The organism is Sulfitobacter sp. SBS6 (genome assembly GCF_048285585.1).
In the GTDB taxonomy this organism is placed as follows: Bacteria; Pseudomonadota; Alphaproteobacteria; order Rhodobacterales; family Rhodobacteraceae; genus Sulfitobacter; species Sulfitobacter pontiacus.
This window is the reverse complement of record NZ_JBLWBA010000008.1, coordinates 1-56,790: the sequence shown is the minus strand read 5'-3', so window position 1 is coordinate 56,790 and position 56,790 is coordinate 1. Positions and strand designations below refer to the sequence as shown.

Genomic DNA, 56,790 nt, shown 5'->3' with positions numbered 1-56,790 from the left:
GGCCGGACCGGGTCTGCTGCTGCGCGACATTGCCAAAGGGGCGGACCCGCAGATTACCGCTGTGACGCGCCTGCTGGCGGATGTCGGTGCCGATATCATCGTGCTGCAGGGGGTGGATTACGATCTTGGCGGCACAACGCTTGGCGCTTTGGCGGACAGGCTTGGCGAGGCTGGCCCCAGCTACCCCTACCGTTTCGCGCTGCCCCCGAATGCGGGACGGCCCACGGGTCTGGATATGGACGGCGACGGAAAAGCGGGCGGCGCGCGCGATGGTCAGGGCTATGGCCGCTTCTTCGGCGCGGGCGCGATGACGATCCTGTCGCGCTATCCCGTGCTGCGCACCGACGTTCAGGATTACAGCGATTTCCTGTGGCGTGACCTGCCCGATGCGCTGCTGCCGCAGACGGACGGTGCCCCCTTCCCCTCTGCCGCGGCGCAAGAGGTGCAGCGGCTTGCCTCGCACGGGGCATGGGTCGTGCCGATCGACATCCCAGACCAAGCGCCCCTGACCTTGCTGACCTTCTATGCCACGCCCCCTGTGTTCGACGGACCAGAGGACCGCAACGGCAAACGCAACCATGATGAAATCCTGTTCTGGGATCACTATCTGGCGGGCACCTTCGGCCCGCCGCCAACAGACCGTTTTATCCTGCTGGGGGATGCAAATCTTGATCCGGCGAAAGGCGAAGGGCTGCGCGCCGCGATCCAGACGCTGTTGGATCACCCCGCGCTGCAAGACCCGCTGGCGGGTCAGCCCACCGTCACCTTCGACGGTTTGGGCGATATGCGTGTCGACTATCTACTGCCCTCAACCGACTGGCGCATCGTCGCCGCTGGCGTGACCCGCGACCCTGCTGCCAGCCGTCATGGCGTGGTCTGGGTCGATCTTGACCGCTAGCCGTTCTTGACCCCTCTGGCTCCCCGCGCTACCCCGCTATCAACGTATTTTTCAGGAGACATCGCATGGCCAACCCCACATTGCTAATCCTCGCCGGTGACGGCATCGGCCCCGAGGTCATGGGCCAGGTTGTTCGCATCATCGACTGGTTTGGCGACAAGCGCGATCTGGCCTTTGACGTGGATCACGATCTGGTCGGCGGTGCCGCCTATGACAAACACGGCACCCCCCTGCATGACGACACGATGGCCAAAGCGCTGGCGGCGGATGCTGTTCTGCTGGGTGCCGTTGGCGGGCCGAAATACGACGCGCTTGATTTCAGCGTCAAACCCGAACGCGGCCTGCTGCGCCTGCGCAAGGAAATGGACCTGTTTTCGAACCTGCGTCCGGCACAGTGTTTCGACGCGCTGGCGGATTTCTCCTCGCTGAAGAAAGACCTCGTTGCCGGGCTCGACATCATGATCGTGCGCGAACTGACATCGGGTGTCTACTTTGGCGAACCCCGCGGAATTTTCGAGGAAGGCAACGAGCGCGTCGGCATCAATACACAGCGCTACACCGAATCCGAGATCGACCGTGTCGCACGGTCAGCCTTTGAACTGGCGCGTCGTCGGGGCAACAAAGTCTGCTCGATGGAGAAAGCCAACGTCATGGAAAGCGGCATCCTGTGGCGCGAAGTCGTGCAGAAGGTGCATGACGAAGACTACCCCGATGTCGAGCTGTCCCACATGTACGCCGACAACGGCGCGATGCAGCTGGTGCGCGCGCCCAAACAGTTCGACGTGATCGTCACCGACAACCTGTTCGGCGATATCCTGTCCGATTGTGCCGCGATGCTGACAGGCTCGCTGGGGATGCTGCCCTCTGCCTCGTTGGGTGCGCCCAATGCCGATGGCCGCCCCAAAGCGCTGTACGAGCCCGTCCACGGCTCTGCTCCCGATATCGCGGGTCAAGGCAAGGCGAACCCCATCGCCTGTATCCTCAGCTTTGCAATGGCGCTGCGCTATTCCTTCGACCAGGGCGATGAAGCCGCGCGTCTGGAAAAAGCCGTTGAAAAAGTGCTGGCCGATGGGGCACGCACCGCGGATCTGATGGGCCCCGAAGGCGGCTCCCCCATCTCGACCTCCGAAATGGGCGACGCAATCCTCGCCGCGCTGGACGCGAGCCTGTAAGATATAAAGCGCAGCCCTGCCGGATGACTGGCGGGGCTGCTTTGCTTTGGCCAGACGCATCAGACGCTGCCGCATGCCGCAGCCACGTTCCTATCCGCGCCCCTGCCGGCGCAGAAACAACATCGCCAGAGTGATCACCGTCGCCATGGCAATCACACCAAGATACCGTTCGTAAAGTCCATCGACATCGGTGGGTAGCATGAAAAAGACCGGTGCCGAGACGGTCCAAAGCGCACAGAGACCGACAAGAATTCTGCCGTATACCGCACCGCAGCAGCGCGCCCCGTCTGACATGGACCACGGCAAGATCGCCATAAGAAGGCCAAGAGCATAGACCAGGTAGCTATGGATCACGACGCCATCGCTGTCGTTGTCGCCGTATTCATTCCGCGCGCCAACAAGGAAGACAATCAGCCCCAAGACGGTGAAGCCCACGATCCCGACGCTCCAGCGCCAATTGCCCAGATGAATATGCGCGGCAAGTAAAGCGATCGATATCAGTGAAGCCGAAAACGCATAGATGCCGATATCGACAATATATTCATATTCACCCGCACCAAGATCGCTGATGGTGTCGGCGATCCAGTCGTGGTCCGGAACAACAAAATCCGCGATCAGGATCATCCCCGAAAACAAGATGCAGCCAAATATCGCGTACCATGCAAGGAGGCGCACGAGCCCGGGCCTTTCTCGAACTGCTGCGTCGCCGATTTCGTTCTCCATGTACAATTTACCTTTTAAAAATGAAAAATTCCGATCGTAAGCTTACGCTGGTCATGAGCACGCATCTAAATCTGCGAAAGCTCTATTATGGCCTCTGTGAAGACCCTTTTATCCCGGCTAGCCGTTCTGCGTGAACGGATAAGCATCTCCCCCGTGCTGCTGACCGATGAAGTTAGGCCGCCCCCTTACCTCCACGCGTTCGGCTTTCCCCGCAAATAAGGCACGTTCTCAGGTAGTAATGGCGACCCCGGCAGGATTCGAACCTGCAACCTGCCCCTTAGGAGGGGGCTGCTCTATCCAGTTGAGCCACGGGGCCACGGGATTGGCTTAGCGCAAAACGGGGTGGTGATCCAGCCACACTGCACGGTGGTATGGCAGCGCTGTGGTGGGGGGCTTGATATGGTGATTGCCTGCGCCCAACCGACGCACTACGCTGTTGATAGAATACCACTTTCAAGCAGGACAAGCGCCTTTGACACAGCCTCCGAAACGCCCGTTGACCCTTCGTGATGTATCCGATGCCTGCGGGGTGTCGGAAATGACGGTCAGCCGGGTTCTGCGAAAACGCGGCGACGTGTCCGAAGCGACGCGCCGGCGGGTGCTGGCTGCGGCGAAAGAGCTGGGGTATGTGCCCAACCAGATTGCCGGATCGCTGGCGTCCCAACGGGTGAACCTTGTCGCGGTGATTATCCCGTCGCTGTCGAACATGGTCTTTCCCGAGGTGCTGAACGGCGTCAATCAGGTGCTTGAAGACACGCCGCTGCAGCCGGTCGTGGGCGTCACCGACTATATGCCCGAGAAAGAAGAACGTGTTCTCTATGAAATGCTGTCGTGGCGGCCCTCGGGCGTGATCATCGCGGGGTTGGAACATAGCGATGCGACTCGTGCCATGCTCAAGAACGCGGGCATCCCCGTGGTCGAGATCATGGATGTCGACGGGCGCCCGATTGATGCGATGGTCGGCATCTCGCACCGCCGTGCGGGGCAGGAGATGGCCAAGGCGATCCTAAAGGAAGGCTATGAACACATCGGTTTCATGGGCACCAAGATGCCGCTCGACCACCGTGCCCGCAAACGGTTCGAAGGGTTTACCGAAGGGCTCGCCAAAGCGGGGATAGAGATCGAGGACCGCGCGTTCTACTCTGGCGGCTCTGCGCTGGCCAAGGGGCGCGAGATGACGCAAGACATGCTTGAGCGGTCGCCCGAGCTGGATTTCCTGTATTATTCAAACGACATGATCGGCGCGGGCGGATTGCTGTATCTGATCGATCAGGGCATCGATATTCCGGGCCAGATCGGCCTTGCCGGTTTCAACAACGTCGAACTGCTACAGGGCTTGCCCCGTCAGCTTGCCACGATGGACGCCTGTCGGCTCGAGATCGGACAGGCCGCGGCGCGTATCATTCTGAACGATACACTGGATGAACCGGACCCCGACCTGCAAACGCAGATTACGCTGACACCGACCCTGTCGCTGGGGGACACGCTGCGCCGCAACCGCAAGGTATGACCCTGCCGCTGATCGGCAACCGCGACGCCCGTCGCATCTTTCTGCATCGCCATCTGCTGAGCGATGCACCCCAGGGGCCCGCCAGCGGGAACGACCTGTTGCAGCTGATCCAGGGCCTGGGCTTTGTGCAGTTGGACAGCATCAATACCGTGGCGCGGGCGCATGACCTGATCCTGTTCTCGCGCCGCCAACGCTATCGCCCGCAAGCGTTGAAGACATTGTATGAACGCGATGGGGCGCTGTTTGAGCACTGGACCCATGACGCCGCGGTGATCCCGATGGGATACTACCCCCATTGGGAATTGCGCCGCCAGCGGGACGCGCAGATGCTGCGCCAGCGGTACAAGAACTGGCACCAACATGATTTCGAGGGGCGGTTCCAGAGCGTGCTGGACCAGATCCGCGCACAGGGGCCAGTGTCGTCGTCTGATGTGGGGCAGGATGAACCGCGATCAAATGGCGGGTGGTGGGATTGGCATCCCTCCAAAACCGCGCTGGAATATCTGTGGCGCGCCGGAGCGCTTTGCGTCGTGGGGCGGGACGGTTTCCAGAAACGCTATGACCTGACAGAGCGGGTAATCGACGCGGCGCTATGCGACCCGTCGCAGGCACCGGATGAGGCGCAGACCATCGATTGGTGCTGCAACGGCGCGCTGGATCGTCTGGGCTTTGCCACACCGGGGGAACTGGCGGCATTCTGGGCGCATATCTCTCCGGCAGAGGCGAAGGCATGGGTCCAGCGTGAACAGGCCGTCGGACGTGTCGAGCAGGTGCAGATCGCGGGCGCCGACGGCACAGTCCATCGCAGCTTTGCCCGTCCCGGTCTGGCAAGCGACCCCGCGATAGACATGGCTCCGACCGCACGGCTGCGCGTGCTCAGCCCCTTTGACCCGGCCTTGCGCGATCGCAAACGCGCCGAACGTCTGTTCGGCTTCCGCTACCGGATAGAGATGTTCGTGCCCGCGCCCAAACGGGTCTATGGCTATTATGTTTTTCCGATCCTGCAGGGCGACAGCATCGTCGCCCGGGTGGATATGAAAGCACACCGTGACCGCGATACGCTGGTGGTACGCGCCCTTTGGCCAGAGCCGGGCAGCCGGTGGGGCAAAGGCAAACAAGCCGCCTTCGAGGCAGAGCTGGCCCGCATCATCCGTCTGGCAGGCGTCAGTCAGATCGCTTTCGAAGACGGCTGGCTTCGGTAACCCACCCCGTTTCGATGAACGAATTGGCGGTACATGCTTGCGCAGGCGACAACGATGACAATTTGTAAACATTTTGTTGACGTATTGCTTTTCCCTGCCAAAGTGAGCGGAAAGGAATCAAGAACCATGTCGAACCGTCTTTGCTTTCATCCCAAGGGTCGCCCATGACGCGCCATGTGGTCGTCGTGGGGGCGGGTATTGTCGGTGTGTCATCGGCGATCTGGCTGCAACGCGCAGGCGCGCAGGTCACGATCATTGATCGCGCGGCACCGGGGACAGGCACGTCGCATGGGAACGCGGGCGTGCTGGCAGCCTGCGCCGTGGCACCTGTCACCGCCCCCGGCCTGATCGCCAAAGCCCCCGCGATGCTGCTGAACCCGGATGTGCCGCTTTACTTGCGCCTGCCCTATCTGCCACGTCTGCTGCCGTGGCTGGCAAAGTATCTGCGGGTCGCGAACGACCGCGACACCCGCCGGATTGCGCAGGGGCTCGCGCCTATTGTCAGCGACAGTGTGGACCAACACAAAAGCCTGACCGCTGATTTGGGCCTGTCCGACTGGGTGAGGGACAGCGATTATGTTTTCGCCTATCGAAACCGCGCCGCGTTTGACGCCGAAGCCTACACCTGGGCGCTGCGGGCGGAGGCGGGGTTCGCGCCAGATCTGATCGAGGGGCCGCAGATACACGAGTATGAACCGACGCTCGGCCCGGACATACACCTGCTTGCCACCATGAAGGACCACGGCTTTGTCCGCGACCCCGGCGGCTATGTCGGCGCGCTGGCGCGGGCGTTCGAACAGGGCGGCGGCACGATCCTGCAGGCCGAGGTCAAGGATTTCGACCTGTCCGGCGGCGCGATTTCCGGGGTCGAGACGACCCAAGGCCGCGTGGCCTGTGACGATATCGTGCTGGCCACCGGCGTCTGGTCGAAACCGCTGATGGCCAAGCTGGGGCTGAACGTCCCGCTGGAAAGCGAACGCGGCTATCATGTGATATTCGAGGGCGCGACGGGCGGGCCCGCGCGCCCCGTGATGATCGCCAGCGGGAAATTCGTTGCCACCCCCATGGCGCAGGGCCTACGCTGCGCGGGTATTCTGGAATTCGGCGGGCTTGACGCAGCCCCGTCCAAGGCACCGCTGGCGCTGCTGCGGCGACAGGCGAAGGCGGCCTTTCCACAGCTTAGGGCCACGCGCGAGATCGAATGGCTGGGGCACCGACCTGCCCCCAGCGACAGCCTGCCCCTGATCGGACAGGTTGGCACAAGCCGGGTCTTTACCGCCTTCGGGCATCACCACATCGGGTTGACAGGCGGGCCCAAAACAGGCCGCCTCGTCGCAGGATTGGTTATGGGGCAACCCGTCAACACCGACCTGCAGCCCTATGCACCGCAACGGTTTAGCAGGGGCTAACCCCGCAAGCCAAAGACATACCAACAAGGAGAGAACCACATGAAACGGACCACCACATTGATGACAGGCGTCGCGACCGCCGCCCTGACGGTCACCACCGCCCTGCCCGCTTTCGCGGCTGAGAAATGGGACATGCCGATGGCCTATTCGGCGTCGAACTTCCATTCCGAGAACGGCGTTGAATTTGCCAACTGCGTGACCGAAGGCACCGCGGGCGAGATCGAGATCACCGTGCACCCCGGCGGGTCGCTGATCGCGGGTGCCGACATCAAACGTGCGATCCAGACCGGTCAGGTCCAGCTGGGCGAACGCATCCTGTCGGGGCACCAGAATGAAAACGCGATCTTCGGCTTTGATTCCATCCCCTTCCTCGCGCCGTCCTTCGAGGCGTCCGACAAGCTGTGGAAAGCCGCGAAACCCAAGATCGAAGAGCTGTTGGCAGAGCAGAACCTGACGCTGCTTTATAACGTGCCATGGCCGCCACAGGGTCTGTACTTCAAGAAAGAGGTCAACACGATCGAGGACATGAAGGGCGTCAAGTTCCGGTCCTACAACAACGCCACCAGCCGTCTGGCAGAGCTGACAGGCATGCTGCCCGTCACCATCGAAGCCGCCGAGCTGAGCCAGGCTTTTGCCACCGGCGTTGCGGAATCGATGATCTCGTCCGGTGCGACCGGCTATGACCAGAAAGTCTGGGAAAGCCTGACCCATTTCTACGAGGTCGACGCCTGGCTGCCGCGCAACTACATCATGATCAACAATGACGTGTGGAACGATGTCTCGGAAGAGAACAAGGCGATCATCACCACCTGTGCAAGCGATGCGGAAACGCGCGGGCTGCAAGCCTCCAAGGACTATACGCAGTTCACCTATGACGGGCTGCGCGAAGGCGGCATGACCGTGGAACCCGCCAGCGAAGAGCTGATGTCCGGCCTGCGCGACATTGGCGGCACCATGACCTCCGAATGGCTGGAGAATGCGGGCGAGGACGGTCAGGCGATCGTCGATAGCTACAAATCCATGCAGTAAATCAACGAACGGCGGCGCCCCACACAGGTGCCGCCGTTTGACGTTCGATCCGCCAATCCGGAGACCTTTCCCATGAACATCCTGCGACGCCTGCTTGATTTCATCTATTTCGCATCTGGTGCCCTGGCTGCCGTCAGTCTTGTCGCGATCCTGCTGCTGATCGTGGTGCAGATGGTTGCCCGCTGGACCGGCGAGGTTTTCCCCGGTGCGGCAAGCTATGCCGGCTATGCGATGGCCGCCGCCAGCTTCCTCGCTTTCGCCAACGCGCTGAACCGTGGCGCGCATATCCGCGTATCGGTGCTGCTGAACGCACTGCCCGCAGGCCCGAAACGGCTTCTTGAAATATGGTGCTTCGGCCTTGCCGCGGCGATTGCGTGGTATTTCACCTACTACGCCTATTGGTTCGTCTACTGGTCGTGGAAATTCAACGAAGTCAGCCAGTCGCAAGACGCCACATCCTTGTGGATTCCGCAGTCGGTGATGGTTGTGGGCGGTGGCATCCTCGCCATCGCGCTGACCGATAACCTGCTCTATCTGATCGTAAAAGGCGAACACCGTCTCACCCGCGATCTTGTCGATCAAAGTTTTGGGGAGTGACGCTGTGACGGAACTTTACGCGATCATTCTGTTTATCACTGTGCTGCTGTTCCTGCTGGGCACCGGCGTCTGGGTTGGCCTGGCGCTGATGGGCGTCGCCTGGTTCGGGATGGAACTGTTTACCACCCGCCCGGTTGGCGATGCTATGGTCACGACGATCTGGGCCTCGTCCAGCTCGTGGACGCTGACCGCGCTGCCGCTGTTCATCTGGATGGGTGAGATTCTATTCAGGACGCGGCTATCCGAGGATATGTTCAAAGGGCTGTCGCCGTGGCTGGCGAAATTGCCCGGCGGGCTGGTGCATACCAATATCGTCGGCTGCACCGTGTTTGCCGCCGTGTCAGGGTCGTCTGCCGCGACGCTGTCGACCGTGGGCAAAATGTCGATCCCCGAACTGCGGGCGCGCAATTATCCCGAAAAGATGATCATCGGCACGCTGGCCGGTGCCGCCACGCTGGGGCTGATGATCCCGCCCTCGCTCGCGCTGATCGTTTACGGCGTCACCGTGAACGAAAGCATCACCGAACTGTTCTTTGCCGGCGTCCTGCCGGGGCTTATTCTGGCGCTGATGTTCATGGCCTATGTCGCCTTTATCGCGCTGACCTCGAAGGACTGGAACCCCAGCGTCGAGACAGGGATGAGCTTTGCCGCCAAGCTGCGCAACTCGCGCTTTCTGTTGCCGGTCTTCGGGCTGATCACGGTGGTGATCGGGTCGATGTATCTGGGCTACGCCACCGCGACAGAGGCGGCGGCCATCGGTGTGCTAGGGTCGCTGGCGCTGGCGTTGATGCAGGGGTCGCTGAACTGGACCAGCTTTCAGGAAAGCCTGATGGGGGCGATGCGCACCTCTGCCATGATCGCATTGATCCTTGCAGGCGCGGCCTTTCTTAAACTGTCGATGGGCTTTACCGGCCTGCCGCGTGCGCTGGCGGACGGGATTGCAGCGCTTGAACTGACGCGCTTTCAACTGCTGATGGCGCTGCTGGTATTCTATATCGTACTGGGCATGTTCCTTGATGGTATTTCGTCGGTCGTGCTGACGATGGCTGTCGTTGAACCGATGGTGCGCGGTGCGGGGATCGACTTGATCTGGTTCGGAATCTTTGTTGTGGTCGTGGTCGAGATGGCGCAGATCACGCCGCCGATCGGGTTCAATCTGTTCGTGCTGCAAGGCATGACGGATCACGAGATGGGATATATCACCAAAGCCGCCTTGCCGATGTTCCTTATCATGGTGGTGATGGTCTTTGTCCTGATCTTCTTCCCCGACATCGCGACCTGGCTGCCCGAAAATCTAAGGCAGGTGCCCCAATGACCGACTTCCCCCTGATCCAGACCGTTGGCCTGTCCGGCGTGCTGGTGCGTTTTGCCGACACGATGTCAGAGCCCGCGAACCGCGCCGCCCTGTCGTTTCGCGCCGCCGTGGATGCCGCCGACTGGCCCGAGGTGACAGAGACGAGCACCTCGCTGGTGTCCACCTTCCTGCAGATCGATCTGGTGGCGGCTTCGGTGGACACCCTGCTGGACCGGCTGCACGATCTGCTGGCAACGCGCGACTGGTACACCTCTGACCTGCCGACGGGGCGGACGCTGTGGCATGTGCCAACGGTCTATGGCACCGACCTTGCGCCACAGCTTGAAGAAGCGGCAGAGCTTGCGGGGCTGGACCCCGATGCGGCGATTGCACAGCTGTCGCAGGCGCGCGTGCGGGTGCTGACCATCGGCTTTGCCCCCGGCCAGCCCTATATGGGCGAACTGCCGCAGAACTGGGATATTCCGCGCCAGCAGGGGCTGACAAAATCCGTCCCCGCCGGCGCGTTGATCGTGGCGATCCGGCAGCTGATTATCTTCACCAATGCCTCCCCCACCGGCTGGCGCCATATCGGGCAGACCGTATTCAAGACCTTCCGCCCGCGCAGCGACACGCCCTTTGCCCTGTCACCGGGGGACGAGCTGTGCTTCCCCTCCATATCGCGCGCCGAATATGACAAGATCACCGCCGCAGATGAAACCGGCCAGGGCGGCGCAGAGACAGAGGTGCTGGCATGAGCGCGACCCTCACCATTTCCCAAGCCGGTCCCGCCCTGACGATACAGGATATGGGCCGTCCCGGTTGGCGTGCCCAAGGGCTTACAAAGGGCGGTGCCGCCGATCCCGTGGCGCTTTACGAAGGGGCTGCCCTGCTGGGCCAATCGCCCGAGCTTGCGGTGATAGAGATGACAGGCACCGGCGGGACCTTCACGGCTGACGCCGACATCCGTATCGCCCTGACAGGGGCCACCATGGCCGCCAGCATCGACGGGGATGCCATCGTCTGGAACGCCAGCCACATGCTGCCCGCGGGCGCAAAGCTGACCATTGGCGGCACCTCGGGCGGCACCTATGGCTATCTGCATGTGGGCGGGGGCATCGTCTCTGACACACTGTTGGGGGCACGGGCCAGCCACCTAAGCGCCGGGCTGGGCCAGCCGCTTGCTGCGGGCGGCGCGCTGCCCCTCGGGCCGGACAAGTCGCGCGAAACGGGGCTACAACTGCCCCGCGACAGTCGTTTTGACGGCGGCACCGTGCGCGTCGTGGCCAGCATGCAGACCGACCACTTTACCGCTGATGAACGCAAACGCTTCGAGACCACCGCCTTTACCCGCGACCCGCGTGCCAACCGCATGGGCGTGCGCATGGACCACGACGGCGACGGTTTCAGCGCCGAGGGCGGTCTGTCCATCCTGTCCGAGGTCATCGTGCCCGGCGACATCCAGATCACCGGTGACGGCGCACCATTCGTGCTGATGGGCGAATGCCAGACCACCGGCGGCTATCCCCGCATCGGGACCGTGATTCCCCGCGACCTGCCCCGCGTGGCGCAAGCCGCATCGGGCACCGCGATCCGGTTCGAATTCATCACGCTGGAACAGGCCATCACGCTCGAGACGCAGCACCGCCAAGACATCAAAGCGCTTGGCGGGCAGGTCACGCCGCTGGTCCGCGACCCTGCCAAAATCCGCAACCTGCTGGCCTATCAGCTGGTGGGGGGCGCGATCTCTGCCACCGACAACCCCTTTGAAGAGGAGCATTAAATGCCGACCGTCGATCTGAATGCCGATATGGGCGAAAGCTTTGGCCCGTGGAAAATGGGCGATGATGCCGCTTTGTTGCAAATCATCAGCTCTGCCAACATCGCCTGTGGCGGCCATGCGGGCGACGCCGATGTGATGTCTGCCACAATGGCGCTGGCGCGTGACAATGGCGTCGGTATCGGTGCGCACCCCGGTTTCATGGATCTGGCCGGTTTTGGCCGCAACCGCATGTCGGTGCCACGGGGCACGCTGCAAAATCAGGTCCGCTATCAGGTCGCCGCCAGCGTCGGCATGGCCCGCAGCCTTGGCACATCGGTCCGCCACCTGAAACTGCACGGCGCGCTCGCCAATATGGCGTCAGAGGACGAGATACTGGCCCGCGATCTTTATGAGGCCGCGCTCAGCGTCGCGCCTGATCTGATCGTCATGGTGCTGGCCGCCACGGCGCAGCAGGACGCGGTGCAATCGCTTGGCTGTAAGTGGGCCGGAGAGATCTTTGCCGACCGCGCTTATAACGACGACGCGACGCTGGTCGACCGCTCTAAACCCGGTGCGGTGATTCACGATGCAGCACTGGCGGGCGAACGGATGGTCAAAATGGTCAAAGCCGGTGCGATTCTGACCGAGGGCGGCCAAACAATTCCTGCCGCGATCGATACGATCTGTCTGCACGGCGACACCCCCGAAGCCGTCGACATTGCCCGCGCGGTCAAATCATCCCTGCAAGAAGCAGGGATCGCGCTGAAATGTTTTGAAGGCCATACGGGCTAAGCCCTAAACCCAACACCTGAAACGAAAAACAGCGCCCCGAGGGGCGCTGTTTTTATCCGTTCCAGTCAGACTGGAAAGTAGTGGTGAGCCGTGATGGGTTCGAACCATCGACCTACTGATTAAAAGTCAGTTGCTCTACCAACTGAGCTAACGGCCCACTAGGCGGGTATCTAGAAAGGTGCGGCCTTGGGGTCAAGCGGAAACTTACGAAAAATTTCACTCTCGCTGGATTAGTTTCAAATGCCGCGTTATATGCGCCGAATGTATAGTGATCTGACCAACGGTTTGCCCTTCATGAAGATGCATGGGCTGGGCAATGATTTTGTCGTGCTGGATGCGCGCCAAAAAGTCGTGCTAGACGCGCGCGAAAAGGTCGTGCTGGATGCGCGCCAAAAAGAAATGCTGGATGCGCGCGACGGTGCTTTGCGTGCCGACGGCACCCCGGCGCTCACTAAGGTGACCCCTGCCCTTGCGCAGGCCATCGGACATCGCCAGTTCGGCGTGGGCTTTGACCAGCTGGCCGTGATCACCAATGGCGCCGCTGATGCGCATCTGACGTTCTTCAACGCCGACGGCTCTACCTCTGCCGCTTGTGGCAATGCCACGCGCTGCATCGCGCGGTTCCTGATGGAGGAAACCGGCAAGACCCAACTGCACCTGACCACCGACCGCGGCGATCTGGCGGCGCGGGATGCAGGCAATGGCCTGACATCGGTCAACATGGGTCACCCGCAGCTTGACTGGGACGAAATTCCGCTTGCTCGCCAGATGGATACGCTTGAGCTGCCAATCGACGGTGCGCCGACAGCCACCGGCATGGGCAACCCCCATTGCACCTTCTTTGTTGATGATGTCGACGCGACTGATCTGGCCGGTTTTGGCCCCGGTATCGAGCATCACGCGCTTTACCCCGAACGCACCAATGTGCAGATCGCCCAGATCATCGGCCCCGATCACATCCGTATGCGCGTGTGGGAACGGGGTGTGGGCATCACGCTGGCCTCCGGCTCCTCTAGCTGTGCGACGGCCGTGGCAGCGGCACGCAGAGGGCTGACAGGCCGCGCCGTGCGCATTGATCTGGACGGTGGCACGCTGCACATCGACTGGCGCGAGGATGGCGTCTGGATGACCGGCCCCTCGGCCCATGTCTTCAGCGGCGTGCTGACCCCTTCGTTTCTGGAAAGCCTGACATGAGCGCCCCGATCTTCTCGAATCACGGCTGCCGCCTGAACGCCTATGAGACCGAAGCGATGAAGGAACTGGCCGAACAGGCTGGCCTGAAAGACGCGGTAATCGTCAACACCTGCGCCGTCACCGCCGAGGCCGTGCGCAAGGCGCGTCAGGACATCCGCAAGCTGCGTAAGGCCAACCCCGACGCGCGTTTGATCGTCACCGGCTGCGCCGCCCAGACCGAACCGGAGACCTTTACCAAGATGGCAGAGGTCGACGCGGTCATCGGCAACACCGAAAAGATGGTCGGCGCGACGTGGCAGGGGTTGGCGGCTGATTTCATCGGCGAGACAGAGGCGCTGCAGGTCGATGACATCATGTCGGTGACCGAAACGGCGGGGCATCTGATCGACGGATTCGGCACGCGCAGTCGGGCCTATGTGCAGGTCCAGAACGGCTGCGATCACCGCTGTACCTTCTGCATCATCCCCTATGGCCGCGGCAACTCCCGCTCGGTCCCCGCGGGGGTCGTGGTGGATCAGATCAAGCGGCTGGTCGACAAGGGCTTTAACGAAGTCGTTCTGACCGGCGTCGATCTAACCAGTTGGGGTGCGGACCTTCCCGCGACGCCCAAGCTGGGGGATCTGGTGATGCGCATCCTGCGGCTGGTGCCCGACCTGCCACGCCTGCGGATCAGCTCCATCGATTCGATCGAGGTGGACGAGAACCTGATGCAGGCCATCGCCACCGAGCCCCGCTTGATGCCGCACCTGCATCTGTCCTTGCAGCACGGCGACGACATGATCCTGAAACGCATGAAACGCCGCCACCTGCGCGACGATGCGATCCGTTTTGCCCAAGAGGCCCGCAAACTGCGTCCCGACATGACCTTTGGGGCCGACATCATCGCCGGTTTCCCCACCGAAACCGACGCGATGTTCGAAAACTCGCTCAAGCTGGTGACGGACTGCGATCTGACATGGCTGCATGTCTTCCCCTATTCGGCGCGCGAAGGCACGCCCGCTGCAAGGATGCCTGCGGTGAACGGCACGCTCATCAAGGAACGCGCGGCGCAGCTGCGTGCTGCGGGTGACGCGCAGGTCGCGCGCCATTTGGCGGCCCAACAAGGTCGCGCCCATCAGGTGTTGATGGAAAGCCCCACCATGGGCCGGACCGAACAATTCACCGAAACCCATTTTGCCACCCCCCAGACCGAGGGCGCGATCATTTCGGCCACGATCACCGGCCAGAATGCAGGGCATCTGCTGGCTGTGTGAGACGTTGCAGATTGTAAACCTTTCTCCTCTAGGGTGATTCCCTAGCGAGAAAGGGTTAACATGAGCGAAATTATCGAATGGGTCCTCGAGATGGACGTGCGGGATGGTCAGGGCGACAATGTCCAACCATTGCTTGAGGAAATGGTACAGGCTGCAGAGGCAGACGAACCGCGTACGCTGCATTGCGAATTCTACATGTCCGACGACCGACGCACCTGCACTGTGCTGGAACGTTATGCGGACAACGCAGCCGTGATGGCGCATTTTGCGCAGTTCGGTGGCCGCTTTGCTGACCGGTTTACAGAGCTGTTTATGCCGGTGCGTTTAACCGTCTACGGCCCTGCCACCGCCGCGGTGATGTCCGTGCTTGCGGGCTATGGCGGTGTGCGGCTGGACCGCGTGGCAGGCTTCCACCGCTAAGCCACGGACACCGTCTGTGGCGGTGTCCTGCCAGCGCGTTTGGCGACCAGCCGATTACCCCCAAAAAAGAAAGCCCCCCGAACCAAAATGGATCGGGGGGCTATGTTCAGGCATTGGCCGCGTGAAGGAAGATCAGTCTTCCTTGTGTTTCACAGGGGCCCACAGACGTTTGTTGGTCAGGTACAGCAATACCGACAGTAGCGTCAGGAACAGAACGCCAGCAAAACCGGCTTGCTTGCGTGCCATCATCTTGGGCTCGGCTGTCCACATCAGGAAGGCCGCAACGTCTTCGGCTTCGTGGTGCAAGTCAGAATCGTGGCCGTCGTTATAGGTCACGTCGTCACCGTACAGCGGGGGTGCCATTGCGATCCAGCTGCCTTCGATTGTGGCGTGGCCATTCTCGTCCTTACAGGATTCGGGGATACCGCCGCTTGGGAACGCCGTGTTGTAGTGACCGGGGAAATCCTCGGGGGCACAGGCAGGCGCTTCTTCATAGCCGACCATCAGGGACGCGATGTATTCGGGTCCGCCGATGCCTTTGAAGAACTGGTTGATCCCCAGACCGTAAGGCCCGTGGAAACCGGCGCGCTTCTTGGCCATCAAGCTGAGGTCGGGCGCGGTATCCAACGCGGACTCAGGGAAATGGTCAACCGGCGTGCCGGGGCGTGTGTCGTCCAGCTCGGGGTCGAAGATATCAAAGTTCGCGGCATAGGCACGCACCTGATCTTCGGGAAGGTGGGGGCCACCTTCATCCGCAAGTGTACGGATCGGCACAAACTTCATCCCGTGGCAGGCAGAGCATACCTCGGTATAGATTTGCAGACCGCGTTGCAGCTGGTTGGCATCGAAGGACCCGAAAGGCCCTTCGAAAGAGAAGTCAAAGTCTTCGACATGCGCTTCACCACCGGCGGCGAAAGCAGCGGAACCTGCAAAGCCCAAGGCGACAACAGCCGAAAGGAAGGTTTTCTTGATCATTGTCATGGTCCTTACTCTGCTGGCTTGACCAGCGTCTTGGTGCCGCCGGTTTTTGGCGCGTAATGCGCGTCAAAGTCGGCTTCGATGGTTTCAGGCTGCGGCGCTGGTTTCTCGATCACACCCAGAAGCGGCAGGATCACCAGGAAGTATGCGAACCAATAGGCCGAAGCGATCAGCGAGAAGCTGGCATAGGGCTCTTCCGCAGGCATGGCACCCAGCCACATCAGCGCGAAGAAGTCGATCACCAGCAGCGCGAACCACCACTTGAACATGGGACGATAGCGGCCCGAACGCACCGAGGATGTGTCCAGCCAAGGCACCAGCGCCATCACCGCGATCGCACCGAACATCGCCAGAACACCAAAGAACTTGGCGTCGATGATGCCACCGGTCACGAAGGACGCAATCTGAACAACCCAGACTTCGGCAGTAAAGGCACGCAGGATCGCGTAGAACGGCAGGAAGTACCATTCAGGCACGATGTGTGCAGGCGTCGAAAGCGGGTTCGCCTCGATATAGTTATCGGGGTGGCCCAGATAGTTCGGCATGAAACCCACGATCGCAAAGAAAACAACCAGGATCACGGCCAGCGCGAACAGGTCTTTCATCACGAAGTAGGGCCAGAAGGGCAGCGTGTCTTTCTCTGCGTCTTCCTTGCTTGTGCGACGGACCTCGACCCCTGTGGGGTTGTTGTTCCCGGTGGTGTGGAAGGCCCAGATGTGCACGATCACCAGACCGGCAATCACGAAGGGCAGCAGGTAGTGCAAGCTGAAGAAACGGTTCAGCGTGGCGTTATCGACCGCAGGCCCGCCCAGCAGAAGCGTTTGCAGGCTTTCCCCGATGAACGGGATCGCACCGAACAGACCGGTGATAACCGTTGCGCCCCAGAAGGACATCTGACCCCAAGGCAAAACATAGCCCATAAAGCCGGTTGCCATCATCAGAAGGTAGATCAGCATGCCGACGATCCACGTGATTTCACGTGGCGCTTTATACGACCCGTAGTACAGGCCGCGGAAGATGTGCGCGTAGACCGCAACAAAGAACAGCGACGCGCCGTTCATGTGCAGATAGCGCAGCATGTAGCCGCCGTTCACGTTCCGCATGATGTGTTCAACGCTCGAGAAGGCGACATCGACATGGGGGGTGTAGTGCATCGCCAGCACGATGCCGGTCACGATTTGCAGTGCCAGACAGAACGTCAGAACAATGCCCCAGATCCACATCCAGTTCAGGTTCTTCGGTGTCGGGATCATCAATGTGTCATACAGCAGTCCGACAACGGGAAGACGGGTGTGCAGCCACTTCTCTCCGTTAGATTTCGGCTCGTAATGGTCGTGAGGAATTCCAGCCATTCCCGTTCTCCCTTAACCTAGTTTGATCGTGGTTTCATCCACGAATTCTGCGATTGGCACCGGCAGGTTGCGCGGTGCTGGCCCTTTGCGGATACGGCCCGCAGTGTCATAGTGCGACCCGTGGCAGGGGCAGAACCAGCCGCCAAAGTCACCTGCGTCGCCCAAAGGCACGCAGCCCAGGTGGGTACAGACGCCCATCATCACCAGCCAGTCTTCTTTACCGGCCATGGCGCGGTTTTCATCCGTCGCGGGGGCACCGGCTGCGATGTTGGCGTTCTCGGCGCCCGGATCGGGCAGCTCGGACATTTCAACGTCACGTGCCTTGGCGATTTCTTCTTCGGTACGGCGGCGGATGAACACCGGCTTACCCAACCATTTGACCGTGAGCTGTGTACCTGGCTCAACAGCGGACACATCGACGCGGATGGACGACAGCGCCTTCACATCTGCGGATGGGTTCAACTGATTGACCAATGGCCAGACTGCCGCGCCGACGGCGACCGCACCTGTACCAGCTGTGGCGTAATAGAGGAAATCCCTCCGGGTGCCTGCGTGATCTTCTGCTTGGGACACGGGTTAACTCCAAATCGAGGGCCTGACGGCCATTAAATCAAGGGGCGGCGCTGACGCACCTCCCACAATTCTTTTGGTTACTAGCGGGCTGCGTCGCGCACGTCCAGATACCTTTGTCGCGCAAACCGTCGCAGTGTTGCATTCCTTCAAGGGTGCAGACCGGATTTTTTGCGCTTTTATCCTGCCGGAGGGGCAGTGGCCTGCATGGATGCACGCGAATCAAAGCGGCGCGCCCAATCGGCCAAAGCGTCGTTTCCCTTGCGCCAATTGCGCGCGTCATGCCGGAAATCAAGGTATCCCAAGGCGCAGCCGACGGCGATCTGCCCCATATCCAGCGGACCGGAAAGCTGACTGATCCAGCGTGTGTTCAGCGCCGCGCACGCCCGTTCGATCTTGGACCACTGACCCTCGACCCATTCTGGCATCTGCTTGCCTTCGGGGCGCATCCGGCCCTCGTAGACCATCGATAGCGCCGCATCCAGCATACCATCCGCCGTTGCCTCAAGCGTCAGCGTGTCCCAGCGGCGGCTGCCCGTGGGATAAAGCTTGCCGCCCGCGCGGTCATCCAGATAGGCGCAGATTACACGGCTATCATACAGCGCAGGCCCCTCGTCGCGCACCAGTGCCGGTACTTTGGCCAGCGGGTTGTTCGGCAGCAGCGCGGCATCAGGCGCCAGCGGCGTGGTCGAGATATTCTCAAGCGTCACATCTTCGATCTGGCCGGTTTCGTGCAGCAATACCATGACCTTGCGGACATAGGGTGATGTCGGGGAATAGGATAGTTTCACGGGTGTCTCCTCCTCGGGGTTCTGGCGAACTATCACCGTCATCCGCGCGCGGTGCAATCGTTTGTTGATCAGGCGCCTTTTGCCGCGCGCATCTGGTCGGCCAAACTGCCTGTTCCCGCGCCAAAGCCGTGCGCCTCTACCCCGTCGGCAGCGGCCAGTCGCACCGCATCGGGTTTATTCTGGCTCAGCTTCCACGTCCCGTCGACACCGGTGATCCGCATCCGGCAGGGCACGATCATGCGCATCATTTTCTGCATGGTCACGGGGTTCATCTTGGCGGTAGTCCACGGCGGCTTGGGCAGCAGACGATCCTCGAACCAGGCAGACTGGCGATCCAGCAGGTCCAGCAGCTCTTCTTGCGGGCGGAGTTCCAGCGTGCCGGTCAGATGCACCGCCACATAGTTCCACGTCGGCACCTGATCGTCGATGTCGTACCAGTCGGGCGAGACATAGCTATCGCCCCCGCTGATGGCGAGCTTGACCGGCAGCGCGGGTTTGAGCGCCCGCGCAATCGGGTTTGACCTGACCAGATGCAGATCCGCCTGATCCCCTGCTTCGTTCAGCAAAAACGGCACATGGCTGATCAACGGGCCGTCGCTGCCATTGGCTGCAAGCAAGCCAAAGCTGCGGTCGCGGGCAAAGGCGATGTTCTTGGCGGTGTCGGCGTCGTGGTAAACGGGATTCGGGTGCATAACGTAGGGTCCAAACTGCAAACGCGCTTTTGGTATTGCAGACGCGCCCCTGCCTTGGCAACGTATCCCTATTCTCAGGGCGGGGCGCAATTCCCCACCGGCGGTATGTGGCCCCAGTGCCACGAGCCCGCGAGCGCTGGCGACATCCCTTCGGGATGCGCCGGGTCAGCAGATCTGGTGAGATGCCAGAGCCGACGGTCATAGTCCGGATGAAAGAGAATGCGTTTGTAGCGGCCCCTTGGGGCCGTCCGCAATCGTGATCGCCTTGGGTGACTTGTGTCGCTGACGTAATAAAGGAGATCACTATGACACACACCCGCTACGCCTTTGTAAAAGCACGCTGGCACGCCGATATCGTTGATCGTGCCTATGACGGGTTTTCCGAAACCATCCCCGCAAGCCAGATCGATGTTGTCGATGTCCCCGGCGCGTTCGAAATGCCGCTGATGGCGCAGACCTTGGCCAAATCCGGCAAATACGATGCGGTGATCTGCGCGGCCTTCGTGGTCGATGGCGGCATCTACCGGCATGATTTCGTGGCGACAGCCGTGGTTGACGGGTTGATGCGCGTAGGCCTTGATACGGGCGTGCCCGTCCTCTCGGTGTCGCTAACGCCGCACCATTATCAGGAAACCGACCACCACAATGCGATCTACCGCGCGCATTTCGTCGAAAAGGGGCGCGAGGCCGCTTCGGCAGCGCTTGGCATCGTCGCGGCGCGTCAACTGCTTGACGCGTAAGACGGGTTTACCGCGCGGGCCTGTGCGTCAGGCCCGCTGCGCCCCGATGCTGGCGATGCCCAACACATCCAGCACTTTGGCCTCGATATGTTCGGCGTTCATCCCAGCGACCGCATACATATCCGCAGGGCTCGCCTGATCGATAAAGATATCGGGCAGCACCATCGAACGGTATTTCAGCCCCGCGTCGAACACGCCCTCATCCGCCAGAAGCTGTGCCACATGGCTGCCGAAACCGCCGACTGCACCCTCTTCGATGGTGATCAGCGCCTCGTGATCGGCGGCCAGCGACAGGATCATCTCGCGGTCAAGCGGCTTGGCAAAGCGGGCGTCGGCAATGGTCGGCGTGATGCCCTTGGCCCGCAGCGCCTCGGCGGCTTTTTCCACCTCTGACAGGCGCGTGCCAAAGGACAGCAGCGCCACGCGCTTGCCCTCGGCGATGATGCGCCCCTTGCCGATCTCCAGCGGTTCGCCGCGTTCGGGCATGGTCACGCCCGCGCCTTCACCTCGTGGGAAGCGGAAGGCAATCGGCCCGTCGTCATAGGCCGCCGCCGTCGCCACCATATGCACCAGCTCTGCTTCATCCGCGGCAGCCATCACGACGAAATCGGGCAGGTTCGCCAAAAACGCCACGTCAAAGGCACCGGCATGAGTGGCACCATCCGCCCCGACCAGCCCCGCGCGATCAATCGCAAAGCGCACCGGCAAGCGCTGGATCGCCACGTCATGCACCACCTGATCATAGCCGCGCTGCAGGAAGGTCGAATACATCGTGCAGAACGGCTTCATCCCGCCTGCCGCCAATCCGGCAGAGAATGTCACACCGTGCTGTTCCGCGATCCCCACGTCAAAGCACCGGCTGGGGTAGCGTTCGGCGAAAAGGTTCAGCCCTGTCCCATCCGGCATCGCGGCTGTCACGGCGCAGATCTTGTCGTCTTTTGCGGCCTCGGCGATCAGGCTGTCCGCAAAGACGCGGGTATAGCTGGGCGCGTTTGACGGCGCTTTCTTCTGCTCGCCCGTCAGCACATTGAACTTGGCGGTCGCGTGGCCCTTGTCACGGGCGGCTTCGGCGGGGCCATACCCCTTGCCCTTTTTGGTGATCACATGGATCAGCACCGGCCCCGTCGCCCGCGCCTTGACCGTGCGCAACACCGGCAGCAACTGGTTCAGGTCATGCCCGTCAATCGGCCCGAGATAGGAAAACCCAAGCTGTTCGAACAACGTACCGCCCACGGCCATGCCCTTGAGCATATCCTTGGCGCGCTTGGCCCCTTCGCGGAACGGGCCGGGCAACATGCTGACAGCGCCCTTGGCCGCGGCTTTGAAATCCTGAAACGGCTCTTCGGCATAAAGACGGCTGAGGTATGTGGACATCGCCCCCACCGGCGGCGCGATCGACATCTCGTTGTCGTTCAGGATGACGAACATCCGTTTTTTCAGATGGCCCGCGTTGTTCATCGCCTCATAGGCCATGCCCGCCGACATCGACCCATCGCCGATCACCGCAATCGCATCGCCCAGACCTTCGGGGACATTGCCGCCCAGATCACGTGCCACCGAAAAGCCCAAAGCCGCGCTGATAGAGGTCGACGAATGCGCAGCACCAAAGGGGTCGTAGGGGGATTCACTGCGTTTGGTAAATCCGCTCAACCCGTCTTTCATACGCAAGGTGCGGATACGGTCGCGGCGTTCGGTCAGGATCTTATGCGGGTAGCACTGGTGGCTCACATCCCAGATCAGCTTGTCCTTCGGCGTATCAAACACCGAATGGATCGCGACCGTCAGTTCAACCACGCCCAGACCCGCGCCCAGATGGCCGCCCGTCTCAGATACGGCAGAAATCGTCTCTGCCCGCAGTTCATGGGACAGTTTCACCAGCTCTGCATCCGAGAAATTCTTCAGATCGGCAGGGCGGTTCACGCGGTCCAAAAGGGGCGTATCTGGTCTATCGGTCATCTGGCTCTCCACCGGATCAGCTTTTGCGGGCAATAACGAAGCGGGCCGCGTCTCGCAAGGTTTCGGCGTCACTGCCGTAGGGGGACAGGGCATCACAGGCAGCATCGACAAGATCACGGGCGCGGGCGCGGGCGGGGTCCAGCCCCAGCAGCGACACAAAGGTCGCCTTGCCCGCGTCGGCATCCTTGCCGACGGCCTTGCCCACCGTGGCGGCATCGCCTTCGACGTCAAGAATGTCATCCGCGATCTGGAACGCCAGCCCGAGGTTGCGCGCATAGCTGCGCAGCGCGGCGGCATCATCGCCCGCCATCACCGGCCCCGCCGTCGCGGCCCATTCGATCAGCGCACCGGTCTTGCCGGCCTGAAGCGTCGTGATCTGGTCCAGCGTCAGCGGCTGGCGTGCGGTTTCGGCGGCGATGTCCATCGCCTGCCCGCCCACCATGCCGCGCACACCGGCAGCCCGCGCCAGCCCCGTGACCAGCGCAATCCGTTCAGCGTCGCCGCAGCCCGTTGCCGCGACCAGTTCAAACGCCAATGTCTGCAGCGCATCGCCCGCCAGAACCGCCGTCGCCTCGTCCCATTTCACATGTACCGTGGGTTGACCCCGACGCAGGGCGTCATCATCCATGCAAGGCATGTCATCATGCACCAGCGAATAGGCGTGCAGCGCCTCGATCGCGCCGGCGGCGGGGGCGGCCTGCGCGTCCATCACCCCGTGCAACCGCGCGCTTTCGATCACTAGAAAAGCCCGCAGGCCCTTGCCGCCTGTCACGGCATAGCGCATCGCCTCGGCCACGGTGCCGTCCAACCCGCCAAGCCCGTGCAGGATCTGGCCAATCGCCAGATCCGCAGCATGGGGCATGGCCGCATGAAACGGTTTGCGCGTCAGCTCTGTCTCAAGCGAGATGTCAAACCCCGCCAACAGGAGCCACTCCGACAGGGTTGCCGTCGCCATCCAGCGTGATCTGCGCGACTTTCTCTTCGGCTTCCTTCAGCTTGGTCTCGCAGCGTTTCTTGAGCTTGGCCCCACGTTCGTAAAGCGAAATGCTTTCATCCAGCGCCACATCGCCGCGTTCCAGCTGGCCCAGAACCTTTTCCAGTTCGGCCATCGCTGCCTCAAAGCTCATCTCTTCTACCGGAGTATCCGTCATTGCCGTGAATCCCATCAATCAAACTTGGCCTGACCATAGCCCGCCCGCGCCATAGCTTCCAGTGACCGTGCCGATTTCTTGGGCGCAAATTCTCTTACGCCACGACACCACATTTACCGCCAAGGCAGCGCGTGATCAGTCGGGGGCCAGCATATAGCCCGCGCCGCGCACGGTTTGCAGATAGCGGGGCTGTTTGGGATTGTCTTCGATCTTGCGGCGCAAACGGGTGATCTGCACATCGACAGCACGTTCCTGCGCCTGCCCGCGGTCACGGCCCAGTTCCTCCACCAGTTTTGACCGGCTCAGCGCGGCGCCGGGTTGGGCCGCGAAAATGCGCATGAGCTGGATTTCGGTGGCGGTCAGCCGCACCAGATCGTCGCCCTGCCACAGCTCTCCGCGTTCGATGTCATAGCGGATCGGCCCCATCGACAGCACCTTGGGCGCGGTATCAGCCACGCGGGTGTCGGGCATACGCCGCAGGATCGCGTTGATCCGCAACAGCAGCTCTTTGGGTTCAAACGGTTTGGCAAGGTAATCATCCGCCCCCGCTTCCAGCCCTTCGATCCGGTTGCCCGTCTCGCCCTTGGCGGTCAGCAGCAGGATCGGCGTTTGCATGTCTTCGCGCAGGCTGCGGGTCAGGCTTAGACCATCCTCGCCCGGCATCATCACATCCAGCACGATCAGGTCAAAATCCAGCCCCGCCAGAATACGCCGCGCATGGGCGGCATCGCGGGCCGAGGTCACAAGGAACCCGTGCCGCATCAGGAACTTCTGCAGCAGCGTGCGAATACGTTCGTCGTCATCGACGATCAGCAGGTGTGCGTCGGCCTCGTTCACGCGCCGTTTTCCTTCAGACGGGTGTAACAATGGAGCATTTCGGGGTCCATCATCGCCTCTAGCACGGTGCGGAAACCGGCCACCGCCTCGGGGCCCGCGTCGCGGAACGCACTGCGCATCCGCATCCGTTGTGCATCAGACAATGTCTGTTCGAGCGCGCGCCCGGCGTCAGTCAGATACAAGTGCCGCTCCCGCTTGTCTGCTTTTCCCACTTGGCTTTTGACAAGACCATCGGCGATCAGCGTGCGCAATACACGATTAAGGGATTGTTTTGTAACACCCAAAATCCCCAGAAGGTTGTTTACCGTCGTGCCCGGGGCCCGGTTGATAAAGTGTATCGCACGGTGGTGCGCACGGCCATAGGCCATATCCACCAGGATCTTGTCAGGGTCGGCTGTAAAGCCGCGGTAGGCAAAGAACATCGCCTCGATCCCCTGCCGCAGCTGTTCATCCGTCAGGAACAGCAGGTTCTCGCCCGTGTGTGATGATGGGCCGCGTCCGTCTGCCATTATACTCTCCCCTTGCTGCGCCAAGAGCTTACGTCAGCGTTATTGACTTTCCAAGAGTCAAAGGCTATCGAATCCCATGTTTTGCGTAATTATATGTCTGCACGCAGCGGGTTTCACGCAATTTTCATAAATCCCGAGGTGCTTTGAGGAAGGATACATCATGGACGGCGCATACGACGATCGCGACGGCAAAATCTGGTTGGACGGTAAAATGGTCGATTGGCGCGACGCCAATGTCCACATCCTGACCCACGCCATGCACTATGCGTCATCGGTGTTCGAGGGCGAACGCTGCTACAATGGCAAGATTTTCAAAGGCCGCGAGCATTCGGAACGGCTGCGCAAATCGGCGCAATACCTCGACTTCGAAATCCCCTATTCCGTGGACGAGATCGAAGCCGCGAAATACGAAATGCTCAAGGCGAACGGCTGGACCGATGCCTATGTCCGCGCGGTCGCGTGGCGTGGTGCCGGCCCCGACATGGGGGTCTCGGCGGCGCGCAACCCTGTACGTCTGGCCATCGCAGGCTGGGAATGGGGCAACTATTACGGCGACGCCAAGATGAAGGGCGCCAAGCTCGACATCTCGAAATGGAAGCGCCCGTCGCCCGAAACGATCCCCGTACACGCCAAAGCGGCGGGCCTGTATATGATCTGCACCACCTCCAAACACGCGGCAGAGGCCAAGGGCTGTTCCGACGCGCTGTTCATGGACTATCGTGGCTATGTGGCCGAAGCGACTGGCGCGAACATCTTTTTCGTCAAGGACGGCGAAGTGCACACGCCGCTGGCCGATTGCTTCCTGAACGGGCTGACCCGTCAGACCGTTATCGGGATGCTCAAGGAAAAGGGCCTGACCGTGCACGAACGCCACATCATGCCGGAAGAGCTGGAAGGCTTCGAGCAATGCTGGCTGACCGGCACCGCGGCCGAGGTCACACCCGTCGGACAGATCGGCGACTACACCTTCGAGGTTGGCGCGCTCACCCGCGAGATTTCGGAAGACTACGAAAAGCTCGTCCGGTCCTGAACTGCCCCATCAAAACAAACGGCGCGAGGGTTCTCCCCCCGCGCCGTTTTCATGTCCGCACCTGCGGTGCAGCACGTCGTGTTAGTAAAGCGCGACCGGATTGATCATCGCCTGTACCGTGCCTTTGATCAGCGGCTGCCCGAGCACAAACATGAACTCTTGCACGCCTTCAGCGACCAGCGGGCCTGTGTTCATCGTCTCCAGAATATAGATGCCGTTATCCTTGAGCAGCGTGACATGGCCATAAAACACCTTGTCCCCCTCTTTCGGTGGAATGGCTTCTAGGCCCCATGTGTCTGCACCCACGGCCATCGGGTTCATCGACGCCATAAACACCGCGCCTTCGTTGTTCAGCCCCGGTTCGGTGGACCCCCAGGCCGTTGGGTCGCTTTCCATCATGCCGTCGGTCCAGCCGGTGTGAAACAGCACGATATCACCCTCGTTTACCGTGATCTGCTGCGCCTCCATCGCGGCGGTAATCTCTGCCTCGCCAAAATGCTCACCGGCGGCCAACACATCCTTGCCCATGTGCTTGGCCATATCGATGATCACGGCGCGCCCGACCAAGGGCGGCACGGCATGCGTTCCCAATTTGGTCAGGCCGCTGATCGCCGAGATTTCCTTTTCGTCTAGGCAGTTATAATACATCCCGTCTTCGCCCAGATGCCCAAGCCCGTCCAACTGCGACCCGATACCGATCCAGGTTTGCAGCAGATCGTCGTTATAATTGCCCTCATAGCCAAAGGACGACAGCTTTTGGCCGCCGTGCTGGTTCGGTTGGACCACCTGAAGGCTCAGCGAACGGGGCGGGAAGGCAGGTGTATCCGGCCCGATCACGATCCCGAGCGGCATCGATTTGCCCTGCTTGATCAGCTTGGCGGCCTCCAACGTGCGCTCGGTCGAGATCAGGTTCGCCGATCCCAGCTGGTCGTCAGGGCCCCAATGCGAATGGTCACAGTCTTGCGCCCATGCGGCAGATGCCCCGACGCCAATGGACACGGCAGTTGCGATAATCTTGGTAAATTTCATCTTTCTTCCCTCCCAGAAAACAGGGTGCAGCACCGACGGGATACCCGCTGCTCCACACCCCAGAGGGTTAGGCTAACATGAAATTCAATCAGGGCACGTAATTTCAACCGATCAGCTGGGTGTCCCCTGTGGCGTGCTGCTGGCCTTGGATTTGGACCGATCCAGCCCCAACTGCCGTTCCCGCCAGATGATCGCGGCACCGCCGGCGATGACCAGACCGGCACCGATTAGGATTGCAGGCGTCGGGATTTCGCTGAAAAGCACCCAGCCGATCAACACCGCGAACAGCATGGAGGCATAGTCGAATGGCGCGAGCATCGACACCGGGCCAAAGCGGTAAGAGGCCGTGATCATGATCTGCGACACCCCGCCGATCATGCCCGACAGGATCAACAGTGCCGAGATTTGCCAACCGGGGTTCACCCACCAAAGCGGCTCCCAGTTGATCACCATGCCTGCGGGCAGCGTGAGGAACGACAGGCAGGTCGCGGTCAGCGAAAAATAGAACACGATGGCCGCCGTGCTGTCGGTTTGCACCAATCGGCGCACGTGGATCTGGACAAGCGCGCGCATGATCGACGCGGCAACCACCATCATCGCCCCCAGCATGGCAAGCTGCGACACGCTGTCCCCGCCTACGGTAAAGCGGGGGTACAGAACGATCAGCACGCCGATCAACCCCACGGCCACCGCAGACAGTCGGAACACACGCACCTGTTCGCCCAGAAATATCGCGGCGAAGATTACCGTGAAAAGCGGCGTGGCATAGCCGATCGCGGTGACCTCTGGCAGAGGCAGCAGGCTAAGCCCGGCAAAGGTCAGCGCCATCGCCGTGGTCCCGAAAACGCCGCGCCAGACGTGGCCCATCAGATTGCTCGGCTTCAGCCCGTCGCGCAGGTCGCCGCTTTGCCATAGCCACAGGATGATCATCGGGAAGGCAAAGAACGACCGGTAGAACACGGCCTGGGCGGCGGGCACGGTGGCCGTCGCGATCTTGATGAGGGCCGCCATGACCGAGAACAGAAAGACCGCCCCCAGTTTAAGGGCGATGGCCCGGCCGGGGCGGTGCTCTGTCGTGGTGCTTTGCATGGCGCATGCTTGCGCCTGCAGGTTTCAAGTTGCAAGACCCCGCGTCAACTTGCGCGTCGTATTCCCGCCAACATGCGGAAAATCCAAGCGTTCCGCGCGACTTAGCCGATGATGCCGCGGTTTTCGCCGACCTGACCGCGGTGCAACAGCATATGGTCAAGCAAGACGCAGGCCATCATCGCTTCGCCCACCGGCACGGCGCGGATGCCAACGCAAGGGTCATGGCGGCCTTTGGTAATGATCTCTGTGTCTTCGCCGGTCTTGGTGATTGTCTTGCGTGTGGTCAGAATGCTTGACGTTGGCTTGACCGCGAAACGCAGCACGATGTCCTGACCGGTGCTGATGCCGCCCAGAATACCGCCCGCGTGGTTCGACGAATAGACAGGGCCGTCGGGGCCCATGCTGATCTCGTCCGCGTTCAGCTCTCCGGTCAGCATGGCGGCGGACATGCCTTCGCCGATCTCCACGCCTTTGACGGCGTTGATGCTCATCATCGCGGCGGCAAGATCGGTGTCGAGCTTGCCATAGACCGGCGCGCCAAGGCCCGCGGGCACGCCGCGCGCTGTCACCTCGATGATCGCACCGACGGAGGATCCGGATTTGCGCAGACCGTCCAGATACGCCGCCCAGTCTTCTGCCGCTTTGGCGTCGGGCACCCAGAACGGGTTCTGTTCGATCTGGTCCCAGTCGAACGCATCGCGGTCGATCTTGTGGGGGCCCATCTGCACCATGTAGCCGGTGATCTGCACATTCGGCGCAATCGCCTTGATCGCTTCGCGCGCAAGGCCACCCGCCGCCACACGCGACGCCGTTTCACGTGCCGAGGACCGCCCGCCCCCGCGATAATCGCGGATGCCGTATTTCTGGAAATAGGTGATGTCGGCGTGACCGGGGCGGAACTTGTCCTTGATGTCGCCGTAGTCTTTCGACCGTTGATCGGTGTTCTCGATCATCAGCTGGATCGGCGTGCCGGTGGTGACACCTTCGAACACGCCCGACAGGATCCGCACCTCATCCGCCTCGCGGCGCTGCGTGGTGTATTTGTTCTGGCCGGGTTTGCGCTTGTCCATCCAGTGCTGGATCATCTCTTCGGTGATCGTCACACCGGGAGGGCAGCCGTCCACCGTGGCCCCCAAAGCAGGCCCGTGGCTTTCGCCCCAGGTGGTCACGCGGAAAAGATGGCCAAAGCTGTTGATCGACATGGGCGGTGCTCCTTTGGCGGTGATCCTTAACGGGGGCTGCACCATGCCTCAAGGGGTTTCACCTTGCGCGCGGGCGACAGGCGTTCTACCGATAAGATACCTCGGGGGGCCTGACAGGCTGAGATGTGCGCGCACGGACCCGTTGAACCTGAACCGGTTAACACCGGCGGAGGGAAGGTCTGGATACACCTCCAACGCTTTCTGACGCCGCATTTTGGAGGATGCCATGAAGTATCTTACACTTGCTGCCACCACGCTTTTCGCCACGCAAGCATGGGCCGATACGCCCGAACTGGTGGTCTATACCTACGATAGCTTTGTCGCCGAATGGGGCCCCGGCCCGGTGATCGAAGCGGCCTTCGAGGCCGAATGCGCCTGCGATCTGAAATTCGTCGGCATGGGCGATGGCGCGGCGCTGCTGGCGCGGCTCAAGCTGGAAGGCGCGCGGTCTGACGCCGATCTGGTGCTGGGGCTTGATACCAGCCTGATCGCGGCGGCCAAGGAGACAGGGTTGTTCGCGCCCGCCACAGTTGATGCGGATTATGACCTGCCGGTCACATGGGAAGACGACAGCTTTGTCCCCTATGACTGGGGTTATTTCGCCTTTGTCCATAACGCCGATCTGACCCCGCCCGCGAATTTTCGCGCGCTGGCCGACAGTGACCTCAAGATCGTGATCCAGGACCCGCGGTCCTCTACCCCCGGTCTGGGCCTGCTGATGTGGGTCAAGGACGCTTATGGTGACGAGGCCCCTGCGATCTGGGAAGGTCTGGCGGATAATGTCGTGACCGTGACCAAGGGCTGGTCCGAAGCCTACGGCCTGTTTCTTGAGGGCGAAGCCGACATGGTGCTGAGCTATACCACATCCCCCGCTTACCACCTGATCGCCGAAGAGGACGCGACCAAAGCCGCCGCCGCCTTTGACGAAGGCCACTACATGCAGATCGAAGTGGTCGGCAAACTGGCGGGCAGCGACCAGCCCGAGCTGGCCGATCAGTTCATGCGGTTCATGGTATCGGACGCGGCGCAATCGGTGCTGCCCACGACCAACTGGATGTACCCCGCCGTCACGCCCCAAGGCGGGCTGCCCGAAGGCTTTGAACAGTTGATCGAACCGGGCAAGGCGCTGCTGATCCCGAACGATGACGTGCCCGCCCTGCGCGAGGAAGCATTGGCCGAATGGCTCTCCGCGCTGTCGCAATAAGCACGAAATCCGGCATCAGCGCCGCCGTTCTGGTTGCGGCGCTGATCCTTGCTGCGGTGGGGGCGGTGCTGTGGCGGGCCGAGTTCGGCAGCGGGCTTGGCCCCGCCGATTGGTCCGCGATCCGGTTTACCGTGTTACAGGCCGCGCTTTCCGCCCTGCTGTCTACCGTGCTGGCGATCCCTGTCGCCCGCGCCTTGGCGCGACGGCGCTTTGTCGGGCGCGGGCTGCTGGTTACGCTGCTGGGGGCACCGTTCATCCTGCCGGTGATTGTCGCCGTGCTGGGGGTGCTTGCGGTGTTTGGCCGCGCGGGCTGGCTCAATACGGCGCTGTCGGCGGTCGGATTGCCCGGCATCACGATCTACGGGCTGCACGGCGTGGTGCTGGCGCATGTCTTCTTTAACCTCCCGCTGGCCACACGGCTGTTGTTGCAGGCGTGGCAGACCGTGCCCGCGGAACGGTTCCGGCTGGCCGCACAGCTTGGCCTGACCCCGCGCGCGGTATTTCGCAGCATCGAGCTTCCCCTCCTGCGGCAAATCCTGCCCGGCACCGCGGCGTTGATCTTTGTGATCTGCCTGACCAGCTTTGCCGTCGCGCTGACATTGGGCGGCGGCCCCCGCGCCACGACGATCGAGCTTGCGATCTATCAGGCGTTCCGTTTCGACTTTGACCTGAACCGTGCAGCGCTGCTGTCGCTGGTGCAGCTTGGGCTTGCGGGCAGCACCGCCGCGCTGGCGCTGTGGATCATCCCCGCGATCAGTCTGGGTGGCGGGCAGGACCGCCCCCTGCACCGCTGGGACGCACGTGGTGGGCTGCAACGCGGGCTCGACGCGCTGTTCATCACGTTGGCGGCGGGGTTTCTGCTGCTGCCCCTGACCTCGGTCGTGCTGCGCGGGGTGATCGGCCTGCCGCAAATGCCCGCCAGCGTGTGGCAGGCGGCGGGCACCTCACTCATCGTGGCGCTGATCAGCGTGGTGGTCTTGCTGGCCTTGGCTCTGCCCCTTGCCGGATGGATCGCGACCCGCGCCCGCGGCGGGGTAGAGGCCGTGGGCCTCTTGGGTCTTGCGGCCTCTCCGCTGATGATCGGCACCGGCTGGTTCATTCTGATCAACCCTGTCGCCAGCCCCTTTGCGCTGGCCCTGCCCGTCACGGCGCTGGTCAATGCGCTGATGGCCCTGCCCTTTGCCCTGCGTATTCTGGTGCCCCGCCTGCGCGACACGGTGCAGATCTATGGCCGGCAGGCGCAGATGCTGGGGCTGAGTGGATGGCCGCTTTGGCGCTGGCTGATCCTGCCACGCTTGCGCCCGCAGATCGGCTTTGCCGCGGGGCTGACCGGTGCCCTGTCGATGGGAGATCTGGGGGTCATCGCCTTGTTTGCCGACCCCGACAGTGCCACCCTGCCGCTGCAGATGTACCGGTTGATGGGGGCCTACCGGATGGAGGCCGCGGCCGGTGCGGCCCTGATCCTGCTGGCGCTGTCGCTTGGGATTTTCTGGATATTCGACAAGGGAGGGCGCTGGCATGCTGACACTTGAGACCGCGCAGATCACCCAAGGCAGCTTTACCCTGCACGCCGACCTGACCCTTGCGCCCGCGCAGACCTATGCGGTGATCGGCCCCTCGGGTGCGGGGAAATCCACCCTGCTGGGGGCGCTTTGCGGGTTCATTCCGCTCAGGTCCGGTAGGCTGCTGTGGCAGGGCAAGGACATCACCCAAGCCGCCCCCGGTGCGCGGCCGATGACGATGCTTTTTCAGGACAACAACCTCTTCCCCCATCTCAGCGTGATGCAGAATGTGGGGCTGGGGCTGCGCCCCGACCTGCGGCTCGGCACCGCGGACCAAACCCGTGTACACGAGGCGCTCGATCGCGTCGGGCTGCAGGGGATGGCTGCCCGCAAACCTGCCGAGCTTTCCGGCGGGCAGCAAAGCCGTGTGGCCCTCGCACGGGTGCTGGTGCAAGCCCGCCCGCTTGTGCTGCTCGACGAACCCTTTGCCGCACTTGGCCCCGCCCTGCGCAACGACATGCTGGATCTGGTGGCCGCCCTCGCCGCAGAGACCAAAGCCGCGTTGATCATGGTCACCCACGCCCCCGAAGACGTGCGCCGCATCGCGGATCAGGTGATCTTTGTCGAAGGTGGCACCGCACATCCGCCGCAGCCTGCCGCAGCGCTGATGGACAACCCGCCCGACGCGCTGCGCGCCTATCTGGGTTAATCAGAAAATGACGGCGTAGAAGGTCAGCGATGTCAGCAGGATCGTCAGATACCCCAGCAGCACATAAAGCCCGTCGCGGGTGAACAGACCAAAGGCGAACAGCGCCACCGTCCCGCCCCCGAAGGACGACGCGAAGGGCACGAATTCAAGCAAGGGCCAACCCACAGGCAGGATCACGCAGGTCACCAACGTCAGCAGACGCATCGGGCCTGTCGTCAGAAACTGGAGCCTTTTGCCCGAGTGGCGATCAAAAAACGCAGCGGGCTTGCGCAGCCACCGCACGCAGAACAGCAACCGGGATGACTTGACCTCCCGGCGCAGCAGGAACTGCGGCAACCACAGACGTTTGCGCCCATAGACCGCCTGCGCCGACAGCACGATGATCACCATCGCCATGAAACTGGACACGCCAAAGACACCGGACAGCGGCGACACCAACAGCAGCGCGGCCAGCAGAATGAAAGGGAGCAGGGACCGCTCTCCGAATTCGTTCAGCACATCGTTGATCGTGACCGTCTCGCGGCTGGCCGCTTGTTCCATCCCGTCCAGCAGATGGGTGAGGCTACGCTCCTCGATATTGTGCATATACCCCCCAAAGGTCAGCTGTCTTGTGCAAGCAATGCCGCCAGCCCGGCCCGATAGGTGGGGAACTGCGGTGCCCAGCCTAACGCCTGCTTGATACGGTCGTTCCGAACCTTCTTGCTTTCCGCGTAAAAGCTGCGGGCCATGGGGGTCATATCGGCCTGATCAAAGGGGATCGCGGGGGGCACGGGCAGGCCAAGCAGCTCTGCCGCGTGGGCGATCACGTCTTGCGGCGGCGCGGGGTCATCGTCACACAGATTATAGACTGCGCCCGGGGCAGGCCGCTGCAAGGACAGCTCAAGCGCTTGGGCAATATCCTCGACATGGATGCGAGAGAAGACCTGCCCCGGCTTGATGATCCGCCGCGCCGTTCCGGCCCGCACCTTGGCAAAGGGGCCGCGTCCGGGGCCATAGATCCCTGCAAGGCGAAAGATATGCAGCGGCAGATCGGGGATCGCCTGCCACCGTGCCTCTGCCGTGACACGGGCGCGTCCGCGCTTGGTCGATGGTGTCAGCGGCGTGTCCTCGTCCACCCAATTGCCGTCGTGGTCACCGTAAACCCCTGTTGTCGACAGGTAGCCGACCCACCGCAGATCGGGCGCGGCGCGAATGACCGCATCCTCGACCGCATTCAAAACCGGATCGCCTGCGCTGTCCGGTCCGGCCGAGACGAGCACATTGGGAAACTGCGCGATCAACGCCCCCAGATCGGCCCCCGGCCAGACGACGGGTTCAACGCTCGTGTCCGCAATGGCATCTGCCTTGTCGGGGCTGCGCGTGGTGCCGACGACGCGCCAGCCCTGCGGCACCAGCCGTGCGGCGAGGGCGCGCGCGCTAAAGCCATGCCCGATCGACAGCAGCGTTTTCTCCATGAGACGTCCTTTCTATGTGGTGGGGGTCCGGGGCAAGGCGATCCGCTGCCCTTCGGGGACCAATGCATTCATCTGCGCGATATGTTCCGGCAGGCATTTGGTCAGGAAGTCGTACGTCTGGACCACATGCGCCCGCGCCGCAGGCCCCAGATGCGCATAGGCCGCCGGATTGCCCAGCACATCCGCCACCTGATCGCCCAGCGCGTCGGGATCGAAGAAATCGCATAGCAGACCGGTTTCGCCGTGGGTAATCGCCTCGCGCACGGGGGCCACGTCAGAGCCGACAATCGTCGCGCCCATCGCCATCGCTTCGAGCAGGGACCACGACAGCACAAATGGCATGGTCAGATAAAGATGGCAGCGGCTGATCTGAATAACCCTCTGGTAATCCTCGTAGGACAGCTTGCCCAGAAAATGCACCCGCGACCAATCGACGTGCTTGCCCACCTCTGCCTCCATCTCGGCGCGCAGTCCCCCGGGGTGTTTGCTTTTGCCGCCATAAGAGGTGTCGTTGCCCCCCACCACCAACACCCGCGCATCGGGGCGTTGTTTCAGAATACGTGGCAATGCGCGCATGAACACATGAAAGCCCCGCGTGCGTTCAAGGTTGCGCGACACAAAGGTCAGCACCTCGTCATCCTTGGTCAGGGCGCGATCCATCCGCCCCAGCTTGAGCGTCACCGCCGGATCGGGGCGCAGCTGGTCTGTGCGTATCCCGTCGTGGCAGACATAAAGCTTGCGGTGAAAGCTTTGCGGAAAACGGTCGCGCTGCCAGTAGGTCGGGCTGAGCCCGACATCGACGGTTTCGATATTGGCCAGCGGCACGGCATTGCGCGCGTGCAACAGAAAGGGGGTGTTCTCGGTCACCGGGTCTTCGGGGTCGAACCCTACAGGGCCGCCGTTATCGCTGTAGTAATACTCGAAGAAGCCGATGATCGGGACATCGGGCCAGATCTGCTTGAAAAACGTCAGCTCCCCCCAGCCCACATGCCCCACCACGATATCGGGTTTGAACCCTTCGCGGGTCTCGATCTGTTTGGCCGCGCGGGCGGCCCCCAAGCCGTTGCCGGTCGATTCCTCCCAGTTCTTTGACAGCCCATAGGCAGTCTCTGCCGGTCTGTGATGCGCCTTGTAGACCCGTGTCTCGACGCCATCAAAACGGGGCGGTTTTTTGCGTTGGGTCAGGAAATAGATCTGGTGTGTGCGTTGATCGGCCAGCCATTGCACCAGCTCGCGGTATTGGCCGGGCATATTCTGGTGCACAAACATGATCTTCATGGGGTCGCCTTATGTCCTGTCGGTTGCAGACAGTTAGCCCAGTCGGCACGGACAGTGCAAACGCCACGGCGCTGGACGGCTCTGGCTTGAACCTCGGGCGATCTTCGTGTCAACGTCAGGTATGAAAGAACACACATTCCCCTCGTGGCCCGATGTGGCCGATCAACTGGTCGCTGTTGCGGCAGGACGCAGTGCTGCGGATACGATTATCACCGGCGGTATCTGGGTCAACGTGCACACGCGCGAAACCCTGCCGGACCATGATATCGCGATCAAGGCGGGGCGCATTGCCTTTGTCGGGCCGGACGCCAGCCATTGCAAAGGCGACACGACCAAGGTGATCGAGGCAAAGGGCCGCTATATGATCCCCGGCCTGTGTGACGGGCATATGCACATCGAAAGCGGTATGCTGACTCCGGCGGAATTCGCCCGCGCTGTGATCCCCCATGGCACCACGTCGATGTTCACCGACCCGCATGAGATCGCCAATGTCCTGGGGCTGGAAGGCGTGCGCATGATGCATGACGAAGCCCTGATGCAGCCGGTGAACATCTTCACCCAGATGCCGTCCTGTGCGCCATCCGCCCCCGGTCTGGAAACCACCGGCTTTGAAATCACGGCAGAGGATGTCGCCGAGGCCATGCACTGGCCCGGTATCATCGGTCTGGGCGAGATGATGAACTTCCCCGGTGTGACCGCGGGCGACCCCAAGATGCTGGCCGAGATTGCCGCAACGCAACGCGCGGGCAAGACCGTGGGCGGGCACTATGCCTCCCCCGATCTGGGGCCCGCCTTTGCGGCCTATGTGGCGGGCGGCCCTGCGGATGATCACGAGGGCACCTGCGAGGCGGATGCCATTGCGCGGATGCGTCAGGGGATGCGGTCGATGATCCGGCTGGGGTCCGCGTGGTATGACGTTGAAACCCAGATCACCGCGATCACCGAAAAAGGCTTGGATTCGCGCAATATGATCCTGTGCACCGATGACTGCCATTCCGGCACCTTGGTGAATGACGGTCATATGAACCGCGTGGTGCGCCATGCCATCGACTGCGGCTGCGACCCGTTGGTCGCGCTGCAAATGGCGACGATCAACACCGCGACCCACTTTGGGCTTGAGCGCGAGATCGGGTCACTGACGCCCGGGCGGCGGGCCGATGTGATCCTGACCTCTGACCTCAAGACACTCCCCATCGAGACGGTGATCGCAAGGGGGCAGATCGTGGCCGAGGATGGCGCGTGTCTGGTAGACTGCCCGCATTACGACTGGCCGCCCCATGCGCGGCAGACCGTCAACATGGGCAAAGCCCTTGGCGCGGATGATTTCCAGATCACCGCACCTGCGGGGGCCAATGCCGTCACCGCGAATGTGATCGGCGTGGTCGAGAATCAGGCCCCCACCCGCGCGCTGAAATTCGAGCTGCCAGTGACCGAAGGGCGCGTGCAGTCCACGGGCGAAGTGTGCCAGATCGCGCTGGTCGAACGGCACCGCGGCACCGGCACTGTCGTCAACGCGCTGGTCTCGGGCTTTGGCTATCAGGGGCCGATGGCGATGGCGTCCACCGTGGCGCATGACAGTCACCACATGATCGTGGTGGGCACCGATACCAAGCATATGGCGATGGCCGCGAACCGTCTGCGCGAGGTTGGCGGCGGGATCACCATCTTCCAGGACGGGGCAGAGCTGGCCATGGTCGAGCTGCCGATCGCCGGCCTGATGTCCGACAACCCCGCCTCCGACGTCGCCGCCAAGACCGAAGCCATGATGCAGGCAATGCGCGACTGTGGCTGCACGCTGAACAACGCCTATATGCAGCATTCGCTTTTGGCGCTTGTTGTCATTCCCGAATTGCGCATCTCTGACCTCGGCTTGGTCGATGTGCGCAGTTTTGAATTTATTCCTTTGTTAGAGCCTGTTTCATGACCAGAATCCTGACCCCAGACGCCCGCCCCGCCGAACAGTTCACCGATGCCGCTGCCGCCGTTGCACGGCTGATCGAGCTATACAGCCAAGCGACAGGCTTCCTGAGCACGCATTTCCAGAAGGCGATGGACAGCGCCGCCCCGGAAACGCGGATCAGGGCCTTCTATCCCGAGATCCGGTTTACCACCTCCAGCTATGCGCAGGTGGATTCACGGCTGTCGTTCGGCCATGTGTCGTCCCCCGGCACCTTCTCGGCCACGATCACGCGGCCAGAATTGTTCAAACATTACCTGACACAACAAATCCGTCTGCTGATCGAAAACCACGGCCAGCCCGTGACCATCGCGGTATCCGACACGCCGATCCCCGTGCATTTCGCGGTCAGCAATGACGACAGCGTGACGATCCCGCAGGAAGGTGCCGCGGATTTCACCCTGCGCGATGTGTTTGACGTGCCGGACCTGAGCACAACCAATGACGACATCGTCAACGGCACCTATCTGCCGCTGGACAACGTGCGCCCGCTGGCCCCCTTCACCGCGCAGCGCGTCGATTATTCGCTGGCACGGCTGACGCATTACACCGCGACCGATCCCGAACATTTCCAAAGCCACGTGCTGTTCACCAACTACCAGTTCTACGTCACCGAGTTCGAGGAATACGCCCGCGCTATGTTGCGTGACCCCGATAGCGGCTACACGTCCTTCGTCTCTACCGGCAATGTCGAGATTTCGGACGGCGACGCGCCGCTGCCTGCGTCGGTCAAAACTCCGCAGATGCCGACCTACCACCTGAAGCGCGCGAACGGGTCCGGGATCACGCTGGTTAACATCGGCGTCGGCCCATCCAACGCGAAAACCGCGACTGATCACATCGCCGTGCTGCGGCCCCATGCGTGGCTGATGGTCGGCCACTGTGCCGGTTTGCGCAACACACAGGCGCTTGGGGATTTCGTGCTGGCGCATGGCTATCTGCGCGAGGATCACGTGCTGGACGACGACCTGCCGGTCTGGGTTCCGATCCCCGCGCTGGCCGAGATCCAGATCGCGCTGGAGGACGCCGTTGAACAGGTCACCCAGCTTGAGGGCTACGAGTTGAAGCGGATCATGCGCACGGGCACCGTTGCCACCATCGACAACCGCAACTGGGAATTGCGCGATCAATCCGGTCCGGTGCAACGGCTCAGCCAGTCGCGCGCCGTGGCGCTGGATATGGAAAGCGCCACGATTGCGGCCAACGGCTACCGCTTCCGTGTGCCCTACGGCACGCTTCTATGCGTGTCGGACAAACCCTTGCATGGTGAGTTGAAGCTGCCCGGTATGGCGTCTGATTTCTACAAAACGCAGGTCGCACGACACTTGATGATCGGTATTCGCGCGATGGAACAGCTGCGCGATATGCCGCTAGAGCGGTTGCATAGCCGAAAATTGCGCTCGTTTGACGAAACTGCCTTTCTCTAAAGGCCGAAATCGGCTGAAAATAGCATGTTTTCGCGGTTTCTTGCGACCTATTCGTTGTGTTCAGCCACAACATACCGTTACATTCTGCGCGTGAGGCCCTAATCCGGGCGGACGAAGGAGAAAAACAAGATGGCAACTAAACCAATGACAAAAACCCAGCTCGTCGCGGCTTTGGCTGAGGAAATGGGCGAAGACAAGAAAACAGCAAGCGCGGCACTGGACGCGGTTTGCGCGTTGATCACCAAAGAAGTCTCCGGCGGTGGCGCTGTGACACTTCCCGGCATTGGCAAAATCTACTGCCGCGAACGCCCCGAGCGTATGGTGCGCAACCCTGCCACCGGCGAACAATTCAAGAAAGACGCGGACAAGGTTGTTAAGATGACCATCGCGAAAGCGCTGAAAGACAGCGTTAACGAATAAGACTGATCACAGTCTGTTCTGACAAAGGGTCGCCCACGGGCGGCCCTTTGCGTTTGGCGCAGGTCTGTGTTGCGCTGAATGCGCTTGCCCCTGTCGTGCAACTGCGGAAGTCTCCGCCCACTGGAAAACCTGAAAGGCCCCCTCATGGATATACGTGCAATTCTCATGGGGCTGGCCTTCGCCGTCATGTGGTCCTCGGCCTTTACATCGGCGCGGATTATCGTCGCGGACGCGTCCCCCTTGATGGCTTTGTCGGCGCGGTATCTGATCTCTGGCCTGATCGGCGTGGGGGTCGCGCTGGCGCTTGGTCAGACGTGGCGGCTGACGCGCGCGCAATGGCGTGCAACGATCATTTTCGGCGTGCTGCAAAACGCGGTCTATCTGGGGATGAACTTTGTCGCGATGCAGACCGTACAGGCGTCACTGGCGGCTATCATCGCCTCGACCATGCCGTTGCTGGTCGGTCTGGCGACATGGCTGTTTCTGGGGGAAAAGCTCAAGCCGTTGGGCATTGCAGGGCTGATCGCCGGTGTGATCGGCGTGGCCATCATTATGGGTGCAAGGATCAACGGCGGCGTCGATCTGATGGGGCTGCTACTATGCGGCGTCGGTGTGGTCGCGCTATCTGCGGCGACCCTGCTGGTGCGCGGTGCGACCTCTGGCGGGAACTTCCTGATGGTGGTGGGCTTGCAGATGCTTGTCGGCTGCGTCGCGCTGTCGATTGCGACCTTGCTGTTCGAGACGCCACACATCAGCCCAAGCTGGCCGCTGGCGCTGGCGTTCCTTTATACCTGTCTGGTGCCGGGGCTGCTGGCGACGGTGGTCTGGTTCTGGCTGGTCAACCGTATCGGAGCCACCCGCGCCGCGACCTTCCATTTCCTCAACCCGTTTTTCGGGGTGGCGATTGCCTGGCTGTTGCTGGGCGAACCGCTGGGGGTTCAGGATATCATCGGCGTCGCCGTGATTGCCTTGGGTATTCTTGCGGTTCAGGTCTCGCGGCAGCGCCCGGCCTGACCTGCAAGCCAAGGGGTTGGACGACAGGCGGGCGGTCACAGATCGGTGCGTCGGTGCATTACCCCTTTGAAAAACCCGCGCAGGCCCCATTTAATGTATCAAACCGCAAAGGAGCCTCGCATGCCGACCTATGAAAAGACCGACGCCGCCATTAACGCTCTGTCCCCCGAAGAATTCCGTGTCACCCAGCAGAACGGCACCGAACGGCCGGGCACGGGCAAGCTGCTTGATAACAAAGAGCCGGGCATCTACGTAGACATCGTCTCTGGCGAGCCGCTGTTCGCGTCCTCGGACAAATATGAATCCGGCTGCGGCTGGCCAAGCTTTACCAAACCCATCGAACCGGCCCATGTCGCCGAACTGCGTGACGCGTCGCTGGGGATGATCCGCACCGAGGTGCGCAGCGCCCATGGGGACAGCCATCTGGGCCACGTATTCCCCGACGGTCCCGCGGATCGTGGCGGGCTGCGCTATTGCATCAATTCCGCCTCGTTGCGCTTTATTCATCGTGACGACATGCAAGACGCAGGCTATGGCGATTATATCAACCAAGTGGAGGATGTAGCATGAGCGAACAACGCGCAGTACTGGCCGGAGGATGCTTTTGGGGCATGCAGGACCTGATCCGCAAACGCGAGGGGGTTCTATCGACCCGCGTGGGCTATTCGGGCGGCGATGTGCCCAATGCCACCTACCGCGATCATGGCACCCATGCCGAGGCGATCGAGGTGATGTTTGACGACGACGTGATCAGCTATCGTGATCTGCTGGAACTGTTCTTCCAGATCCACGACCCGACAACGCTGAACCGTCAGGGCAATGACCGCGGGCTGAGCTATCGTTCGGCGATCTACTATGTCGACGAAGACCAGAAAGCCACCGCGCTGGACACGATTGCCGATGTAGAGGCATCGGGCATCTGGCCGGGCAAAGTCGTGACAGAGGTAGAACCCGTCAGCGATTTCTGGGAAGCAGAGCCCGAGCATCAGGATTATCTGAAGCGTATTCCAAACGGCTATACCTGCCACTTCCCGCGCCCCGATTGGGTCCTGCCCAAACGCGCGGCAGCAGAATAAACGCAAAACGGCGCAGCCCCTCGGGTTTGCGCCGTTTTCTTTTGTGCAGCGTCAGGCCGATGCGACCCTTGGCCTGCCTGTCGCCTCGACCGTCAGCAGCGCTTCGATAAAGACCTTGCGGCTTTCGACCTCAGCATGGCGGATGTCGCGTTGCACATCGATCTGCACATCGACCACCCCCGCCGCCCGCGCCGCCGCCTCTGCCTTGTCGCGCAGGGTTGCCTCAAGCGTGCCCAGCGCCTGTGCCTGATCCGTGAAATCCTGCGGCCCGTCGGCCAGATACACCCTGAACCGCCCCTCTGCAGGCGAGGTCACCGTGCCGCTTTCCCGCATGGTCACACGCCCGACGACTGCTCCGATGGCATTGGCCACTGCGGCGTGTTCGGGCAGGATCATCTGCGTACCCAACCGTTCCCCCACCGCCGGATAATAGGCCGCGGCAGAGGCTCCCAGCCCGATCACCGGCACGTTCAACGCCGCCTCGATCCGCACAAGCCCCGCGTGCCCGCGCAACCCGCGCTGCAACAGCTCGTGGCGGGCCAGCGTTTCGGGTTCTGTATCAAAGGCGGGCTCTTCTTCCGCCAGCGCCGCTTCCAGCATGGCCAGCGCGGTCTGTTCGGTCAGTTGATCCACAATGATCTGCGCCATAGCGGCAGGGTCAGGGGCCAGCATCTGCCCCGCGCCTGTGCGTCGCCGTCCAAACAACCGCAGCGCCTTGCCTGCGGCCTCTGCGTCCCACGCCGCGACCCGTCCCAGCACATGGCTTGCGTCCGATGGCGTAACGCCGGCCAGCTGGACCAAGCCACGCTCTACCAGACGTTTCAGCGCGCCTGTCTCTATGCGGGCGCGCAGTATGTCGGCCATCGGGTGCAGCCCGTCACCAATACGGTCCAGCAGCATTTGTTCACGCGCCGAGATCCCCTCGCGCGGTTGACTGGCCACGGCACGCACAAAGCGCCCGTCATATTCGCCGGGGGTGGTGCTGCGCAGCTGCGCATCAAGCGCGGCATGAACCACCTCGGGTGCCTCCGTCGCGATGAGGGCAATGGGCAAGACCCGCTTGGGCCCCAGCGTCACGCCGCCCTGCAAGCCTTCGGTCAGGAAATGCACCTCGCTGTCGCCCCCCAGACCAGTGGTGCGCATGGCAACGGCCTCTACCATCGTGCGGTAACTGCCGACGCGGGCCCCTGCGGGGTCGATCGCGGGCCGGCCATCGCGCAACAGGGCCACATCGGTGGTGGTGCCGCCAATATCGCTGACCAACGCACGCGTCGCACCGGTCATCCACCGCGCCCCCACGATCGAGGCCGCAGGCCCGCTGAGGATCGTTTCAATCGGCCGTTCCCGTGCCTGCGCGGCAGAGATCAGCGCCCCGTCCCCCCGCACCACCATCAGCGGGGCCGTGACGCCAATGTCGGTCAACACATCCTCGGCCCGCCCGATCAACCGGTCGATCATCCCGATCAGCCGCGCATTCAGCACCGCCGTCAGCGCCCGTTTCGGCCCGTTGAGCTTGGCCGACAGCTGATGCGAGGCCGACACGGGCCGCCCCGTCAGCTGCGTCACCAAGGCGGCGACGCGTTGTTCATGCGCGGGGTTGCGCGTGGCGAACTGGCTGGCGACGGCAAAACCGCTGACCTGTTCACGCTGCTCGGTCAAAAAGGAGATCAGCGCGGCTTCGTCCAGCGGGGCACGCTCTGCGCCTGCGTGGTCATGACCACCGCCAAGGATCAGATAGGGGTCACCGTTCAGCGCCCCTGCCAGCCCGTGCGTCTCAAGATCCCGCTTCTTGAAGCCGACATAGATCAACGCGACGCGCCCGCCCTGCCCTTCGACCAGCGCATTGGTTGCCAGCGTGGTCGACAGCGACGCCATCGCCACCTGACCCGCTGAAACATCGGCCGCCGCCAGCACGCGGCGCACGGCCTGCCCCACACCAATGGCCAGATCGGCGCGGGTGGTCAGCGCCTTGGCCGATGCGATCACCGTGGTTTCATCGCGGATCAGCACCGCATCCGTATAGGTGCCGCCCGTATCGACCCCAAGCAAAAGCGCCATTCAACTATCCTTGCACCGTTTTCCTAGGGTTTACCTGTTCCGGCGCAGCGGTCCAGCCCTGTCAGCCTTGGTTTTCGCGCAGACGGGCCACAGCCCATTGCGCCGCGTCGGCGACAGTCGCGTCCGGATCGTCCAACAGGCCCTGCGCCACAGGGGTCAGACGCGCCTGACCGGAGTTCCCAATGGCATAAAGCACATTGCGAATGAACCGGTTGCGCCCGATCCGCTTGATCGGCGAGCCGCTGAATCGCAGACGAAAGGCCGCATCATCCAACGTCGCCAGCTCTGCCAGATCGGGGGCTCCGACACCGCCGTGATAGCGCAAATCGCTCGCCGCGACGGCGAATTTGTTCCACGGGCAGGCGGCAAGGCAATCGTCACAGCCGTAGATGCGGTTGCCCATCTTGCTGCGCAGCTCTAGGTCGACCGGCCCGTTGTGTTCGATCGTCAGATAGGAAATGCAGCGCCGCGCATCCAGCTGATAGGGCGCGGGGAAGGCATTGGTCGGGCACGCCGCGAGGCAGGACCGGCACGACCCGCAGTGATCCACCTCTGCCGTGTCGGGGGTGAAATCCAATGTGGTGAAAATCGCGCCCAGAAAGGCCCAGTTCCCCCAGTCTCGGCTTAGCAGATTGGTGTGCTTGCCTTGCCAGCCCAGCCCCGCCGCCTGCCCAAGCGCCTTTTCCGGCACGGGGGCCGTGTCGACAAAGACCTTCACCTCGCAGGGTTCCTGCGCCACCAGCCATCGCGCCACCCGCTTGAGCCGTTTCTTGACGATGTCGTGGTAATCTCGCCCCTGCGCATAGACAGATACGCCCGCCTTGTCGGGGTGGTTCAGCACCTCGGTCGGGTCGTATTCAGGGGTGTAGCTTTCGGCCAACATGATCACCGACCGCGCCTCGGGCCAAAGTGCGGCAGGGTTGCCGCGCCACGCCATGCGGTCCGCCATCCACGCCATCTGCCCGTGATAGCCTGCATCGACGAAAGCCTGCAGCCGTTCGGGCACATCAGGCACCGCGTCGGGGCGGCAGATCCGGCAAGAGACAAAGCCTTCGTCCAGCGCCTGCGCCACCAACCGGCCCCGCAGGGCGTCCGTATCGGCAGCCGATGTCACAGACATCGGGCGCGGCGTGGATCAGAAATCAAGGTCATTGTAATGCTTCGGCGGCGGGAAGCCCGGCACCTGATCGGCCAGCAACGACCGGAACGCGGGGCGGGACTTGATCTTGGCGTACCAGTCCTTGACCACGTCGGACCGGTTCCAATCCACATCCGAGATATAATCGAGCGAGGATAGATGCGCCGCCGCCGCGAAATCGGCCAACGTCATCACGTCGCCTGCCAGCCAGCGCCGGTGGTCCAGCAGCCATGCCATATAGTCGATGTGATACTTGATCGCCTTGGCCCCGTCCTTGACATTGCGGCTGTCGGGAAACCCCTGCTTCATCACCTTTTTATTGACCCGTTCGTAGAGCAGCTTCGAGGTGACCTCGTCGTGGAACTTGTCATCGAACCAGCTGACCAGACGACGCACTTCAAGCCGCTGGACCGGATCAGAGGGCATCAGCGACGGTTCGGGGCGAGTCTCTTCTATATATTCGCAGATCGCGGCGCTTTCGGACATGATGATGCCGTCAAGCTGCAACACGGGCACCTTGCCCGCTGGATTGCGACGCATGAAATCTGGGTCCTGCTCCCAATACCGTTCTTCGACGCGTTCAACCTCGATCTTCTTTTCAGCGAGGCTCAGCCGGACTTTGCGGCAGAACGGCGAAAGCGGGACGTGAAACAGGCGAGCCATAAGGGGTTCCGGTACTAACAAACAGGGGTTTCATCCTCATGCCCGTCTTGGTTGGGTTTTTCAACTCTCGAAACAGGCTGCCCGTCCGTCCTTGCTGATTGTCGCCGCACCATCGCGGATCTGGGCACTGCGCTTGCGCACCGCGGCAGAGGGGCGCGCGGCCGAACGGGTTTTCGGCGACGGCAGGATCGCGGCCAGCCGCGCCGCTTGGGTTGCGGTCAGCTTGGCGGGAATCACCCCAAAGTAATGTTGCGCCGCAGCGTCGACACCAAAGATGCCTTCGTCGAACTCGGCCACATTCAGATAGACCTCGATGATGCGCCGCTTGGTCCAGACGGTTTCAACCAGCGGCGTGATCCCGGCCTCAAGCGCTTTGCGCAACCATGTGCGGCCATGCCAGAGATAGACATTCTTGACCGTCTGCTGCGACAGGGTGGATGCCCCGCGGTTCGATCCTTCGGCGATGGCGCGTTTGATCGCGGCCAGATCAAAGCCCCAGTGTTCGCAGAAATTCGCATCTTCCGCCGCCACGACAGACCGCGCCATGACAGGGGCCACGTCTTCCAGCGCGACCCATTGCTGGTCCACGCCCCCCAGCCTGCGGCCTTCGCTGAACATATAGGGGGTCGTCGGCGGGTTGATCACCGCGAACAGCAACACCAGGGCGACCAACAGGCCAAGCACGGCAAGCACCAGCTTGAACGCGCCCCGAACCACCCGCCGCTTGAGCGACCGCAGCTGCGCAGCAGGGGACGGGGTCTTGGACTTGGCTTTGCCCTTGGATTTGGAGGATGCGCGTTTTGCCATAGCCATCAGCTATATCGTGGCAATGGCTTATTGTGAACGGGCACTGCGGGCGGAAATCCCTTTTGCAAGATAGGCCCCGATCAGCGCAGAGGCCTTGGGCGACGGGTGGGTGTTATCGCTGGCAAACAGGCTGGGATCCTGACGGTCGATGACGGTTTCTGAATCAAGGAATGTCACCCCCGGGGTTTGTGCCGCAAACCGCGCGATGCGGCGTTCCAGCAGCACCAGATCATCGCGACAGCCCTCGAATGACCCTTTGCCATTGCCTGCGTAATACCCCATCCACATCACCTGCGCGCCCGTGCTGCGCAAACGCGACAGGAAGGCGGGGATTTCCCCAGTGGCGGCATCCGCCGCGATTAGCGTGTCGACCACAGGCGTGCAGGCCGCGCATTTGCAGTCGTTGAACCCCAGATCATTGGCCCCGCCGTTCACCACGATCCAGTTCCACCGCCCGCCGGGGTACTGATCCTGAATGTCGAAACCGACAGCGGACAAGAGCGTGCTGTCATTGCTGAACTGCGCCCCGGGGACGGCCTTGCTGACCACATCGCGGCCAAGGCTTGCTGCCATCGCATCGGGGATCGCCTGATCGCTTGATCCGTTCCACGCCATGACGGAATCGCCAATCACCAGAATATCGCCGCCGCCCTTGGGCGCAGCATCGGTACAGGCCGCAAGCGCGAGCCCCACCAGCAAAAGCGCCATCAGCCGGACGCGAGAGGAAACTGTTTTGATCATCCCGTAACTATAGGCCGGTTGCGGCCCCGGTAAAGCGTGGGCGACGCACAAAAGAAATCGGGCGCGAGGTTTCCCCCGCGCCCGATCTATCCGTTTTGCTTACTCCGCCGGGATCGCGTGTTCTTCGACGCTCAGCGGGGCGGGCAGATGGACCAGCATCTCTTTGGGGCAGATCTGCAGGAAGTTATCCTTTTCAATGTCCCAGTGCTGCAGGATGTCTTCGGCCTTGCGGCTGTTGGTTTCCTGCAGGTGCCGTTCAATCAGGCCCTTCAGCTGGTTTTCCCAATGCTCGACCGTGACAGGGCAGGTCACCAGCGTTTCGCGGTTCAGCATTTTGTCGGCCTTGCCATCGGGGTTGTAGAGATAGGCCATACCGCCCGTCATACCCGCGCCAAAGTTCGCACCGATCTCGCCCAGGATCACGGCCACACCGCCGGTCATGTATTCACACCCGTTGCTGCCGCAGCCTTCGATCACCACATGCGCGCCCGAGTTGCGAACGCCGAAACGTTCACCGGCACGGCCCGCTGCGAACAAAAAGCCCTTGGTCGCACCGTAAAGCACCGTGTTGCCGATGATGGTGTTGTCAGAGGCGACGATGGTGCTGGCCATAGACGGACGCACGACGATGGTGCCGCCCGACAGACCCTTGCCGACATAGTCATTCGCATCGCCCGACACTTCAAGCTTGAGCCCCGGTGCCGCGAAGGCCCCCAGCGACTGCCCTGCCGAACCGGTCAGCTTGACCGTCAGGTGATCGGGCTGCAGCTGGTTGTTCATGCCAAAGTTGCGGATGATGTGGCTTGAGACGCGGGTGCCCACGGTACGGTGCGTGTTCTGCACCGCATAGCTCAGCTGCATCTTCTCGCCATCCTCGAGGAAACGCGCGGCGTCGCGCACGATTTCAGAGTCCAGCGTGTCCAGCACAGCGTTGCGTGGCTTGTTGCGGTCATAGACGATCTCTGCCGCGCCATCGACGGTGATCAGCAGCGGGTTAAGATCCAGATCGTCAAGATGCGCAGACCCACGGCTGACCTGTGCCAGCAGATCGGCACGGCCAATCACATCATCCAGGCTACGCGCCCCGATAGAGGCGAGCAATTCGCGCACTTCGGTGGCGTAGAAGGTGATCAGGTTCACAACCTTATCCGCGTTGCCGGTGAACTTGCCACGCAGCGCTTCGTCTTGGGTGCAGACGCCGACGGGGCAGGTGTTCGACTGGCACTGACGCACCATGATACAGCCCATGGCGATCAGCGCGGCAGTGCCGATGCCGTATTCCTCGGCTCCCATCATCGCGGCCATTACGATGTCACGCCCTGTGCGTAAACCACCATCGGTCCGCAGGGTCACGCGGTCACGCAGGTTGTTCATCGCCAGAACCTGATGCGCCTCGGTCAGGCCCATCTCCCACGGCAGACCCGCATATTTGATCGAGGTCGCAGGCGATGCGCCCGTGCCGCCATTGTGGCCGGAGATCAGAATGATATCCGCCTTGGCTTTCGCCACACCGGCCGCAATCGTGCCAACGCCCGAGGACGCCACCAGCTTCACGGTCACCTTACAGCGCGGGTTGATCTGCTTGAGGTCATAGATCAGCTGCGCAAGGTCTTCGATGGAATAGATATCGTGGTGCGGCGGGGGCGAGATCAGGGTCACGCCCTTGGTCGAATGGCGCAGACGGGCGATCAGGTCGGTGACCTTCATGCCCGGAAGCTGACCACCCTCGCCGGGCTTGGCCCCTTGGGCGACCTTGATTTCAAGCTCTTCACACTGGTTCAGGTATTCGGCAGTCACACCGAAACGGCCCGACGCCACCTGCTTGATCTTGGCCGACGGGTTATCGCCGTTGGCCTCGGGCACGAAGTGCGCCGGATCTTCGCCACCCTCGCCAGAATCGGACTTGGCCCCGATGCGGTTCATCGCGACGTTCAGGGTCTTATGTGCCTCGGGTGACAGCGCGCCAAGGGACATGCCCGGCGTCACGAAACGCTTGCGAATAGAGGTGATGGATTCGACCTCTTCGATGGGCACTGGGGCCCCCAGCGGCTTGATATCCAGCAGGTCGCGCAGATGGATTGGCGGGTTGCTTTGCATCTTGGCGCTATACTGCTTCCACATCTGGTAGGATGCTTTGTTGCAGGCCATTTGCAGCATGTGCATCGACGATGCTTCCCATGCGTGGGTCTCGCCGGATTTGCGCGCCTTGTAGAAGCCGCCGATGGGCATGACGACGCCATCACCCTGCCAACCACGGTCGTGGACCGCTTCGGCCTTGCGTTGGATACCGGTCACACCGATCCCACTGATACGGCTGGTCATGCCGGGGAAGTATTCCGCGCACATCGCACGGCTCAGCCCTACGGCTTCGAAGTTCAGGCCGCCACGGTAGGAGGACATGACACTGATGCCCATCTTCGCCATGATTTTCAACAGGCCCTGATCAATCGCCTCGCGGTAGCGGGCCATTGCGGTGGTCAGGGTCATGTCCAGCAGACCACGCCCGATACGATCCGCCAGCGAATCCTCCGCAAGGTAGGCGTTCACCACGGTGGCACCACAGCCGATCAGCACAGCAAAGTAATGCGGGTCCACACATTCGGCCGAGCGCACATTGAGCGAGGTAAAGGTCCGCAGGCCCTTACGGGTCAGCTGGCTGTGCACGGCAGAGGTCGCAAGGATCATCGGCATCGCCACGCGGGTCGCATCGCTGAACTGGTCGGTCAGCACGATGTGACCAGCGCCCGAGCGCACGGCGTCTTCTGCCTCGTCTCGGATGCGGCGCAGGTTTTCGCTCAGGTTGTTGCCGCCCGGCTCGAACGTACAGTCGATGGTGACGGAATTCGCGTTGAATTCGGTCATCAACTGATCGAACTGCGCGTTCGCGAGGAACGGGCTATCAAGCACGAGGATCTCGGTCTGGGCGCTGGATTCATCCAACACGTTCTTGAGGTTCCCGAACCGCGTTTTCAGGCTCATGACGCGGAATTCACGCAGGCTGTCGATGGGAGGGTTGGTGACCTGGCTGAAGTTCTGGCGGAAGAAGTGGCTGAGCGGGCGGTACTGGTTCGACAGAACCGCCGACGGGGTGTCATCGCCCATGGACGCCAAGGGCTCTTTCGCGTCTTCGGCCATCGGTGCGAGGATCTGCTCGAGGTCTTCGATGGTATAGCCCGCTGCCACCTGACGGCGGCGCAGCTCATCGCCCGAGAACAGCGCCTTTTCCTCGACATCGCCAAGCGCTTTGTCCAGCTCGTTGATTTTGCCGACCCATTCACCAAAGGGACGCGACGCGGCGAGCTTGTCCTTGATCTCGGTGTCGCCGAACATCTTGCCTTCTTCGATGTCGACCGCCAGCAGCTGACCGGGGCCAAGCGCGCCTTTACGCACGACATTCGCCTCGTCCTGCGGGACCATCCCCGCCTCGGAACCCGCGATCAGCATGCCGTCACCGGTGACGACGAAACGCATGGGGCGCAGGCCGTTACGGTCAAGACCGGCGCAGACCCAACGGCCATCGGTCATGGCCAGCGCTGCGGGACCATCCCAAGGCTCCATCACCGAGTTGCAATAGGAATACATGTCGCGCCATGCCTGAGGCAGCTCGACCGCCTGCTTTGACCAGCTTTCAGGCACCAGCATGGTTTTCGCCATCGGGGCCGAACGACCCGCGCGCACCAGGACTTCGAACACCGAATCCAGCGCGGCAGAGTCGGACGACCCCGCGGCGACGATCGGTTTGATATCTTCGGCCATGTCGCCAAAGGTGCCCGAGGCCATCCGGATCTCGTGGCTTTTCATCCAGTTGACGTTACCCTTGAGCGTGTTGATCTCGCCGTTGTGGGCCAGCATGCGGAAGGGCTGCGCCAGCCACCACTGCGGGAAAGTGTTGGTGGAATAGCGCTGGTGATAGATCGCAAAGGCGGATTCAAAGCGTTCGTCCATCAGGTCGGGGTAGAAGTTGGCAACATCCTGCGCCAGCATCATGCCCTTGTAGATGATCGACCGGCAGGACATCGACGCGATGTAAAGCGTTGGCACCTGAGCGGCCAGCGCGGCTTTCTCGATGCGGCGACGGATGACGTAAAGCTCGCGCTCGAATGTTTCCTCGTCCACGCCCTTGGCGTTGGAAATCAGGATCTGTTCGATCTCGGGACGGGTCGCGTTGGCCTTTTCCCCCAGAACCGACGTATCGACGGGCACGTGGCGCCAGCCGTAGATATAGTAGCCCATCCGCAGCACTTCGGTTTCAACGATGGTCCGGCAGGTTTCCTGCGCGGCAAAGTTGGTGCGCGGCAGAAAGACCTGACCGATGGCGATCAATTCGCCTTCGCGCGGGCTGTGACCGGTGCGACGCACCTGATCGTAGAAAAAATTGACGGGGATCTGCACGTGGATGCCCGCGCCGTCGCCGGTCTTGCCATCGGCATCCACCGCACCACGGTGCCAGATCGCCTTGAGCGCCTTGATCCCGTTTTCGACAACCGCGCGGCTGCTGGAGCCGTCGATGTTCACAACAAGACCCACCCCGCAGGATGAATGCTCTTCTTCTTCGGAATACAGACCGTTTTCTGCCATGAAGGCGCGTTTTGCTTCTTCGCGTGCTACCCAGGCGTCATCATATTTGGTCATTTGGAATCTCCTAAATCGGGCGCGCCCGAGGCGCGAAATATCAGTTGAAAGGGGCGCTTATTCGGCCGCGATGGCCACGCTGGCCCCCATCTTTTCAAGGATCGCCTGCGCACAGTCGCGCCCGTCCTTGATGGCCCAGACCACAAGCGACGCACCGCGCACGATATCGCCCACAGCATAGACGCCATCCAGTTCGGTCGCGCCGGTGATATAGTCGGCCTTGACCGTGCCCCAACGGTTGACCGGCAGCTCGGGCGTGTTCCACAGCGTGGGCAGGTCTTCGGGTTCAAAGCCAAGCGCCATGATCACAAGATCCGCCTCTTCGACATAATCGGCACCCTCGATCACCTCGGGGGCCTGACGGCCCGAGACATCCGGCGCGCCAAGGCGCATCTTTTGCACGACGACGCCGGTCACCGGATCACCGACGAACCCTTTGGGCGCGGACAACCATTCGAAGACCACGCCTTCTTCCTCGGCGTTTTGCACTTCGCGTTGCGAGCCGGGCATGTTGGCGCGGTCACGGCGGTACAGACATTTGACCGAGGTCGCCCCCTGACGGATCGAGGTCCGTACACAGTCCATCGCGGTATCACCGCCGCCGATCACGACGACGCGCTTCCCTTGAGCATTGAAACGGCCGGAATCGAATTCCTCTACCTTGTCGCCAAAGCTTTTGCGGTTGCTCACGGTCAGGAAATCAATCGCGCGCTCAAGGCCAACGCCGCCGACGCCGGGGGCTTGGATGTCGCGTGTTTTATAGACGCCCGTCGCGATGATCACGGCGTCATGCTTGGCGCGGATATCGGCAAAGCTGATGTCGACGCCCACATCGCAGTTCAATTCAAAGTTAACGCCACCTTCGGCCAGCTGGTCGTTGCGGCGCATGACGACATCTTTTTCCAGCTTGAAACCGGGGATGCCGTAGGTCAGCAAACCACCCGCGCGGTCATAGCGGTCATAGATGGTGACCTGCACACCCGCGCGGCGCAGCACGTCGGCTGCGGCCAGACCACCGGGGCCCGCGCCGATGATACCAACGGATTCGGCGCGTTCGGTCTTGGGCTTGATCGGCTGCACCCAGCCATTTTCCCACGCGGTATCGGTGATGTATTTCTCGACCGAGCCGATGGTCACAGTGCCGTGGCCCGATTGTTCGATCACACAGTTGCCTTCGCACAGACGGTCCTGCGGGCAGATGCGGCCGCAGATTTCCGGGAAGGTGTTTGTCGCCTGGCTGACCTCATAGGCCTCTTGCAGACGCCCTTCGGCGGTCAGGCGCAGCCAGTCGGGGATGTTATTGTGCAGCGGGCAATGGGTCTGGCAATAGGGAACGCCACATTGGCTACAGCGGCTGGACTGCTCCTGCGCTTTCTCATCCGCGTATTCCGCATAAATCTCTTTAAAGTCTTCACGACGCAGATTCGGCATCCGTTTTTCGGGCATATCCCGGGAAACCGTTGTAAACTTGAGCATTGGCTGCTTTGCCATCTTGGATCTCTCCGCCTGAAACACGTTGCTGCCCCCTCATACACAGGGGCCAAACGATTATAAAGGCAGCATTGCTGACCTATATGCGGTTTATTTCATATTAACCCCGATATTCTCGCAAATTTACCATATATTTACGTCCGATTCGGACCCAATTACAGGCTTTCCTTCCAGCCCCCCAAAGTTATACGCCTATGCCATCGCCAATGACCCAAAGGCCGGCCCCCTTATGACCCTGTTCCAACTGCTGCTTGTCGCAATCATTCAGGGTCTGACAGAGTTCCTCCCTGTCTCTTCCTCGGGTCATTTGATCCTGCTGCCGACGCTGACCGGCGGGCCGGATCAGGGGCTGGCGATTGATGTCGCGGTGCATGTGGGCACGCTTCTTGCGGTCGTGCTCTACTTCCGGTCTGAGGTCGCAGAAGCCACCATCGGGCTTGGTCGCCTGCTGCGCGGCAAGATGGACACCCCCGGCGCAAGGCTGGCCGCCCTGCTGATCCTCGCAACACTTCCGGTGCTGGTCGTCGGGCTGGCGTTCAAGCTGCTGGGGATTGACGAAATGCTCCGCTCTGTCGCGGTGATCGGCTGGACCATGCTGCTGTTCGGTATTGTGCTCTATTGGGCGGATCACACGGGGCGCAGCGATCGGGATACTGACGACTGGGATGTCAAAGGTGCCGTCTGGATGGGACTGGCGCAGGCGCTTGCGCTGATCCCCGGCACGTCGCGGTCGGGCATCACCATCACCGCCGCCCGCAAACTGGGCTACGACCGCGCCAGCGCCGCAACGCTGTCCATGCTGATGTCGATTCCCACTATCCTCGCCTCTGGCGCGCTTTTGTCATTGGATGTGATCGGGCAAGCCGACGCGCAGCTCGCGCGCGACGCGTCGATCGCTGCGAGCTTCGCCTTTGTTGCCGCACTGGCGGCACTGGTCCTGATGATGCGCTTGCTGCGCAGCGTGAATTTCACCCCCTACGTCATCTATCGCATCCTGCTGGGGGCAGCGCTTTTGGTATACGCCTACAGCTAACGCAAAAGGCCCCGCCGTCGCCGGCAGGGCCTTTCCAAATTCGACATCGAAATCGTTAGGTCCGCAGGTTCTTCGCGGATTGCTTGATCTCGTCATACTGGCCCGAGGGGCGGAACCGCCACAGGTACTCGGGCAGGACGGAGCCCATGGACACGGGGCTGATCCCCAAAGCATCAAAGCCCTGCGCCCCCTCGCCCACAACATTGTCATGCGCCAGGTTCTTGACCTGATCACGGGTCAGCGTGTTGTTCTTGACAAGGCCGAGCGTCACCGACTGCAACACATCAAGGCCAAAGGCGATCACCTTCGCCACGAAAGTCGGCAAGGCGACGACCATGCGGCGACGGTTCACCACGTCAAGCATACGCTGCATCAGGCCGCGAAAGCTTTCGACCTCGGGGCCACCCAATTCGTAAATACCGGCAGGGGCCTTGCCTGTCACCGCAAGCTCCGCCGCGTGGGCCACGTCATCTACATAGACGGGCTGGAACAGCGTATCCGCACCCACAGCCGGGATCGCAGGGCTGATGCGCGTCATACCAGCGAAACGGTTAAAGAAGTCATCCTCGGGGCCGAACACGATCGAGGGGCGCAGGATGACAGCCTGCGGCATATGCTTGAGCACACCGGCCTCCCCCATCGCCTTGGTCTGGGCATATTCGCTATCCGCTTCGGCATCCGCCCCGATGGCAGAGATTTGCACAAAACGCGTGATCCCTTCGGCGGCGGCCAAGCGCGCAATGCGTTCTGCGCCGTCGGCCTGAATGGCGTCAAAGGTGTTCTTCCCCGCCTCGGCCAGAATACCGACGCAGTTCACCACCGCATCAGCGCCCTGCAGCGCATCGCGCACCGAAGCGTCATCACGGATGTTGCAAAAGACCGGTTCGACCTGGCCGACAGTCCCGTAGGTGCGCACAAACAGCGCCTCGTTCGGGCGACGCACCGCGACGCGCACCCGCCACCCCGCCAACGCCATGCGACGAACGATATACCGCCCCACAAACCCGGAGCCGCCGTAAACCGTGACCAGCTTTGCCATGATGATACCCCTGACCAGAAAATCTAGCGCTACAGATACATCCAGCCCCCCTCGGGAACAAGCAGCAATTCCGGCAGAGATCGCCTCGAAAGCCCGACCCACCGCACCAAACCTCGGTTTTCCGGATTTATTTTCACACCGTTTCATTTTGTTGCGAGAATCCAATTGACACCCCCGCCCCACAACAATAAACGCTCCCTCACAACCCCCCTGTGCCCAGGTGGCGGAATGGTAGACGCGCTAGCTTCAGGTGCTAGTACTGGCAACGGTGTGGAGGTTCGAGTCCTCTCCTGGGCACCACTTATCCCCGATAAGTCGCTGTTTTGTTTCACTTCTACCTAGTGCTGCCTTAGCGATCGTTGTCCCTGCCCATCGAACTGCCCTTTCAAATTAGCATCGCATCTGCGGCATACCAGCCACCATCGACAGCGCCATCAAAGACGCCCCACTGGCGTCAGGCCCGCTTCACATCCATGTGATATGTCAAAAGTTAAGTCGATTTGTCGCCACTTATCGCTAATGAAATTGCAGAAACTACTATAAACTAGGCCGGTCCGGATCATTTGACCGACCCACAGGCCACCAGAGGATAAAGACATGGCGAGCTTTTTTGCGTTTGGTATCGATGTTATCAATAATCCCGCTGTGTCCACAAACTCCAGCGCAGGCCAAGACGGCGCTGGTCAGATGACACTTTCCGGTGGCAGCCAGCCCTTCGCTGACGATGCCATCATCGAATTCATCACACAGAATGAAACGGCAGACGGTGAACTTGACGGGGGATCGTCCTTCATCGGGATCAAGGTCTATGCCAGTGCTGCCGACTATAACGCCGGCATCGTCCAATATAATTACGTTCCGATGAACCCCGGCCAATCGGCGAATATCCAAAGCGATGTCAGCGGACTTGGCGACACCTACGTGCGGTTCAACGCCAACGTTCTGGTGCCCCGCACTGAAAGCGGTGCCAACGACCCAAGCGCGCCGACATTTGGGAATCTACTGGTGGCACCAGGTACCAATGCGGGCGACAATATCGGCACACTCAAGATCGACCGCAATACGGACCAGGATTTTGACGGCGACGGCTCCATCGCATCCGGTACGTTGGAGGATGGCAACGGCAAGTTCTATGTCGGGAACACCGTGCCATGTTTCACCGCGGGCAGCCTGATCGCCACTGCAAAAGGCGACACCCCTGTAGAGCACTTGAAAGCCGGTGACGCTGTCATCACACGCGACCACGGAATGCAGAAAGTCTCTTGGGTCGGTGCACGCCAGCTGACAGCGGCGGAGCTGGTCGTCTATCCACACCTGCGCCCCGTTTTGATCACGGCGGGTGCTCTCAGCGCTGGAACGCCGGAACGCGACCTTATCGTTTCACCCAACCACCGAATATTGCTTTCCGATGCGCGATCGATGCTACATTTTGGTCAGGGTGAAGTCCTCGTCGCCGCGAAGCACTTGGTGAATGGTGACACGATCCGGACGCTCACGCCTCCTTCTGTTCAATACGTGCACCTGATGTTCGAAAGCCATCAGCTTGTGCTGTCGGACGGGGCATGGACAGAAAGCTTTCAGCCGGGAGTAGAGACACTCCAAAGCATCGGCCAAGCGCAACGCGACGAGATCCTGGCCCTGTTCCCCGCGCTTTCAGGGCAGATCGGGATAAAGCAATACAACGCCGCGCGTAACACGCTGAAACGCCATGAGGCACGCCTGCTGCGGCTCTAGGGCGCGTTCAGGTTTATGGAGCGGAGCGGTTACAGTTTGCGCTCTTGCTGAGGTGTCTCTGTGCGAATCTTCGTGTTCACGAAGCATCCCACTTCCGCAAATTCAGGTACAGGTCGCGGGGCCTGCGTTCCTATCAGGTCACCCCTCGCGCCATCACGTTGGCTCAAAACGCCACAAGGCCCGCAAGCGATGCGGGCGTTGGTGAATGCGAAAGTTCGCTAAATCTGGTTGCGGG

52 protein-coding genes, 3 tRNA genes and 2 riboswitches (1 of these 57 only partly in view) are annotated in these 56,790 nt (G+C 61.7%); of the genes, 28 read left to right on the top strand and 27 right to left on the bottom strand.

The annotated features are described in order from the left end of the window. Positions 1–898, top strand: partial view of an endonuclease/exonuclease/phosphatase family protein gene (locus tag ACNQ62_RS13950; protein WP_418095101.1) — the 3' portion only. 47 nt of this gene lie to the left of the window's left edge; 898 of the gene's 945 nt are visible here — the last part of the coding sequence; the start codon falls outside the window, past its left edge; the stop codon is at positions 896–898. A gap of 65 nt (positions 899–963) precedes the next feature. After that, positions 964–2,070 carry a 3-isopropylmalate dehydrogenase gene (leuB, locus tag ACNQ62_RS13945; protein ID WP_005851023.1) on the top strand — a complete coding sequence of 369 codons (1,107 nt, stop codon included), beginning with the start codon at positions 964–966 and terminating at the stop codon, positions 2,068–2,070. A gap of 90 nt (positions 2,071–2,160) precedes the next feature. Here the strand turns inward: leuB and ACNQ62_RS13940 are convergent, their stop codons facing one another. Then, on the bottom strand, positions 2,161–2,793 hold the full coding sequence (locus tag ACNQ62_RS13940; RefSeq protein WP_418095100.1) for a DUF998 domain-containing protein: 633 nt from the start codon (positions 2,791–2,793) through the stop codon (positions 2,161–2,163). 239 nt (positions 2,794–3,032) lie between these two features. After that, positions 3,033–3,109: transfer RNA gene (locus ACNQ62_RS13935), tRNA-Arg, on the bottom strand. Positions 3,110–3,265: 156 nt separating this feature from the next. On the opposite strand from ACNQ62_RS13935, the gene ACNQ62_RS13930 reads away from it, so the two are divergent. The 9 genes from ACNQ62_RS13930 to ACNQ62_RS13890 all read left to right on the top strand — a co-directional run bounded on the left by ACNQ62_RS13930 (position 3,266) and on the right by ACNQ62_RS13890 (position 12,385). Continuing rightward, positions 3,266–4,303, top strand: coding sequence for a LacI family DNA-binding transcriptional regulator (locus ACNQ62_RS13930; RefSeq protein WP_037942958.1), 1,038 nt, complete (start codon positions 3,266–3,268; stop codon positions 4,301–4,303). Next, entirely contained in the window at positions 4,300–5,505 is a 1,206-nt protein-coding gene (locus tag ACNQ62_RS13925; RefSeq protein WP_418095099.1) for a winged helix-turn-helix domain-containing protein, read from the top strand. Before ACNQ62_RS13930 ends, ACNQ62_RS13925 begins: the two co-directional genes overlap by 4 nt. 140 nt (positions 5,506–5,645) lie before the next feature. Continuing rightward, positions 5,646–6,914, top strand: a complete 1,269-nt coding sequence (locus ACNQ62_RS13920; RefSeq protein WP_418095098.1) for an NAD(P)/FAD-dependent oxidoreductase — start codon at positions 5,646–5,648, stop codon at positions 6,912–6,914. 39 nt (positions 6,915–6,953) lie between these two features. Beyond that, positions 6,954–7,943 carry a TRAP transporter substrate-binding protein gene (locus ACNQ62_RS13915; RefSeq protein WP_005850974.1) on the top strand — a complete coding sequence of 330 codons (990 nt, stop codon included), beginning with the start codon at positions 6,954–6,956 and terminating at the stop codon, positions 7,941–7,943. 72 nt (positions 7,944–8,015) lie between these two features. Further along, entirely contained in the window at positions 8,016–8,540 is a 525-nt protein-coding gene (locus tag ACNQ62_RS13910; RefSeq protein WP_005850973.1) for a TRAP transporter small permease, read from the top strand. A gap of 4 nt (positions 8,541–8,544) precedes the next feature. Further along, positions 8,545–9,855 carry a TRAP transporter large permease gene (locus ACNQ62_RS13905; RefSeq protein WP_009825820.1) on the top strand — a complete coding sequence of 437 codons (1,311 nt, stop codon included), beginning with the start codon at positions 8,545–8,547 and terminating at the stop codon, positions 9,853–9,855. After that, complete coding sequence (locus ACNQ62_RS13900; RefSeq protein WP_418095097.1) at positions 9,852–10,589, top strand: 5-oxoprolinase subunit B family protein; 738 nt, start codon at positions 9,852–9,854, stop codon at positions 10,587–10,589. Before ACNQ62_RS13905 ends, ACNQ62_RS13900 begins: the two co-directional genes overlap by 4 nt. After that, positions 10,586–11,614 (top strand): biotin-dependent carboxyltransferase family protein, encoded by a 1,029-nt coding sequence (locus ACNQ62_RS13895; RefSeq protein WP_418095096.1) that lies wholly within the window; start codon positions 10,586–10,588, stop codon positions 11,612–11,614. The genes ACNQ62_RS13900 and ACNQ62_RS13895 overlap by 4 nt, the downstream gene beginning before the upstream one ends. Further along, positions 11,615–12,385: a LamB/YcsF family protein gene (locus tag ACNQ62_RS13890; protein ID WP_132997445.1), complete on the top strand. Its 771-nt coding sequence runs from the start codon at positions 11,615–11,617 to the stop codon at positions 12,383–12,385. Positions 12,386–12,466: 81 nt separating this feature from the next. On the opposite strand, the gene ACNQ62_RS13885 is transcribed toward ACNQ62_RS13890, so the two are convergent. Beyond that, a tRNA-Lys gene (locus ACNQ62_RS13885) sits at positions 12,467–12,542 on the bottom strand. 104 nt (positions 12,543–12,646) lie between these two features. Here ACNQ62_RS13885 and dapF point away from each other — a divergent pair. From dapF to ACNQ62_RS13870, 3 genes are read left to right on the top strand one after another with little or no spacing between them, the layout of a single operon-like run. Then, a complete protein-coding gene (gene dapF, locus ACNQ62_RS13880) occupies positions 12,647–13,579 on the top strand; it encodes a diaminopimelate epimerase (RefSeq protein ID WP_418095299.1) in 933 nt (310 codons plus the stop codon). Then, positions 13,576–14,832 (top strand): tRNA (N(6)-L-threonylcarbamoyladenosine(37)-C(2))-methylthiotransferase MtaB, encoded by a 1,257-nt coding sequence (gene mtaB / locus ACNQ62_RS13875; protein ID WP_074636232.1) that lies wholly within the window; start codon positions 13,576–13,578, stop codon positions 14,830–14,832. Before dapF ends, mtaB begins: the two co-directional genes overlap by 4 nt. Before the next feature lie 60 nt (positions 14,833–14,892). Continuing rightward, the gene (locus ACNQ62_RS13870; RefSeq protein WP_005850966.1) at positions 14,893–15,252 is read left to right on the top strand and encodes a putative quinol monooxygenase; all 360 of its coding nucleotides are present in this window, start codon (positions 14,893–14,895) and stop codon (positions 15,250–15,252) included. Positions 15,253–15,384: 132 nt separating this feature from the next. On the opposite strand, the gene ACNQ62_RS13865 is transcribed toward ACNQ62_RS13870, so the two are convergent. The 5 genes from ACNQ62_RS13865 to ACNQ62_RS13845 form a co-directional block, all read right to left on the bottom strand. Further along, positions 15,385–16,233: a cytochrome c1 gene (locus tag ACNQ62_RS13865; protein WP_037942948.1), complete on the bottom strand. Its 849-nt coding sequence runs from the start codon at positions 16,231–16,233 to the stop codon at positions 15,385–15,387. Positions 16,234–16,238: 5 nt separating this feature from the next. Next, positions 16,239–17,582 (bottom strand): cytochrome b, encoded by a 1,344-nt coding sequence (gene petB / locus ACNQ62_RS13860; RefSeq protein WP_005850964.1) that lies wholly within the window; start codon positions 17,580–17,582, stop codon positions 16,239–16,241. Positions 17,583–17,594: 12 nt separating this feature from the next. After that, complete coding sequence (petA, locus tag ACNQ62_RS13855; RefSeq protein WP_037942947.1) at positions 17,595–18,155, bottom strand: ubiquinol-cytochrome c reductase iron-sulfur subunit; 561 nt, start codon at positions 18,153–18,155, stop codon at positions 17,595–17,597. Positions 18,156–18,331: 176 nt separating this feature from the next. After that, positions 18,332–18,943 (bottom strand): glutathione S-transferase, encoded by a 612-nt coding sequence (locus tag ACNQ62_RS13850; RefSeq protein ID WP_037944875.1) that lies wholly within the window; start codon positions 18,941–18,943, stop codon positions 18,332–18,334. Between the two features lie 68 nt (positions 18,944–19,011). Then, a complete protein-coding gene (locus ACNQ62_RS13845) occupies positions 19,012–19,635 on the bottom strand; it encodes an FMN-binding negative transcriptional regulator (RefSeq protein WP_418095095.1) in 624 nt (207 codons plus the stop codon). A 66-nt stretch (positions 19,636–19,701) separates the two neighbouring features. Next, a riboswitch (FMN riboswitch) is annotated at positions 19,702–19,860 on the top strand. Between the two features lie 80 nt (positions 19,861–19,940). On the opposite strand from ACNQ62_RS13845, the gene ACNQ62_RS13840 reads away from it, so the two are divergent. Beyond that, a complete protein-coding gene (locus ACNQ62_RS13840; RefSeq protein WP_005850960.1) occupies positions 19,941–20,375 on the top strand; it encodes a 6,7-dimethyl-8-ribityllumazine synthase in 435 nt (144 codons plus the stop codon). 27 nt (positions 20,376–20,402) lie between these two features. Here ACNQ62_RS13840 and dxs read toward each other — a convergent pair whose 3' ends face one another. The 5 genes from dxs to ACNQ62_RS13815 all read right to left on the bottom strand — a co-directional run bounded on the left by dxs (position 20,403) and on the right by ACNQ62_RS13815 (position 24,828). Then, the gene (gene dxs, locus ACNQ62_RS13835; RefSeq protein WP_009825808.1) at positions 20,403–22,331 is read right to left on the bottom strand and encodes a 1-deoxy-D-xylulose-5-phosphate synthase; all 1,929 of its coding nucleotides are present in this window, start codon (positions 22,329–22,331) and stop codon (positions 20,403–20,405) included. Between the two features lie 16 nt (positions 22,332–22,347). After that, positions 22,348–23,286, bottom strand: coding sequence for a polyprenyl synthetase family protein (locus ACNQ62_RS13830; protein WP_418095094.1), 939 nt, complete (start codon positions 23,284–23,286; stop codon positions 22,348–22,350). Continuing rightward, positions 23,240–23,482, bottom strand: a complete 243-nt coding sequence (locus ACNQ62_RS13825; protein WP_005850957.1) for an exodeoxyribonuclease VII small subunit — start codon at positions 23,480–23,482, stop codon at positions 23,240–23,242. The genes ACNQ62_RS13830 and ACNQ62_RS13825 overlap by 47 nt, the downstream gene beginning before the upstream one ends. A gap of 135 nt (positions 23,483–23,617) precedes the next feature. Further along, on the bottom strand, positions 23,618–24,319 hold the full coding sequence (locus tag ACNQ62_RS13820; RefSeq protein ID WP_005850956.1) for a response regulator: 702 nt from the start codon (positions 24,317–24,319) through the stop codon (positions 23,618–23,620). After that, positions 24,316–24,828, bottom strand: coding sequence for a MarR family winged helix-turn-helix transcriptional regulator (locus ACNQ62_RS13815; protein WP_418095093.1), 513 nt, complete (start codon positions 24,826–24,828; stop codon positions 24,316–24,318). The genes ACNQ62_RS13820 and ACNQ62_RS13815 overlap by 4 nt, the downstream gene beginning before the upstream one ends. Positions 24,829–24,988: 160 nt before the next feature. Here ACNQ62_RS13815 and ACNQ62_RS13810 point away from each other — a divergent pair, with 160 nt between their 5' ends. Next, on the top strand, positions 24,989–25,858 hold the full coding sequence (locus tag ACNQ62_RS13810; RefSeq protein WP_005850954.1) for a branched-chain amino acid aminotransferase: 870 nt from the start codon (positions 24,989–24,991) through the stop codon (positions 25,856–25,858). A gap of 81 nt (positions 25,859–25,939) precedes the next feature. Here ACNQ62_RS13810 and ACNQ62_RS13805 read toward each other — a convergent pair whose 3' ends face one another. The 3 genes from ACNQ62_RS13805 to aroC all read right to left on the bottom strand — a co-directional run bounded on the left by ACNQ62_RS13805 (position 25,940) and on the right by aroC (position 29,178). Further along, entirely contained in the window at positions 25,940–26,887 is a 948-nt protein-coding gene (locus ACNQ62_RS13805) for a cyclase family protein (protein ID WP_037964653.1), read from the bottom strand. Between the two features lie 111 nt (positions 26,888–26,998). After that, positions 26,999–27,976 (bottom strand): DMT family transporter, encoded by a 978-nt coding sequence (locus ACNQ62_RS13800; protein ID WP_418095092.1) that lies wholly within the window; start codon positions 27,974–27,976, stop codon positions 26,999–27,001. Positions 27,977–28,077: 101 nt separating this feature from the next. Beyond that, entirely contained in the window at positions 28,078–29,178 is a 1,101-nt protein-coding gene (gene aroC, locus ACNQ62_RS13795; RefSeq protein ID WP_418095091.1) for a chorismate synthase, read from the bottom strand. Positions 29,179–29,270: 92 nt separating this feature from the next. Continuing rightward, a riboswitch (TPP riboswitch) is annotated at positions 29,271–29,370 on the top strand. Between the two features lie 34 nt (positions 29,371–29,404). On the opposite strand from aroC, the gene thiB reads away from it, so the two are divergent. From thiB to ACNQ62_RS13780, 3 genes are read left to right on the top strand one after another with little or no spacing between them, the layout of a single operon-like run. Next, positions 29,405–30,382 (top strand): thiamine ABC transporter substrate binding subunit, encoded by a 978-nt coding sequence (thiB, locus tag ACNQ62_RS13790; protein WP_418095090.1) that lies wholly within the window; start codon positions 29,405–29,407, stop codon positions 30,380–30,382. Further along, entirely contained in the window at positions 30,358–31,914 is a 1,557-nt protein-coding gene (locus tag ACNQ62_RS13785) for a thiamine/thiamine pyrophosphate ABC transporter permease ThiP (RefSeq protein WP_418095089.1), read from the top strand. Before thiB ends, ACNQ62_RS13785 begins: the two co-directional genes overlap by 25 nt. Further along, positions 31,901–32,593, top strand: coding sequence for an ATP-binding cassette domain-containing protein (locus tag ACNQ62_RS13780; protein WP_286759677.1), 693 nt, complete (start codon positions 31,901–31,903; stop codon positions 32,591–32,593). Before ACNQ62_RS13785 ends, ACNQ62_RS13780 begins: the two co-directional genes overlap by 14 nt. Here the strand turns inward: ACNQ62_RS13780 and ACNQ62_RS13775 are convergent, their stop codons facing one another. The 3 genes from ACNQ62_RS13775 to ACNQ62_RS13765 are packed head-to-tail and all read right to left on the bottom strand — an operon-like array spanning position 32,594 to position 35,325. Next, positions 32,594–33,178 carry an exopolysaccharide biosynthesis protein gene (locus ACNQ62_RS13775; protein WP_005850947.1) on the bottom strand — a complete coding sequence of 195 codons (585 nt, stop codon included), beginning with the start codon at positions 33,176–33,178 and terminating at the stop codon, positions 32,594–32,596. Between the two features lie 14 nt (positions 33,179–33,192). After that, positions 33,193–34,047: an SDR family oxidoreductase gene (locus ACNQ62_RS13770; RefSeq protein WP_418095088.1), complete on the bottom strand. Its 855-nt coding sequence runs from the start codon at positions 34,045–34,047 to the stop codon at positions 33,193–33,195. A gap of 12 nt (positions 34,048–34,059) precedes the next feature. After that, complete coding sequence (locus tag ACNQ62_RS13765) at positions 34,060–35,325, bottom strand: glycosyltransferase family 4 protein (RefSeq protein WP_418095087.1); 1,266 nt, start codon at positions 35,323–35,325, stop codon at positions 34,060–34,062. A 121-nt stretch (positions 35,326–35,446) separates the two neighbouring features. Here ACNQ62_RS13765 and ade point away from each other — a divergent pair, with 121 nt between their 5' ends. From ade to msrA, 6 genes are all read left to right on the top strand, one after another. Beyond that, the gene (gene ade, locus ACNQ62_RS13760; RefSeq protein WP_418095086.1) at positions 35,447–37,249 is read left to right on the top strand and encodes an adenine deaminase; all 1,803 of its coding nucleotides are present in this window, start codon (positions 35,447–35,449) and stop codon (positions 37,247–37,249) included. After that, complete coding sequence (locus ACNQ62_RS13755; RefSeq protein WP_180828550.1) at positions 37,246–38,709, top strand: AMP nucleosidase; 1,464 nt, start codon at positions 37,246–37,248, stop codon at positions 38,707–38,709. Before ade ends, ACNQ62_RS13755 begins: the two co-directional genes overlap by 4 nt. A gap of 129 nt (positions 38,710–38,838) precedes the next feature. Further along, positions 38,839–39,129, top strand: a complete 291-nt coding sequence (locus ACNQ62_RS13750; RefSeq protein WP_235183739.1) for an HU family DNA-binding protein — start codon at positions 38,839–38,841, stop codon at positions 39,127–39,129. 144 nt (positions 39,130–39,273) lie between these two features. Next, positions 39,274–40,143, top strand: a complete 870-nt coding sequence (locus ACNQ62_RS13745; protein ID WP_418095085.1) for a DMT family transporter — start codon at positions 39,274–39,276, stop codon at positions 40,141–40,143. A 120-nt stretch (positions 40,144–40,263) separates the two neighbouring features. Beyond that, positions 40,264–40,713: a peptide-methionine (R)-S-oxide reductase MsrB gene (gene msrB, locus ACNQ62_RS13740; protein WP_005850940.1), complete on the top strand. Its 450-nt coding sequence runs from the start codon at positions 40,264–40,266 to the stop codon at positions 40,711–40,713. Next, the gene (gene msrA, locus ACNQ62_RS13735) at positions 40,710–41,219 is read left to right on the top strand and encodes a peptide-methionine (S)-S-oxide reductase MsrA (protein WP_418095084.1); all 510 of its coding nucleotides are present in this window, start codon (positions 40,710–40,712) and stop codon (positions 41,217–41,219) included. The genes msrB and msrA overlap by 4 nt, the downstream gene beginning before the upstream one ends. Before the next feature lie 51 nt (positions 41,220–41,270). On the opposite strand, the gene ACNQ62_RS13730 is transcribed toward msrA, so the two are convergent. From ACNQ62_RS13730 to ACNQ62_RS13700, 7 genes are all read right to left on the bottom strand, one after another. Then, on the bottom strand, positions 41,271–43,277 hold the full coding sequence (locus ACNQ62_RS13730; RefSeq protein ID WP_418095083.1) for a hydantoinase/oxoprolinase N-terminal domain-containing protein: 2,007 nt from the start codon (positions 43,275–43,277) through the stop codon (positions 41,271–41,273). A 61-nt stretch (positions 43,278–43,338) separates the two neighbouring features. Next, complete coding sequence (queG, locus tag ACNQ62_RS13725) at positions 43,339–44,397, bottom strand: tRNA epoxyqueuosine(34) reductase QueG (protein ID WP_418095082.1); 1,059 nt, start codon at positions 44,395–44,397, stop codon at positions 43,339–43,341. A 15-nt stretch (positions 44,398–44,412) separates the two neighbouring features. Continuing rightward, positions 44,413–45,078 carry a glutathione S-transferase family protein gene (locus ACNQ62_RS13720; protein ID WP_005850934.1) on the bottom strand — a complete coding sequence of 222 codons (666 nt, stop codon included), beginning with the start codon at positions 45,076–45,078 and terminating at the stop codon, positions 44,413–44,415. A gap of 60 nt (positions 45,079–45,138) precedes the next feature. After that, positions 45,139–45,885, bottom strand: coding sequence for a monofunctional biosynthetic peptidoglycan transglycosylase (gene mtgA / locus ACNQ62_RS13715; RefSeq protein ID WP_278425350.1), 747 nt, complete (start codon positions 45,883–45,885; stop codon positions 45,139–45,141). A gap of 27 nt (positions 45,886–45,912) precedes the next feature. Further along, positions 45,913–46,626, bottom strand: a complete 714-nt coding sequence (locus ACNQ62_RS13710) for an SGNH/GDSL hydrolase family protein (RefSeq protein ID WP_418095081.1) — start codon at positions 46,624–46,626, stop codon at positions 45,913–45,915. 99 nt (positions 46,627–46,725) lie between these two features. Further along, positions 46,726–51,258 carry a glutamate synthase large subunit gene (gene gltB, locus ACNQ62_RS13705; protein WP_132997426.1) on the bottom strand — a complete coding sequence of 1,511 codons (4,533 nt, stop codon included), beginning with the start codon at positions 51,256–51,258 and terminating at the stop codon, positions 46,726–46,728. Positions 51,259–51,315: 57 nt separating this feature from the next. Next, positions 51,316–52,749 (bottom strand): NAD(P)-dependent oxidoreductase, encoded by a 1,434-nt coding sequence (locus ACNQ62_RS13700; RefSeq protein WP_037942908.1) that lies wholly within the window; start codon positions 52,747–52,749, stop codon positions 51,316–51,318. 229 nt (positions 52,750–52,978) lie between these two features. On the opposite strand from ACNQ62_RS13700, the gene ACNQ62_RS13695 reads away from it, so the two are divergent. Continuing rightward, entirely contained in the window at positions 52,979–53,782 is an 804-nt protein-coding gene (locus ACNQ62_RS13695; RefSeq protein WP_418095080.1) for an undecaprenyl-diphosphate phosphatase, read from the top strand. Between the two features lie 55 nt (positions 53,783–53,837). Here ACNQ62_RS13695 and ACNQ62_RS13690 read toward each other — a convergent pair whose 3' ends face one another. Then, a complete protein-coding gene (locus ACNQ62_RS13690; RefSeq protein ID WP_418095079.1) occupies positions 53,838–54,821 on the bottom strand; it encodes a complex I NDUFA9 subunit family protein in 984 nt (327 codons plus the stop codon). A 214-nt stretch (positions 54,822–55,035) separates the two neighbouring features. On the opposite strand from ACNQ62_RS13690, the gene ACNQ62_RS13685 reads away from it, so the two are divergent. Together ACNQ62_RS13685 and ACNQ62_RS13680 are read left to right on the top strand one after the other, a co-directional pair. Next, positions 55,036–55,121 (top strand) — tRNA-Leu (locus ACNQ62_RS13685). A 297-nt stretch (positions 55,122–55,418) separates the two neighbouring features. Continuing rightward, the gene (locus ACNQ62_RS13680; protein WP_418095078.1) at positions 55,419–56,555 is read left to right on the top strand and encodes a Hint domain-containing protein; all 1,137 of its coding nucleotides are present in this window, start codon (positions 55,419–55,421) and stop codon (positions 56,553–56,555) included. Positions 56,556–56,790 lie beyond the last annotated feature (235 nt).

Excerpts from the sequence above, each read along its gene's own strand:
- leuB (WP_005851023.1), top strand. The coding sequence starts at position 964 with ATGGCCAACCCCACATTGCTAATCCTCGCCGGTGACGGCATCGGCCCC.
- ACNQ62_RS13940 (WP_418095100.1), bottom strand. The coding sequence starts at position 2,793 with ATGGAGAACGAAATCGGCGACGCAGCAGTTCGAGAAAGGCCCGGGCTC.
- ACNQ62_RS13925 (WP_418095099.1), top strand. The coding sequence starts at position 4,300 with ATGACCCTGCCGCTGATCGGCAACCGCGACGCCCGTCGCATCTTTCTG.
- ACNQ62_RS13915 (WP_005850974.1), top strand. The coding sequence starts at position 6,954 with ATGAAACGGACCACCACATTGATGACAGGCGTCGCGACCGCCGCCCTG.
- ACNQ62_RS13910 (WP_005850973.1), top strand. The coding sequence starts at position 8,016 with ATGAACATCCTGCGACGCCTGCTTGATTTCATCTATTTCGCATCTGGT.
- ACNQ62_RS13900 (WP_418095097.1), top strand. The coding sequence starts at position 9,852 with ATGACCGACTTCCCCCTGATCCAGACCGTTGGCCTGTCCGGCGTGCTG.
- ACNQ62_RS13895 (WP_418095096.1), top strand. The coding sequence starts at position 10,586 with ATGAGCGCGACCCTCACCATTTCCCAAGCCGGTCCCGCCCTGACGATA.
- ACNQ62_RS13890 (WP_132997445.1), top strand. The coding sequence starts at position 11,615 with ATGCCGACCGTCGATCTGAATGCCGATATGGGCGAAAGCTTTGGCCCG.
- dapF (WP_418095299.1), top strand. The coding sequence starts at position 12,647 with ATGTATAGTGATCTGACCAACGGTTTGCCCTTCATGAAGATGCATGGG.
- mtaB (WP_074636232.1), top strand. The coding sequence starts at position 13,576 with ATGAGCGCCCCGATCTTCTCGAATCACGGCTGCCGCCTGAACGCCTAT.
- ACNQ62_RS13870 (WP_005850966.1), top strand. The coding sequence starts at position 14,893 with ATGAGCGAAATTATCGAATGGGTCCTCGAGATGGACGTGCGGGATGGT.
- ACNQ62_RS13865 (WP_037942948.1), bottom strand. The coding sequence starts at position 16,233 with ATGACAATGATCAAGAAAACCTTCCTTTCGGCTGTTGTCGCCTTGGGC.
- petB (WP_005850964.1), bottom strand. The coding sequence starts at position 17,582 with ATGGCTGGAATTCCTCACGACCATTACGAGCCGAAATCTAACGGAGAG.
- ACNQ62_RS13845 (WP_418095095.1), bottom strand. The coding sequence starts at position 19,635 with ATGCACCCGAATCCCGTTTACCACGACGCCGACACCGCCAAGAACATC.
- ACNQ62_RS13840 (WP_005850960.1), top strand. The coding sequence starts at position 19,941 with ATGACACACACCCGCTACGCCTTTGTAAAAGCACGCTGGCACGCCGAT.
- dxs (WP_009825808.1), bottom strand. The coding sequence starts at position 22,331 with ATGACCGATAGACCAGATACGCCCCTTTTGGACCGCGTGAACCGCCCT.
- ACNQ62_RS13830 (WP_418095094.1), bottom strand. The coding sequence starts at position 23,286 with ATGGCGACGGCAACCCTGTCGGAGTGGCTCCTGTTGGCGGGGTTTGAC.
- ACNQ62_RS13825 (WP_005850957.1), bottom strand. The coding sequence starts at position 23,482 with ATGACGGATACTCCGGTAGAAGAGATGAGCTTTGAGGCAGCGATGGCC.
- ACNQ62_RS13815 (WP_418095093.1), bottom strand. The coding sequence starts at position 24,828 with ATGGCAGACGGACGCGGCCCATCATCACACACGGGCGAGAACCTGCTG.
- ACNQ62_RS13810 (WP_005850954.1), top strand. The coding sequence starts at position 24,989 with ATGGACGGCGCATACGACGATCGCGACGGCAAAATCTGGTTGGACGGT.
- ACNQ62_RS13805 (WP_037964653.1), bottom strand. The coding sequence starts at position 26,887 with ATGAAATTTACCAAGATTATCGCAACTGCCGTGTCCATTGGCGTCGGG.
- ACNQ62_RS13800 (WP_418095092.1), bottom strand. The coding sequence starts at position 27,976 with ATGCAAAGCACCACGACAGAGCACCGCCCCGGCCGGGCCATCGCCCTT.
- aroC (WP_418095091.1), bottom strand. The coding sequence starts at position 29,178 with ATGTCGATCAACAGCTTTGGCCATCTTTTCCGCGTGACCACCTGGGGC.
- thiB (WP_418095090.1), top strand. The coding sequence starts at position 29,405 with ATGAAGTATCTTACACTTGCTGCCACCACGCTTTTCGCCACGCAAGCA.
- ACNQ62_RS13785 (WP_418095089.1), top strand. The coding sequence starts at position 30,358 with ATGGCTCTCCGCGCTGTCGCAATAAGCACGAAATCCGGCATCAGCGCC.
- ACNQ62_RS13780 (WP_286759677.1), top strand. The coding sequence starts at position 31,901 with ATGCTGACACTTGAGACCGCGCAGATCACCCAAGGCAGCTTTACCCTG.
- ACNQ62_RS13775 (WP_005850947.1), bottom strand. The coding sequence starts at position 33,178 with ATGCACAATATCGAGGAGCGTAGCCTCACCCATCTGCTGGACGGGATG.
- ACNQ62_RS13770 (WP_418095088.1), bottom strand. The coding sequence starts at position 34,047 with ATGGAGAAAACGCTGCTGTCGATCGGGCATGGCTTTAGCGCGCGCGCC.
- ACNQ62_RS13765 (WP_418095087.1), bottom strand. The coding sequence starts at position 35,325 with ATGAAGATCATGTTTGTGCACCAGAATATGCCCGGCCAATACCGCGAG.
- ade (WP_418095086.1), top strand. The coding sequence starts at position 35,447 with ATGAAAGAACACACATTCCCCTCGTGGCCCGATGTGGCCGATCAACTG.
- ACNQ62_RS13755 (WP_180828550.1), top strand. The coding sequence starts at position 37,246 with ATGACCAGAATCCTGACCCCAGACGCCCGCCCCGCCGAACAGTTCACC.
- ACNQ62_RS13750 (WP_235183739.1), top strand. The coding sequence starts at position 38,839 with ATGGCAACTAAACCAATGACAAAAACCCAGCTCGTCGCGGCTTTGGCT.
- ACNQ62_RS13745 (WP_418095085.1), top strand. The coding sequence starts at position 39,274 with ATGGATATACGTGCAATTCTCATGGGGCTGGCCTTCGCCGTCATGTGG.
- msrB (WP_005850940.1), top strand. The coding sequence starts at position 40,264 with ATGCCGACCTATGAAAAGACCGACGCCGCCATTAACGCTCTGTCCCCC.
- msrA (WP_418095084.1), top strand. The coding sequence starts at position 40,710 with ATGAGCGAACAACGCGCAGTACTGGCCGGAGGATGCTTTTGGGGCATG.
- ACNQ62_RS13730 (WP_418095083.1), bottom strand. The coding sequence starts at position 43,277 with ATGGCGCTTTTGCTTGGGGTCGATACGGGCGGCACCTATACGGATGCG.
- queG (WP_418095082.1), bottom strand. The coding sequence starts at position 44,397 with ATGTCTGTGACATCGGCTGCCGATACGGACGCCCTGCGGGGCCGGTTG.
- ACNQ62_RS13720 (WP_005850934.1), bottom strand. The coding sequence starts at position 45,078 with ATGGCTCGCCTGTTTCACGTCCCGCTTTCGCCGTTCTGCCGCAAAGTC.
- mtgA (WP_278425350.1), bottom strand. The coding sequence starts at position 45,885 with ATGGCAAAACGCGCATCCTCCAAATCCAAGGGCAAAGCCAAGTCCAAG.
- ACNQ62_RS13710 (WP_418095081.1), bottom strand. The coding sequence starts at position 46,626 with ATGATCAAAACAGTTTCCTCTCGCGTCCGGCTGATGGCGCTTTTGCTG.
- gltB (WP_132997426.1), bottom strand. The coding sequence starts at position 51,258 with ATGACCAAATATGATGACGCCTGGGTAGCACGCGAAGAAGCAAAACGC.
- ACNQ62_RS13700 (WP_037942908.1), bottom strand. The coding sequence starts at position 52,749 with ATGGCAAAGCAGCCAATGCTCAAGTTTACAACGGTTTCCCGGGATATG.
- ACNQ62_RS13695 (WP_418095080.1), top strand. The coding sequence starts at position 52,979 with ATGACCCTGTTCCAACTGCTGCTTGTCGCAATCATTCAGGGTCTGACA.
- ACNQ62_RS13690 (WP_418095079.1), bottom strand. The coding sequence starts at position 54,821 with ATGGCAAAGCTGGTCACGGTTTACGGCGGCTCCGGGTTTGTGGGGCGG.
- ACNQ62_RS13680 (WP_418095078.1), top strand. The coding sequence starts at position 55,419 with ATGGCGAGCTTTTTTGCGTTTGGTATCGATGTTATCAATAATCCCGCT.